This window comes from Providencia alcalifaciens DSM 30120, assembly GCF_000173415.1.
In the GTDB taxonomy this organism is placed as follows: Bacteria; Pseudomonadota; Gammaproteobacteria; order Enterobacterales; family Enterobacteriaceae; genus Providencia; species Providencia alcalifaciens.
This window is the reverse complement of sequence record NZ_ABXW01000051.1, coordinates 1-57,361: the sequence shown is the minus strand read 5'-3', so window position 1 is coordinate 57,361 and position 57,361 is coordinate 1. Positions and strand designations below refer to the sequence as shown.

The window sequence follows — 57,361 nt, the reverse complement described above, 5'->3', positions numbered from 1 at the left end:
GCTCATTTCTCTGACTCATTGAATTTACGGATAAATGAGCCTGCTATATTACTATTTTTGTGTCTGCCAAAACTGATAAAATCAATGGCTTCTACTCCATAAGAAGAACACAATTTACTTCGGAATTTCCTGTCAATTGTTATACCCTACTCGTCAATTTGTTCATTATTAAACCAAATAAAAATTCAATAATTTACTTGGTTAATAAAATCGAACAGTATCAACAATAAAATTGAATGAGTATCTAGCCCCTTCCAAAAGCACACCTTTAATGTCATTAATTTAAATATATCTTATTGTATTTAATGATATTTTAACATTCATTTGTGTATGTTTAGTTTTTCGCATTTTAATAGAAACTATCGTAGCAATAGCTATTCTCATTCAAAAACCGCACGATTAGCCTATCGATATATCGGAAAAAAAGGAAGAATAGACCATAATTTCATGAGTTATTATTAGTTATTAATGAACAATAGCCTACTAGAGTAGGAGGTAGATATGTCAGAAAGTGTAGTCAATGAAATTGTTAGATGGCTTGAAAGCCAATTACAACGCAATGAAGGCATCAAAATCGATACTATCGCAGATAAAAGTGGGTATTCGAAATGGCATTTGCAGCGCGTCTTTAAAGAGCTTAAAGGATGTACTCTTGGTGAATATGTCCGTAAACGTCGCCTGCTAGAAGCTGCTAAATCATTACGTGAAGGCAACTTACCTATTCTAGACATTGCGCTACAATATGGCTTTAGTTCACAAGCAACATTTACACGCATATTCAAAAAACACTTTGATACTACGCCTGCAAAATTCCGTCAAGTAGGTGAATTACCAGAATGCAAAACCTTTATGACCTGCAATTGTCATCATTAATAGTACATTAGATTTTCGTTACACCCTCAAACACCCATTCCAACGAAATCTATATTTTGAGCCGATACACTAATCGGCTCTTTTTTTATCTCAGTTCGTTAACTAACCAGCCTTCTAAATCAGCAAACTGCTCAATCAATGCTGGCCACCGTGTTTTCATTTGTGCCATTAACTGGTGGATAGTGTCTATCTGATACGTTTGCCCAACAAATTGTTCGCTCAACCATTCTAGCGGCGATGGATCTAAGCTATCCGTAAAAAATTGGCAGCGAGTGATCACCCCTTTTTCGATATCAAAATGAAACTCGATACCTCCCCATGGGAAACGAGTATCCGCCATATGACTAAAAGCTGGCGCTTGCCCAAAGTTCCATTCCCAACTACTTTGCTTTGCAAATGTCTCCGCAAAATTAGGTAAGTCAGGGAGTTTCTCCGGTGAAATATATTCAGCTTCGACGGTTTCACCATAATAACTAAAGAAGCTATTTATGATCCCTTCACACACTTTTTCATGAGAAATATCAGGGACTAATTCATTTAGATTGGCAACACGAGAACGAACTGATGTGATCCCTTTAGCTTGCAGCTTTTTAGGATCTGGATTGAGGTAGTTTGCTAAGCGACTTAAATCTGTATTAATGAGCAAGGTACCGTGGTGAAAACCGCGATCTTTGGTTTCACGGTAAGCTGAACCTGAAATTTTTCGCGGACCATTTTCTGTTTCGAGAACCAAGTCATTACGCCCAGAAATTTCAGCGTGAATCCCCACGTTAGCAAGACCATTCACAATAATTTGGGTTGAGATAGTCTTATCATATTCAGGCTTACCTGCCATAAAGGTAAAGCAGGTATTGCCTAAATCTTGAAATACAGCCCCACCACCACTGCTACGACGTGCTAATCGAACATTATCTTGTTCCATTTTACGCGTGTTGCATTCTTTCCACGGATTTTGAGCGCGTCCGATAACCACAGTATCCGCATTCCGCCAAAGAAACATAACACGCTGATCAGCTGACATTTGACGAAAAATAGTTTCTTCAACCGCTAAGTTAAACCATGGGTCGAAGGATTCTGAGATAAATAAACGTAATGTAGACATTCGGCTACCCTAAAAACAAAACTTGCTCTTAAGATAGCATAATCACTGAAGAATTAATGGGGGATGAAGCGAAATTAGATACGGCGCGCTTGCCAAAACACTTTTCGCCAATAACTATTGTCCATTGATGAGCGCATAACGCCTTTGCTGGTAGAAGCATGGATAAACGTGTTGTCTGTATCATAAATTCCTACATGCAAACCGTTCTCTCCTGACCCTGTTTTGAAAAACACAAGGTCGCCAGGCATTAAATCTGATTTATCAATACGGGTGCCTAAGCGAGTTTGGTCAACCGTCGTGCGCGGAACCTCAATAGCAAAGCGATCACTAAAAGTACGATAGACAAACCCTGAGCAATCAACGCCATTTTGGCTCATTCCGCCATAGTGATACGGTGTGCCATACCATTGACTTAATTGATCTTTAAGTTGAGCGATCGTCATTATAGGGTCTGACAATTGGGTTTTCATTGGCGGTGCTGACGTCCGTTTTACGGATGAAGAGCAGCCAATCAACACGAGGCAACACAGCAATGGTAGGTATTTGAGATTCACTATCATAGCGTACCTTATAGATAACCCATGAATAATCACCTTAAGTGATATCTTTATACGCGAGACTATAATGTACAATGCGTGAAAAATAAACACTTAAGGCTAATTATCTGGAACTATTCCGCTTTTTTAGTTAACTGCTTGGAAGGGCGGCTAATCAGCCATACACCTAATAAGATAAATGCAATTCCTGCTGCTTTTAACCCTGTTGCTGGTTCATTAAACCATGGCAGCACTACCGCCAGTATATAGACAAATACATAGCTTAAACTGATCAGCGGATAGGCTTTATTTAATGCGATATATTTCAACGCAAATAGCCAACACAACATCGATAATGCATAACAAACTAGCCCAACAAAAATAATCCCTAAGCTTACCGCATTAGCCATCAGCCATTCTCGCTGTAGCCAGTGCCACCCTAAGGAAAAAGAAGGGAGTTCGACAACGCCGGCTTTTAAACTCAGTTGAGCGACAGTCACTAATAACGCACTACCAAGCACCCATAAGTAGCCTTTATTCATACGCTTATACTCATTAGTAATATCCCTACCATGATAGAAACAACCCCAAGCCAATGATTCAACCCAGTTTGCTCATGGTAGACAAATTGCCCTATCAGCGTGACTAACACAAAATTAATGCTGAGCATCGGATAAGCAATACTTAATGGCATCGTCTCCAATAACTTAAGCCAAAACAACATGCCCAGACCCAGCATAAAAACAGCCAGCACCAGCCAACGAATGGCGGATGCGGCTTTGTTCTGTTTTTCGCCTTGCCAAGTCACTACCGCTTGCTTTTGGGCAATTTGCCCCACACAAGTCAGAATACTGACAAGGAGTAATAAAAATAATTGCGCTATCATTGTTTATGATAAACCACTATCGCCATGCGAGAATTTTTGATCACTTCATCCGGTTTTGGAATATCTGGCAATCCTTCTTTCTTACCTAGCAAGAATACCACCGTAACCTGCCCTTCTTGACGAGCCTTCGCTAACCATGCGGCAAATTCATCGGGTTTTACTAAGCGATGCGCACTGTCAGGGTATTTCAAACCATAAGTCAATTCGCCACTACTGTTGTAGAGGTAAATGTTCGAATTTTTAGTTTCCCATGCCAAACCGGCTGCCACACCAACATTACTCGCCATCAAATAGCGGCTATCCATCAGAAGGTCATGATTTTGGTGAATAAAATTCTGTGGTAATTTCGAATCAATCGTATTATTAGGTAATGCGCTACCAATGCATAAACTGACAGCTAACGAGCAAGAAGCCGCCCATAACCAATATTTGGCATTCAGCACTGTACAGAGATACCCAATTATTGCCCAAATTGAAAACGCCACAACACCCAGCACCATTTTTGACCATTCATCATGCTCATATAATGGTTTTTTGATTACACTGCTGACGATAATCACCGCGATCACCGCCGCGATTCCAAGCACTATGTTGATAATTCCATTGGCTTTCAATGCCTTCATCGTGCCATTACGTACACAGTCGACACCATATTTCGCCATTAGCAGTGCCAATGGACCCATAAATGGCAGCATATAGGTTGGTAATTTTCCGCGTGAAATACTAAAGAAAATCACGGGGACCACGAACCAACATAATAAGAAGAACATATCTGGGCTTGATTTTCGCTCTTTCCACCCCTTAACCAAGGCACCAGGCAGTAAACCAGTCCACGGAATTGCACCTAGTAAAATGATAGGAATATAGTACCAAAATGGCTCAAGGTGTTGGGCATCATCAGCCGTGAAGCGTTTAATATGCTCAATCCAGAAGAAGTAATTCCAGTAGTCTGGTTCTTGTTTAGCGATGGCTAAAGCCCACGGCAAACTGATGATCACTGCAGTGATAATCGCCAGAGGACCATATTTCAGCATTTCAAGAAAACGTTTTTGATACAACGTAATAGGGAGCATCACGATAACGGGAATGGCTAAGGCTAAGAAGCCTTTGGTCATGAATGCCATTCCACAGGCTAAACCGAGTGCACTCCATGCCGCAAGTTTGGTTTTTACCTCTCGGGCTTTCATCGCCCATAAGCAGCAAAACATGCTAGCAGTAATCCATAAAGACAACATGGGATCGAGGACGCTGTAGGTTCCCACGGCAAATACGAGGAACATCGAGATATAAATGAAGCTTGCCACATAAGCCACATGACTATTACGCCACATCATTTTTGCCATGCGATACACAAGCAACGTACTCAATAAAATACAGAAAACTGAACCAAAGCGAACGGCAAAGTTAGTATCACCAAAAATCATTTGGCTAATATTGTTGATCCAATACCCTGCCACTGGTTTTTCAAAATAGCGAATGTCCAGCATATACGGCACGATCCAGTCACCGCGTTGCAACATTTCGCGACTGATTTCTGCGTAACGAGTCTCATCCGGCTGCCAAAGTAAACGGCTGTTCAACGGCAACAAATAGGTCAAGACAAAAAAAAGAGCCAGCAGAGAGGCTCCTACTTTGCTCGCTCGGTTATTCAACATGGGTATTTTATTCCTCTTCTTGGCAGCCCAGCCAACCTTCTCGTCCCGGGAATGGGGCGCGAACCACTCTTCCTTTTGGAAGCATATTGATGTCTTCAGGCAACAATTCACTTAATGTACAGAATTGGATTTCTTCTTGCTTAATTCGTTCCAATAATTGTGAAAATTGTTGTGACTTTGACATTCCTTCAACTTCCGTATGGATAGTGTAAACCGGAATACCTTGGTCATCTTTTATTGCTTGAAGAATAAAATCATTAAATTCTTCATCAGTGACTACCGTGCCGACGACTTCATCGTAGGTTGGTAATGTCACCGGAATTTGAACCGTACCCAAAGAACCATCACGCAAGATAGGTCTAAATGGGAATTTTCCACGACAGTCGCTGTTGTAGTCAAAATTAAACCCTTGTTTAACTTCGAGTACACGCTCGTCACCACGCCACCCTGCTACCGCTGAACAAGTGACTCGTTGACCTGTTGCGTTGTGCAGTGCGTCGACACCCAATTTCACTTGTTCAGTGAGTTGAGCCTCGCTCCATTTAGCCACCTTAGCTTGCCACCCTTGATGATCCCACGCATGTAAGCCGACTTCATGCCCAGCGTCCAAGGTTTGTTTCATCAAATAGCCTAGATCTTTGGCGATTTTTTTACCTGGCCACGCAGTACCCGCCAGTAAAATATCTAAACCATACAAAGATGCCGCATTCGACCGTAGCATTTTCCACAGAAATTTAGGACGCAAAAGGCGCCATAAATGGCGCCCCATATTATCGGGTCCTACACTGAAGAAAAAGCTGGCCTGAATATCATGCTCTTTGAGCACTTTAAGTAATTGAGGAACCCCTTTCAATGTACCTTGATAGGTGTCCACATCGATTCTCAAGCCAACTTTTTTCATTATTTTTTGCTTTCCAGCTCTTCTACAGCACCCTGTAAGAAGAAGTCTAATGTTTCTTCAATGGTATCTTTCATATCGATAGTCGGAACCCAGTCAAGTAAACGACGTGCGTTTTCAACACTTGGTTTACGATGCTCGACGTCTTGGTAACCTTGACCATAGTAGCTAGCACTTTCGATTTCACGGAAGCCAGCAAATGGAGGAAACTTGCTACGAGCTGGATGTTTTTCGAAGCTTTCTAACAGCATTTCCGCTAACTGACGAATACTTGCTTCGTTAGTTGGGTTACCGATGTTGATGATTTGACCATCACATTTGCCGTCTTTGTTTTCAATGATGCGGAACAGTGCTTCAATACCATCTTTGATATCTGTAAAGCAGCGTTTTTGTGCACCACCGTCAACTAACTTGATTGGTGAACCTTCAACTAAGTTCAGGATCAACTGAGTAATCGCGCGTGAGCTACCAATACGTGCAGAGTTTAGGCTGTCTAAACGTGGACCCATCCAGTTAAATGGACGGAATAAGGTGAATTTCAGACCTTCTTTCGCACCGTATGCCCAGATCACTCGGTCAAGTAACTGTTTAGATACAGAGTAAATCCAACGTTGTTTGTTGATTGGACCGACGATCAGACGAGATTCGTCTTCATCAAACTCTTTATCATCACACATACCATAAACTTCAGAAGTGGATGGGAAGATGATGCGTTTGTTGTATTTCACGCAGTAACGAACAACTTTCAGGTTTTCTTCGAAGTCTAATTCGAATACACGCAGTGGGTTACGGGTATATTCGATTGGCGTCGCGATAGCAACCAGTGGCAGAATAACGTCACATTTTTTGATGTGGTACTCAATCCACTCAGTGTGGATGCTCACGTCACCTTCAATGAAGTGGAAACGTGGGTTACCAATGAAACGTTCAATCGCAGATGAGCCAATATCCATACCATAGATATCGTAGTTGTCATCTTGTAACAGACGCTCAGTTAAGTGGTTACCGATAAAGCCGTTCACACCTAAGATCAGAACACGTTTACGACGCTTAACTTGCGCAGTTGGTTTAGCACCAACGCGAACGTCAGTTACGATGCCCATTTCGTTAGCCAGGCGGTTGCCTTGCATGTACAGACCAGTTTCGCTTTGACCGCTAACGATTTCCAGTGCGCCTTGACCACATGCGATACGCAGTGGGTCGCTAGACAATACAGTACCTGCTGCTTTACCTTGGTTATCGTCTAATACACGCGCACGCCATATAATCATTTTGCGCGCACCTAAATAGGTGAATGCGCCTGGGTATGGTTCTGTTACTGCACGAATCAAGCAGTTAATTTCTTTCGCGCTACGGTTCCAGTCGATTTGACCATCATCCGCACTACGGCGACCAAAGTAGCTCGCTTGGCTTTCATCTTGTGCCGTTGTTTTGTAGCTGCCTGCTTCGATTAATGGCAGGGTTTTATCCAACAGAACTTCCGCAGCTTCACGGACTTTAGCGTGTAAAGTCAGTGCAGTATCGGTATCGGTGATAGCCACTTTCTCTTGAGCCACGATATCGCCAGCATCAGCTTTAGCAACCATCTTGTGCAACGTTACGCCTGTTTCGCTTTCGCCGTTTAACAGCGCCCAGTTGATTGGTGCACGACCACGGTATTTTGGCAGTAAAGAACCATGTAAGTTGAACGCGCCTTTCGGTGCTAATGCTAATAGTTCTTCGCTTAACATATCGCGATAGTAGAAAGAGAAAATCACATCAGGTTTCATCTCACGAATACGTTCAATCCACAGTGGGTGGTTAACGTTTTCTGGAGCGAAAACAGGAAGTTCCATATCTGCACTGACACGAGCTACAGAAGAGTAAAAGTGGTTTTCATTTGGATCATCAGTGTGAGTAAATACTGCCTGAATATCAAAACCCGCTTTCTCAAGCGCTTTTATCCCTACACAGCCAATATCATGATAGGCAAAAACAATAGCTTTCATTAGTTTTCTTCCTGATTTTTGTCGGATTTAAGGTCTGCTCCGACGACTTTTTGAATAAAATAACGAGGTCTCGCGCGTACATCATTATAGATCCTACCGATGTATTCGCCCAATAATCCCATAGCAACAAACTGCGCGCCGATAAACATAAAGAGTATCGCAAACAGTGTAAATACGCCGTCTGCAGCCCAGCTCGCGCCGAACAGTAGACGTAAAACAATTAACAGCACTGCCAGTACAAAACCACCCGCAGCGATAATGCTACCAACAACACTTAACAAACGCAGAGGTGCAGTGGTTAAGCACGTTAATAAGTCATACATTAAATTAATCAGCTTCATAAAGCTGTATTTTGAATCACCAAACTCACGCTCAGCATGCGCTACATCAATTTCAATGGTTCTACGTGCAAAAGTATTCGCTAAAATAGGAATAAATGTACTGCGTTCATGACATTGGAGCATGGCTTCAATAATATGTCGACGATAAGCACGCAACATACAACCATAGTCACCCATTGAACGACCTGTTGCTTTGGTGATCATCGCATTGATCATTTTTGATGCAGTTTTACGGAACCAAGAGTCTTGACGATTCGCACGACGAGTGCCAACAACATCATAGCCTTGAGACGCGGTTTGCACTAAACGCGGGATTTCTTCCGGTGGGTTCTGTAAGTCGGCATCAAGAGTGATGACTAAGTCACCATCAGCTTGATTGAAACCCGCCATAATAGCAGAGTGTTGACCATAGTTACGGTTCAAAATGATCGCAATCACATGATTATCTGGATTTTCTGCGGCTTCCACCAGCATTTTTGCTGAACGATCGCTACTTCCATCATCAACCAAAATCAGTTCATAAGACTGAGTGAGTTGTTTACAGGATTTAATCGTACGTTCTAACAATTGAGGCAAACTTTGCTCTTCGTTATAAACAGGGATTACGACTGAGACTTTTTTAATCTCATCAAATTCATCAGCTAATGACACTATTTTGACTCCAAAAGGACTGTATTAATCGCACTCACTACCCGTTCAACATCGGCGTCAGTCATGTCTGGGAATAAAGGCAACGAGCAAAGTGTTGCGCTATTCCATGTTGATTCTGGTAATGACAGCTCTGGGTATTTTTCGCGGTAATATTTTTGTGTATGAGCTGCACGGAAATGTAAACCCGTACCAATATTATGCTCTTTTAACTTCTCCATAAATGTATCGCGGTCAATACCACAAACAGATTTATCAACACGCACCATAAATAAGTGGTTTGCATGCAAATGAGGGTATTCTGGCACAGATAACATCTGTAATGGAGAGTCTTTTAGTAATTCACGGTAACGAGCCGTTAATTCGGCTCGACGTTGATTTAAATACTCAACACGAGACAATTGTACGACAGCAATGGCAGCATGAATATCGGATAAGTTATACTTGAAGCCGGGCTCAACCACTTCCGCTTGCGGTTTTCGACCTTGCATCTGACGATCAAATGCATCCACACCTAAGCCGTGGAATTTCAATGCACGAACGCGCTGAGCAAGTGCATCATCATCTGTGGCGACTAAGCCACCTTCCGCACATGTCACGTTTTTAATCGCGTGGAATGAAAAAATGGCAGTCCCCTTTTCACCAATCCACTCATTCTTATAACGTGTTCCAACCGCATGAGCTGCATCTTCAATGAGGAAAACGCCCGCTTGTTGAGCAATAGCACGCAGTGCATCTAAATCGCAAGGTGCTCCCGCATAGTGCACAGGGATAATTGCCTTCGTTTTACTTGTTAAGGCTTTTTCTACTGCTTCTGGCTTAATCATTAAGGTATCACGATCAACATCAATCATGACAGGCGTTGCACCCAGCAACTCGATCATATTGATAGTGGAAACCCACGTTTGTGATGGCGTAATAACCTCATCGCCTGGACCTATGCCCAATGCCATTAAAACAACATGCATGCCAGCTGTCGCCGATGCAAGTGCAATTGCATGCTTGCAACCATAGCGCTTACAGAAATCTTCTTCTAATTGATGATTCTGTGGACCCGTGGTAATCCAGCCTGAACGCAGAACGTTTTCTACTGCCTTAACCTCTTCATCCCCGATTGCTGGTTTTGAAAACGGAAGGAAATTGCTCATATTGTTTGTAGCCTAATTTCATTATGAATAGGATATTCTAGTTAAATTTACTTTAACCGAACCTCAACACCAGTCATCATTACTGCAATAAATTGCCGTGATACGGGCAATAAGAACACGATTAGCTAATTAGTATGATTAATAATTTGCCATACTTTCTCTGATGAGCTTTGGCTGAGTTTTATATCAGCCATAAATACTTCTGACAAATGACTTTCTGTCATTACATCGTCAGGCTCACCTGCATAGATAATTGCACCTTTCTTAATCATCCAAATTCGACTTGCATTTTTATATGAATGACTAAGATTATGTCCACTCATTATAACTGTTCCTGCGCAATGACAAAAACATTTCACCCATTTATCTAGCATTCCTTGCTGAATAATATCTAAATTGTTTATTGGTTCATCAAATAAGATTATTTTTCCGCTCAAACAATCCTGATCCCAAACCTGCAAAAATACAGCAACAATCCGAATTCGCTGCCATTCTCCACCAGATAATTGATTAATTGGCTTAGACAATAATGACGTAAGTTGGAAATCAGAACATATTTCACTAAAAATAACCGGTGGAATTAATTTCTGTCCAATAAACAAGGTTAAGTATTGAAATACTTTTAGGCTTGGTAAAGTGCTTGCTTGCTGTGTTAAATAAGCTCGATACGTTGAAAGCGCTTGAACAGTATAATTTTCTAAATTCAGGTTATTGAGAAGAATCGTTCCTGTATAGGTGATGCAACCACTCAGAGCGGCTAACAATGTGCTTTTTCCTGCACCATTCGCACCTAAGAGGTGTATTTGCTCGCCAGCAGAAACACATTGGCTAATCCCAGATAACCGATGTTCCACCTTTAAATTTTGAGTTTCAATCACCCATGTTTTATTCATATCATTGCCGCCAAGCGTGATTTTTGACTAATAAATAGATAAAAACCGGTGCACCTAAAGTTGCCGTAATCACCCCTATCGGAATTTCCGCATTGTCTATCAATAACCGAGACAACAAATCTGCAATTAATAAACATAGCGCACCAGAAACTGCACAAGCAGGTAATAAAAAGCGGTTATCCGTTATACCGCTTAGCCTTAATATATGCGGGATAACCAACCCAATAAAACTAATGGCACCCGCCACTGCGACACTAAGCCCAATTAGTATTCCGGTAATGATAATTAATATTAACCGCCATCGATGAGTAGAAACACCCAATTGGTAAGATTGAATATCACCCAGTAATAAATAATTTAAAATTTTACCCTGTCGCATTGCCCAAAATAAGAAAGGAAGACAAGCAATAATTAACCCTATTTGACGCCAATCCACGCCGCTAAAGCTTCCCATCATCCAATACAACAATTGGCGTAAATCTAAATTGCTGCTCATATAAACCATCCACGTCATACAGGCACCACTGATCACACCAAGAGCAACACCAACCAATAGTAGGCTAGCGTTATTGATATTTTTACGGCGAGCAAAATACAAAAGAATACCAGTAAGAATCAATGCACCCGCTATTGCACTGAAGCTCAGAACCCAATAATTAACCACCCCTGATGAAATCAAGACGGTAAAAACCACAGCGACGCCAGCGCCATTACTGACCCCGAGTAAGCCCGGCTCTGCAAGAGGATTTTCGAATAACGCCTGCATGATCGCACCAGTAACCGCTAATGCAGCACCAATAATCACCACAGCAAACAATCTCGGCAATCTAATTTGCCCGACAAACATGCGTCCAGCCTCACTACTCCACTGGCTTGGTAGTAGCCACACTTCTCCTGCACACAACGAAACGAAAGCCACAAAAAATAAGCAATAGACCCAATAAACTTATCAGCCGGAAATCGTGTCGGCGCTGTTGGCAATACAATGTGTTAAGTTGCTGGTTCATTGAAATTTTTCTGAATTTTAATTGATGGGGAGAATTATAGCTTTTTATGCAAGCAAAGCGATAACAACAAACCTATGATTCAGCTCACTTCAGCCATAATCATTGAAAGGAAACTATATGATAACTAATAATATAGAACCACGTCGACACCTTGGTCTGGCATCTTTGGATCTGCAGCCAGCTCAGTCCATAAAGTCAGTATACAATTCGGAGAATAAAGGTTTTTTAGCTGCCATAAAAAAAGCCGTAAATAGCTGCAAAAGTTTCTTTGGTTTAACCGCTAATCATAAATATACTCCGATAATAGAGATGGATCATTCCGCTAAAAATGTTAGCTTGAAACCTTTAGAAGATAAGCAACCTGCTGCAAAATACTTAAATGCAGAACAACTTGAGTCAATGGGACAACGTGTTGATCTACAACATCGTGCTAAGACCATTGAAAAACAAAACACACAAGCTATCAATGAATATGTTGGTATGTCTTATCAAGAAAAATTGGAGTATCAACAACTAAATGAAATTGGTACAGCGATTTTATCTCACCTTGATTACCCAAAAGAAGTTGGGGTATTTCGTACCGGAGGGACAGATTCTCAAGCCCGGTTAATCCTAGAGCATTTAAATAAAGGTCTTCCCCTTAACCATAAATTTATTACTGAGAACAACGTTACAATTAGAGATTTAACCACAGCCTATAAAAAACTCACCTCAAGTTTATTACCGCAAACGAGCAGCGAAACACTAGCGTTATCTACACGTTTCACAAACTTTGCAGACTCGCAAAAAAACAAATTAGAAGTAGAAGGATCCCTTAAAACTGCCCCACAGCTAGATAGTAAAACCAATGCTATTTTACGTAATGCAGATCAACGTATTGCGAATACACTGCCTCAGTTAAAACAACAGCCACTTTCATTACAAATTGCTATCCCATTATTTACTGAAATTGCGAAAAACTCTGATAGTAATCAGATGACGGCTGGAAAATTAGCGATTTCTTTTGCTCCGAGTTTAGATAGAACTAATTTCTCTAACATCAAAGTGACTAATGCAAAAGAGATGAAAGCGCTGACACAGCCCCCAATAGATTACGTTACCGCACTCATTGAACGTGAATTGAACAGACATTGATAATTATATTACTCTTCTAAAAACAAAAGACCGCCTAGGCGGTCTTTTTTATTACTCTGCTATTCAGAGAATAGGATTACTCTTTTGGGGTTGCTCTTTCCACACGGCTTTTTAATTTTTGGCCAGGGCGGAAGGTGACAACACGGCGAGCAGTAATTGGAATATCTTCCCCAGTTTTAGGGTTACGACCGGGACGTTGATTTTTATCACGTAAATCAAAGTTACCGAATCCAGATAATTTAACTTGCTCACCATTTTCTAAGGAAAGGCGAACCTCTTCAAAGAAAGTTTCAACAAGGTCTTTCGCATCACGTTTGCTAACACCTAGCTTTTCAAACAAATTTTCTGACATTTCAGCTTTAGTAAGCGCCATAAGTTTAGTCCCTCAAGGAGGCTTGGAATCGCTGTTTTAACGCAGCAACACACAGATCAACGGTCGCGGTAATCTCTTCTTCTTCCATGGTACGCTGGGTATCTTGGAAGACGAGACTGATAGCGAGGCTCTTATAACCTTCTGCTATCCCCTCACCACAATACACATCAAATAAGTTTATGCCAACTATATGATTTATGCCAACTTTTTTACATTCTGCTAAAACTTCGGCAGCTGCTACATTTTCTGGCACAACCACAGCAATGTCACGACGGTTCGACGGATAACGCGAAATCGCTTTCGCTTCTGGAATAACACGCTGTGCGATTGCATCAGTACGAACTTCAAACACGACTGTTCTACCATTTAAATCGAGTTTACGTTCTAACTCTGGGTGAACAACACCAATAAAACCAATATGTTCATTTTCCAGATAAATCCCAGCACTTTGCCCAGGATGTAATGCTGGATGAGCTTCAGATTTAAATGTAATTTGATTTAGTTTTCCAGTCAATTCAAAAACAGCTTCAAGATCACCTTTTAAATCAAAGAAGTCAACAACTTGTTTATCTAATGACCAATGTTCATCAAATTTATTGCCCGTGATCACACCTGCCAGCATGTTTTCCTGACGGATCCCATATTCTGCTTGATTATCAGGTGTAAAGCGCAGACCAGTCTCAAATAAACGAATTCTATTTTGTTGACGATTTTGATTATAGACCACCGTTCCTAATAAACCAGTCAACAACGACAAACGCATAGCAGACATGTCGGCTGAAATTGGATTTGGCAGGCTCAGCACCTCTTCTTGAGGGTGTAACAAGCTTTGAACTTTAGGATCAACAAAGCTATACGTAATCGCTTCTTGATAACCACGGTCAACCAGCATCGCTTTAATGCGTTTCAGCGGTAAATCCGCTTCTTTATGATCCGTCATGATCAAATCAGCACGCAAAGGAACGTCAGGAATATTGTTATACCCATATACGCGAGCGACTTCTTCCACTAAATCTTCTTCGATTTGCATATCGAAGCGCCAGCTTGGAGCAACAACATCCCAACAATCGGCGGAAACTTGCACTTGGCAACCTAAACGCTTCAAAATATCAGTGACGATATCATCCGCAATCACGTGACCAATTAAACGATCTAATTTTTTACGAGTCAGTTTAATATTTGCCGCTTTTGGTAAATGTGCTTCACTAGAAACATCAATGATTTCACCAACTTCACCGCCACAAATTTCCACGATCAACGCAGTTGCGCGCTCCATTGCTTTAAATTGCAGCTGTGAGTCAACACCGCGTTCAAAACGATGGGATGCATCGGTGTGCAAACCATAATTACGTGCACGACCGGTAATCGCCAGTGGTTCGAAGAATGCGCACTCTAATAAAATATTTTTAGTTTCGGCGTTAACACCAGAATGCTCACCACCAAAGATACCCGCGATGCCCAGAGCTTGAGACTCATCGGCAATCACCAGAGTATCCGATTTCAAAGTAGCTTCAGTTCCATCTAGCAGAACCAGCTTCTCTTCATCTTTTGCCATACGGACAATGATAGAACCGTTTAAACGGTCTAAGTCGTAAGCATGTTGTGGTTGACCTAATTCCAGCAGAACATAGTTTGTAATATCCACAACTGCATCAATAGAACGAACACCGCCACGACGTAACTTTTCTTTCATCCACATTGGTGTCGGCGCGCTAACATCGATATTCTTGATAACACGACCTAAGAAACGTGGGCATGCCGCAGGTGCTTCAACACGGATAGGGAAAGTCTCTTTAATGGTGCTAGCAACCGAAGTGATCGCAGGTTCAACTAAATCTAATTTGTTGATCACGGCAACATCACGTGCCACACCTAAAATACTTAAACAGTCAGCACGGTTTGGAGTAATACTGATTTCAATTGCATGATCATCTAATTTTAGATACTCACGAATATCAGTACCAATAGCAGCATCTTGTGGCAATTCAATAATACCGCTGTGATCATCAGAAATACCCAGCTCAGAATAAGAGCACAGCATTCCTTCAGATGGCTCGCCACGTAATTTGGCTGCTTTAATTTTGAAATCGCCTGGCAATACCGCACCGACCGTTGCAACAGCAACACGTAAGCCTTGACGGCAATTTGGTGCACCACAAACGATATCTAATAAACGATCGCCACCTACGTTGACTTTGGTGACACGAAGTTTGTCGGCATTAGGATGCTGTCCGCATTCAACAACTTCCCCGACAACTACACCGTGAAATTGCCCTGCGACAGTTTCAACACCATCAACTTCCAGACCAGCCATCGTGATTTGGTCTGATAATTCTTCACTACTTACCGCCGGGTTCACCCATTCGCGTAACCATAGTTCACTGAATTTCATGAGATAGACCCGCCTTATTTAAACTGTTTGAGGAAACGAAGATCGTTTTCGAAAAATGCACGAAGGTCAGAAACGCCATAACGCAACATGGTTAAACGCTCCATTCCCATACCAAATGCAAATCCGGAGTAGACTTCAGGGTCAATACCAACATTGCGTAATACATTTGGATGCACCATACCGCAACCTAATACTTCCAACCATTTACCATTTTTACCCATCACGTCAACTTCAGCTGAAGGCTCTGTAAATGGGAAATAAGATGGACGGAAACGCACTTGAACCTCTTCTTCAAAGAAGTTGTTCAGGAAGTCATGAAGTGTGCCTTTTAAATTGGTAAAGCTAATGTCTTTATCAACAATCAGACCTTCAGTTTGATGGAACATTGGGGTATGAGTCTGGTCGTAGTCATTACGATAAACACGACCAGGTGCAATAATACGGATTGGTGGTTGCTGACCATTCATGGTACGAATTTGCACGCCTGACGTTTGAGTACGTAATAGACGTTTTGCATCAAACCAAAAAGTATCGTGGTCTGCACGCGCAGGGTGATGAGCAGGAATGTTTAGTGCATCAAAGTTATGATAGTCATCTTCGATTTCGGGTCCGGTCTCAACAGAGAAACCTAACTCACCAAAAAACTCTTCAATTCGCTGAATGGTACGAGTTACTGGGTGTAACCCGCCATTTTCCATACGGCGCCCTGGTAATGAAACGTCAATTTTTTCTGATGACAAGCGTGCATTCAGAATATCCGCTTGCATTGCATCTTTACGGGCGTTCAGTGCATCTTGAACTTGGACCTTAGCTTCATTAATCACAGCCCCTGCTGCTGGGCGTTCGTCCGCAGGCAGATCACGCAACGTTTTCATCTGGAGTGTGAAGTGGCCGCTTTTGCCTAAAAATTCAACACGCACTGACTCTAACGTCGCAACATCTTGTGCCTGTTCAATGGCTGCTTTTGCCTGTGCAACCAATTCAGCGAGATGTGGCATTGTTTCCCCTTTATGACCACTCGGTCTTTTGCTAGTTATTCACTAAATTTCACAAATCATATTTAATGAGATATGAATACTTGACTGATTTTACTGTATTTTCTGTTAAACCAAAAACAAAAAAGCCTCCTGACGGAGGCTTTAGCGTAACTTTTCGTTTCTATTCTACTCGCTATACGCAAAAGCCCCCGAGATTCAGGTGCTAAAGTAAAAAAAGAAACGAAAAATAACGTTGTTCATTAAAAGAGTCTCAATAAAAACAGGCTTAAAGTATTAACACAAGCTAATTTTTAATACAAACAATATAAATGAAAAGAGGAAGTTTCCTTCCTCTTTTCAAGCAAACATTAAGCTAAAGCGCCTTTTGCTTTTTCAACTAAAGCAGTGAATGCTGCTTTATCGAAAACTGCGATGTCTGCTAAGATCTTACGGTCGATTTCAATTGAAGCTTTTTTCAAGCCATTGATGAAACGGCTGTAAGACAGACCGTTCTGACGAGCCGCAGCGTTAATACGCGCGATCCACAGTTGACGGAACTGACGTTTACGTTGACGGCGGTCACGGTAAGCGTATTGACCAGCTTTGATTACCGCTTGAAATGCTACGCGGTAAACACGAGAACGTGCACCATAGTAACCTTTCGCCTGCTTCATGATTTTTTTGTGACGTGCACGGGCGATTACACCACGTTTTGCGCGAGCCATAGCTATCTCCTATCGTCTTTATTCTTAATTAACTAAAATGTTTACTTATGCGTAAGGCAGGCAAGCAACTACCAGACCCAGATCGCCCTTAGATACCATACCTTTCGGACGTAAATGGCGTTTACGCTTAGTAGACTTTTTAGTCAGAATGTGACGAAGGTTTGCATGCTTGCGCTTAAAGCCACCGCCTGCAGTTTTTTTAAAGCGCTTTGCTGCGCCACGTACAGTTTTAATCTTTGGCATTTCTGTTATTTCCAACTTCGCATTGTGATTAACTACGAATTAATTAGGCGAATAATATTCACATTACTGTAAGATTATTACTTGATGGCCTAATTATTTCTTCTTCGGTGCCAGCACCATAATCATCTGACGTCCTTCAATTTTTGAAGGGAATGACTCCACTGACGCCAGCTCTTCCAAATCAGACTTAATGCGGTTAAGCACTTCCATACCGATTTGTTGGTGAGCCATTTCACGACCACGAAAACGTAGCGTTACTTTAGCCTTGTCACCATCTTCTAGAAAGCGTATCAGGTTGCGTAGTTTGACCTGATAATCACCTTCATCTGTACCAGGGCGGAATTTAATTTCCTTCACCTGAACAACTTTTTGTTTCTTTTTCTGTTCTTTTTGAGATTTGCTCTTCTCATAAAGGAATTTGCCGTAATCCATGATACGACAAACTGGCGGTTCAGCATTTGGGCTAATTTCAACGAGGTCAACGCCCGCTTCTTCAGCTTTTTCAAGCGCTTCACGTGCGCTCATAATGCCTAACTGTTCGCCGTCTAAACCGGTTAAACGGACTTCAGGAACACGGATTTCATCATTAATACGATTTGGTCGTGTTGATGGGATTCTTTTTCCGCCTTTAATACTTCATTCCTCCAACTGGATAAAGAGATTTGCTACATTCTCTAAAGCAAGCGTTCCGGTAATGTTTTCAAGAACTTTTCACCAAAACGCGATATTCTTTTTGGGCTTTAACTCGAACAATGCGAGATTTTACAAAGCGATTCGACCGCGGATTTTACTGCTTATTGTGAGATTACTCAAGCAGATATTGAAATTTTTCGCTGTAAGTCATGTTAATGAGAGGATAGCTTCATAAAAAAACGCGAGTGAGAGGCTATCCCCCACTCGCGTTCTTACATGACAACTTATTTATTTTTCTTCGGTGACATGACCATAATCATTTGTCGACCTTCAATACGTGAAGGGAATGATTCAACAATAGCCAGTTCTTCCAAATCAGCTTTAATGCGGTTAAGCATTTCCATACCGATTTGCTGGTGTGCCATTTCACGACCACGAAAACGTAGTGTGATTTTCGCTTTATCACCATCTTCTAAGAAACGAATGAGGCTACGCAATTTAACTTGGTAGTCTCCTTCATCAGTTCCCGGACGGAATTTAATTTCCTTCACTTGAACGACTTTTTGTTTCTTTTTCTGCTCTTTTTGAGACTTGCTCTTCTCATAAAGATACTTGCCGTAATCCATGATACGACAAACTGGTGGCTCTGCATTTGGGCTGATTTCAACTAAATCAACACCAGCTTCTTCCGCTTTAGCGAGTGCGTCACGCACACTCATCACACCGAGTTGTTCACCGTCAATGCCAGTAACACGGATTTCAGTTGCACGGATCTCGTCGTTAATACGATTCGGACGTGCTGTTGGGAGTTTTTTTCCGCCTTTAATACCTTATTCCTCCATCTGATTGAGCTGACGACTGCGAATTTCTTCCAGTAGTTTAGTCGTGAATTCGTTAACATCAAGGCTGCCTAAATCTTTACCACGACGGGTACGAACAGACACTTTACCTGATTCAACTTCTTTCTCACCACAAACCAACATGTAAGGAACACGACGCAGGGTGTGTTCGCGGATCTTAAAGCCGATTTTCTCGTTGCGTAAGTCCGCTTTCGCACGAATGCCAACACTTTGCAGTTTGCTTACTAATTCTTGAACATAGTCTGCTTGACTATCTGTAATGTTCATCACCACAACTTGTTGTGGCGCTAACCATGTTGGGAAAAAGCCCGCATATTCTTCTGTTAAAATACCGATGAAGCGCTCTAATGAACCTAGAACGGCACGGTGGATCATAACAGGCGTAATGCGTTCATTATTTTCGCCTACATATGAAGCATTTAGACGACCTGGTAAGAAGAAGTCTAATTGTACGGTACCGCATTGCCATGCACGGTCAAGACAGTCATACAGTGTAAATTCGATTTTTGGACCATAGAATGCGCCTTCGCCTGGTTGGTATTCGAATTCAATACCTTTAGACTTCAGAGCATTCGCTAAATCCGCTTCTGCTGTATCCCACATATCGTCAGTACCGATACGTTTTTCAGGACGAGTAGACAGTTTTACAACGATCTTTTCAAAACCGAAAGTGCTGTAAACGTCATAAATCATTTCGATACAGCTTGTCACTTCACCCAGAATTTGATCTTCGGTACAGAAAATATGCGCATCATCTTGAGTAAAGCCACGTACACGCATTAAACCATGCAGCGCACCAGATGGTTCATTACGATGGCAACTACCAAACTCTGCCATACGCAGTGGTAAATCACGGTAAGATTTTAACCCTTGGTTAAAGATCTGTACGTGACCTGGGCAGTTCATTGGTTTTACACAATATTCACGGTTTTCAGATGACGTTGTGAACATCGCATCTTTGTAGTTTTCCCAGTGACCTGTTCTTTCCCACAGTACGCGGTCCATCATGAATGGGCCTTTAACTTCTTGGTAGTTATAGGATTTTAGTTTGGTACGTACAAAAGTTTCCAGCTCACGGAAAATTGTCCAACCATCATTGTGCCAGAACGCCATACCCGGCGCTTCTTCCTGCATATGATATAAATCTAATTGCTTACCAATTTTACGGTGGTCACGTTTTGCCGCTTCTTCTAAGCGCAGCAGATAAGCAGCTAACTGCTTTTTGTCTGCCCATGCCGTGCCGTAAATACGTTGCAGCATTTTATTGTCGCTGTTTCCACGCCAGTATGCCCCTGCAACTTTTTGTAATTTAAAGTGATGGCAGAAACGCATATTAGGTACGTGCGGACCACGACACATATCAATGTATTCTTGGTGGTGATATAAGCCTGGGCGGTCATCTTGGCTAATGTTTTGATCCAAGATTTCAACTTTATAATCTTCGCCACGGCTTACAAATGTTTCACGAGCTTCGGCCCAAGAAACACGTTTTTTAACCACATCATAATCTGTTTTGGCAAGCTCAAGCATACGCTTTTCTAGCTTGTCCAAATCTTCCTGGGTCAGCGTATAGTCAAGGTCAATATCATAATAGAAACCGTTGTCGATAACTGGACCGATTGCCATTTTGGTATTTGGCCACAATTGTTTAATTGCATGACCTAATAAGTGAGCACAAGAGTGACGAATGATCTCTAGACCTTCATCATCTTTACTCGTGATAATTGACAAGTTCGCATCGTGCTCGATCAGTTCACAAGCATCCACCAGCTCACCATTAACACGACCAGCAATACACGCTTTTGCAAGACCTGCACCGATATCGCGAGCCACATCCATGACAGAAACGGCATGGTCGAATTGACGCTGACTTCCATCAGGAAGAGTAATAACAGGCATTAAAAAATCCTTATCAGCAGTGGTGACCCACACGAAAGATCACTTGCTTGATTATTCCAAAGTTTATAAATCAATACGTTACTTACGATTTCTCACTTCACTATGCGAGATAGGCACACCGTTATGTACACATCATATAAGCCATTATGGATATAATTGATGACACAATTATGCACATCGCTAGCAACTCAACTCGTAATCATAACACAGACATATTTTATGGCGATAGCCAGTTGTTGATTATTATATCACTAAAATCACTGCGAATTTGGGTGACCAAACATCACATGATGAAGCGTTCGATAATGCACGGTTTAAGCGTGTTGAGAACAGAAATACGTGAATAAGCTCGATGAAATCGACGCAGTTGAACAACGGCGCATAATGTGGGTCGCAAATTTCAATATTCGGTAGAAAGACAACAAAAAGGCTATCCGTTCATCAAGAGCGATAGCCTTAAACAAATGAAGGATTACCAACAACCGCGGTGATTACCACGTCCCCCCCACCCTCCATTACGGTAAGGTCGGTTGTATTGTTTGTCTTCTTCATTTCTGATTTTTAGTGATAGGTCATCAAGTTCTTTTACCAGTGCTTTCACTTTGGCATCATCATCACTAGCACCAGCATCATACAGTTTGTTCAATTCAACACGCTTATCATCAAAATCCTTCACTAGCTTAGTAAGCTCGTTATTCTGACGATAATTATTCTGGCTGTAATTATTTTGATATCGATGATCATAATTTCCATTGCAGTAAGGGCATGCTGCTGCAGATGCGGAATACAATAATATCGAAGAGACAATAGCGCCTAATAACACTTTTTTATTCACGGCAATAACCTCACAAGTTTATGGGTTATACCAGTTTATATACACCGTGGAATAAACGCCTTGAAATATGTCAAAATAATCAACTAAAGTTAAATATCATGAACCAGATCACTAAAAAAACCAAAATCAAAAGGTAAAAATACTTATAAATAATTAAATTTCAATATATTACACCAAAGAACTATCACAACCAGCGACGAGTTTGCTGAGCATAAGACTGCCACTCATCTTTAAAGTGAGCCGACAAAAATTTCTCTTCTTCTGGAATGGTGTACAAATCCGTTATTAGCCAAAAGACCAAACCTGAAACCAAAAAATAAGGTGAATGTGAAAATAACGCCAAGCTTAAGCTCATTGAAGTAAAAGCAAGGTATAGCGGATTACGTGACAATCGATAAGGACCGCGAGTAATTAATGAAGAAGCTGGCGCCAGCGGATTAGGCGATGTTTTTTGCTGAAGAAAATAATATAAACTCGCGCCAATCCACCCGAAAGCCTCGAGAGCAACCAGAATACCAATAATTCCCATCCATCCAGAAAAGCTCCAATAAAAGCCTTCTTTGAGGTGTAGATAATAAGCAGCAAATCCGTTCAGTACTAACCAGTTAACAAATGGGAGTTTAAAAATGCGCATCACATATCCTAGATTGATATTCATATAACAAGCATATCATGGATAAAATGCTAAAAATTAGCGGTAACTATCAATAATGTTGTTCGGGTAAATACCTGCTCTTTTATGAACGGTACCCTAAAGAGAATACACTTTTTAATCCTTCAAGATTGGCATATTCTTGTTGGCATACTGAATTGCGCACATCACTAGGTAAATTATTTAATCTAGCTTGAATATTTGCAATTTGATCTTCTAATCCGTTCATTCCTTTCACTTCAACAACATCTGCATTTGCTTGCAAATAGTCTGCAAAACTCCTTAAATTATTTTCTAAACTTTCGCATGCATTATTAGCCAATCCGTTTTGAACCATAAAAGCGCTAACAGAGTCAGGTAATAATTGAGAAATCGATGGGAAAATAGATTGTTTCCATGTTTGAGGAAACAGAATCAATACTGCAGCAATAGCCAAAACAAGCAGCATCGATGAAGTGACTAATGGTGATAGTAACCGTCTCATTGGCTATCCTAATATTCTATTTAACATGAAAATTAGAATACACAATAAACCGTAAAGCAGTTTTTAAAATAAAAAAGAGTTTGTAAAGAATATTCCAATTATATTTCCAATAAATAGGATTATCATCTAACAATAATCTTTTAACGAATTTACATAACCTGTCAGTAAAACACATTGTACTGTATATACTCGATAACAAATGAACATAAACCCCCTCTAGCAAAATGCCCTTGACCTTTTTATCTCACATAAAAAGGTTTTTTTTTGCCCAAAATATTGAATATTTTTAATCCAGTCACGTAATCCTTTGTTATTCATTAACTAATTATACTTATTCACATCTGAATAGGGATGTTATCCACAGTTAATGTGAACAACTTTATTGTCCTCTGAGTAAAAACATTACGTGATCCCACGTAAATAACGCTTTAGCCTTAAATTTTTAAATGAATATTCTTTAGACCTCACAAATTTGTAACAATCTTTGTTATAGTCCCAAGGAAGCAATTCTAGATTAATTGGAGGGCAGTTTTCGACATGCAAGATATTTTACAACTGTTTCAAGCTGTTGGTCTTGGGTTAGTGTTACTCCTTCCACTGGCTAACCCGCTGACTGCCATTGCTGTCATGCTAAGTATTTCATCCAATATGACCAAAGAGCAGCGAGATCATCAGTCACGACTTGCTGCAATCTATGTTTTTATTATCATGCTCGTCGCTTTTTATGCTGGTCAATTAGTCATGAATACCTTTGGAATTTCAATTCCAGGGTTACGTATTGCTGGAGGGTTGATCGTTGTCTTTATTGGTTTTGGAATGTTGTTTCCCAACTCAGAAAATAGTGAAGATACCAACAATACCCCTGCTGATGATTTAAGTGTTCCCAAAAAACGTCAAGGTAATCAAAATATTGCCTTCGTTCCTCTGGCAATGCCAAGCACCGCAGGACCCGGTACTATCGCCATTATTATTAGCTCAACCGCATCTTTGCAAGGAGATATTGGCTTTGCACCTTGGGTGATCATCGTTGCCCCGATTATTGTCTTTCTTATTACCAGTATGATTGTTTGGATTGGACTACGTGGTGCAACGTCAATTATGAAATGGCTAGGAAATAGCGGAATTGATGCGATAGGACGTGTAATGGGCTTTCTATTAATTTGTATGGGAGTGCAATTTGTTATCAACGGTATCGTTGAAATCATCGCGCAGCTCCCACACTTATTGGCTGAATATCAGTAATTCACCGCTAATGCGTTATACGCATTTTTGACTTTCCACAAATAACGTGGCGCTTGTGGTGCGGGGTGTTTAGATTGAACATGCTGATAAAATTCTTCTGGGGATAAGTTATTGATCATTGCAATCGCTTTTGACTTATCATTATCAAATGTTCGTAATAATGCCCCTGCGCCATTGACGTAAGCCACAACGGTTGCATAGTACATCGTTTGAGGATGGCTAATGCCCGCCAAGTGCTGCTCTTTGAGGATACGAATATAAGCGGTGCCAATATCAATATTTTTACGCGGATCTTTTAAATCGCTAGAACTTGGTTCGCCCGCTCGCCCCTGAAAACGGTATGCATCGCGTCCTGCCGTAGATGCTTTAATTTGCATCAAACCAATCGCATTCGATTTGCTCACGACTTCTGGTCGGAAGTTAGATTCTACTTCAATAATCGCTCTGATCAGCGTTTCATCCACACTATAACGACTAGCAGATTCACGAATAAATTCATCATAAGGCGTTCGCGGATAGCTAGTATTGGCTGCCGTATTTGGCATTTGATTACGATTATCTAGCATTCTTGTTCTGTTCGCGGTTTTATTGGGATCACTTGAACAACCTGCCAATAGCAAAAGGACAAGCGCACTGCCGACCATTTTTTTCACTGTTGTATCCTCTGCAAATTAAAACACCAAAAGAATAGCTAATCTTTAGAAAAATAATACATTTTTTACTTAACTTTTACTTCTGGACGTGTTTTAGTCATGTTAAATAATGATGTGAATTATCAACTCATAAACAACATAAATATCACTTTTGACTTTTACGGGCATTTTTTATAATTGATATTGATAATCATTATCAATTGAGATATAAATATTATTCGCTAGAAAGACCATACACATTATAGCGTTAATACCCTTAATGTGAAAATGAAGGCTTATTCGAATCCCGTAATGCACTGAGTTAATTAAACAGGTGCTTTGTGAAAACATTTAGCCAATTAGTACAAGTGACCCAACGTTAGGACTTATTTATGAAAACATTTTTATTCCGATTATCTACGCCTTTGCGGACAGCACTCATCGCGCTTGCGGCTATTCTATTTGTCAGCCAACCCGCTTTAGCCAAGAAGTTTAAAGTGGTCACAACCTTTACTATTATACAAGACATTGCTCAAAATGTAGCCGGTGATGCCGCAATTGTCGAATCCATTACTAAACCTGGTGCAGAAATTCACGGTTACCAGCCGACGCCTAAAGATATTATGAAAGCCTATGATGCCGATCTTATCTTATGGAATGGAATGAATTTGGAAGTTTGGTTCCAACGTTTTTTTGAAAATCTTAAAGATGTCCCTGCGGTTGTGGTCACTGAAGGTATTGAACCAATGCCAATTCGTGAAGGGGAATATAAAGATAACCCAAACCCTCACGCATGGATGTCCCCTGCAAACGCACAGATTTATATCGAAAACATTCGTAAAGCATTCGTGAAATACGATCCCGCAAACGCAGAAACCTACAATGCGAATGCCAAAAAATATTCTCAAGAAATTGCAGCACTTGATGCACCACTACGTGAACGTTTAAACCGTATTCCTGAAGATAAACGTTGGTTAGTCACGAGTGAAGGCGCATTTAGCTACCTAACCAAAGACTATGGTTTCAAAGAAGTCTACTTGTGGCCAATTAATGCTGAAGAGCAAGGGTCACCAATGCAAGTTAAAAAAGTCATTGATACTGTTCGTGAACACAATATTCCAGTTGTTTTCAGTGAAAGTACCATTTCAGATAAACCGGCTCTGCAAGTCAGTAAAGAAACAGGTGCAAAATACGGTGGCGTACTCTACGTTGACTCCCTGTCAACCGCCGAAGGTCCTGTACCAACTTACATTGACCTGTTGAACACGACCGTTGATACCATTGCAAAAGGATTTTCACAGTAAATGAGCCATACAAATCAGTTCGAGCATCCAACGCTAGTTGTTGATGATGCAACAGTTACCTATAACAACGGTCATACTGCAATTTATGATGCTAGTTTTAATATTCATGGTGGTTCCATTTGCGCACTTGTTGGCGTGAATGGGAGTGGTAAGTCCACCCTGTTCAAAACCATTATGGGGTTAGTCACCCCATCTTCGGGTAGTGTGACCCTGAATAATCAACCCATTAAAGCGGCATTAAAAGAAAATATCATTGCTTACGTCCCCCAAACCGAAGAAGTCGACTGGAATTTCCCTGTCCTCGTGTCTGATGTCGTGATGATGGGGCGATATGGCAAGATGGGGTTCTTTAGAATCCCTAAAAAGGAAGATAAAGATGCCGTTAAAATGGCATTAGAGCGCGTAGATCTAGCAGGTTTAGAAAATCGCCAAATTGGTGAGCTCTCTGGCGGGCAAAAAAAACGCGTATTTTTAGCCCGTGCGCTTGCCCAGCAAGGTAAAGTGTTATTACTCGATGAACCATTTACTGGTGTCGATGTAAAAACAGAAAACGCTATTATCGATTTGCTGCGTAGTCTGCGTGATGAAGGGCATTTAATTTTAGTTTCTACCCATAACTTGGGAAGCGTGCCTGAATTTTGTGACCATGTGATCTTAATTAACCGTACCGTGCTTGCCAGTGGTCCCACAGAAACGACCTTTACTCAACGCAATTTACAGCAAGCGTTTGGTGGTGTGCTGCGACACATTAACTTATCCGGTCAAGAGCTTCACGATGATGATGACCCTCGCTCTGTCACTGTTATTACGGATGACGAGCGCGCAGCTGTCTTCTATGGTCACGATCATGATGCACCGGTTAGAAAAAATCAGCCTAAGGAATCCGAATGATCGCGTTGTTACTGCAACCATTTGAGTACAACTTTATGGTTAAGGCAATTTGGGTCAGTGCCATCGTTGGTGCGGTGTGCGCTTTCTTATCGGCTTATTTGATGCTCAAAGGTTGGTCATTGATGGGAGATGCCCTCTCCCATTCCGTCGTACCCGGTGTAGCTGGCGCTTATGCACTAGGATTACCTTATGCCGCTGGCGCCTTTTTTACAGGGATCCTCGCGGCACTTGCGATGACGTTTGTTAAGCATCTCACTCGATTACGGGAAGATGCCGTTATTGGGTTTATATTTTCCACGTTCTTTGCCGCAGGGTTATTAATCGTTTCCTTGAATCCAACATCGGTCAATGTGCAAAGTATTATCTTCGGTAATATTTTGGGTATTGCGGACGCCGACGTGCTTCAAGTCGAAATCATCATCGCAATTTCATTTGTTGTTCTGATGTGTCTATGGAAAGATTTACTCGCAGTATTCTTTGATGAAAGCCATGCTCGTTCTATTGGTTTAAACCCACTACGCTTAAAAATTATTTTCTTCACCTTATTAAGTGCATGTACTGTTGCTGCTCTGCAAACGGTGGGGGCGATTCTCGTTATCGCGATGGTAGTCACTCCAGGTGCTACGGCTTATTTGCTCACAGACAAGTTTAAAACTTTGCTGATTATCTCAGTCTCTATTGGTACTGCAACAAGTGCGATTGGCGCTTACCTCAGCTACTTTTTAAACGGTGCAACAGGTGGGCTGATTGTGACATTCCAGACCGTCATTTTCCTACTGGCATTCTTCTTTGCACCCAAACATGGACTGATCGCCTCTCGCCGTAAAGCGCGTATCGAAGTGGCGGGCCTGCATCAAAGCAAACAACAAGGAGCCACCCATGAATGATTTTATGGACTTACTCATGGCGCCTTTCGCATTTCCATTTATGCAAAAAGCCTTAATCACCGCGATTGTTACGGGTACTGTCTGCGCTATTTTATCCTGTTTTTTAGTGCTAAAAGGCTGGTCATTAATGGGTGACGCCATTTCCCATGCCGTGTTGCCTGGCATTATTATCGCGTCATTAATCGGTATCCCTCTGGCTATTGGGGCTTTTGTCTCTGGGTTATTCTGTGCTATCGCAACGGGTTACTTAAAAGAAAATAGCCGAATAAAAGAAGACACCGTCATGGGTATTGTTTTCTCTGGTATGTTTGCCATCGGCTTAGTAATGTTCGCAAAAATCGATACGGAGCAGCATCTCACACACATTTTATTCGGGGATATTTTAGGGATCACCGATGATGAGTTTAAGCAAATTTTGCTGTTTGCTGGGATAACCATTGCCATTATCTTACTCAAACGTAAAGACTTTATGCTTTACTGCTTCGACCCAAATCAAGCGCGAGTCATTGGGCTTCCTGTCAAATGGCTGCATTATGGCTTGCTCTCATTACTCGCCTTAACCATCGTGGCATCATTACAAGCTGTCGGGATCATTCTGGTGATTGCCATGCTGATTTCACCGGGAATTATCGCCTTTGTTCTATGTCGAAGTTTTGGTTGGATGTTAGTGATAGCGATTATCGCCTCCGTCACATCCAGTGTGCTGGGCACCATTGTCAGTTTTCATATCAATGCGACGACAGGTCCGACTATCGTGGTGATCCAAGCCGGTTATTTTGTTATCGCCTTAATCTACAGCAAGCTCGTCCTAGCCCGTCGAAAATCACGTATCACTCGCCAAGATTTGCATACGGCATAACCACAAAAAGCTGAATCGGGGTCTCACCTATTCAGCTTTTTACTCTACCTTATAGATTCCATATCAAAGAAACAGCCCTGTACACTCTCCTTCCCCGTAAGAATAGGCACTCATCCAATTTTTGATAAAAATCAGCCACAACCATTTTCTTGATATGGCGTAATTTTTAAACAATGATCACTGTTAATTCCTAAATTGTCGCTATAGTATGGTATGAGTGAAGACCAAATCACAGTGAGGTGGATCATGTGGCAAGCGATGAATCGTTTATTAATTGAACACTTTGGTGAAGCAGAGCTGCACAATAAAGTGATTCTTTCTGGTGGAGATATTCATAACACCTTAAGAATCGATTATGGTGAGCATACTGTGTTCGTGAAACAAAATCGCCGTGAGTTTCTCCCCCTCTTTAAACAAGAGGCAGAACAACTCGAAATGCTAGCGAAAAGCCAGACTGTGACCGTGCCGAAAGTCTACGGTTTAGGCAGTAATAAGCATAATAGCTTTCTTCTCCTCGAATATTTCCCATTAAAACATTTTGATAACACCAATGCGTGGCATTTTGGACAACAATTGGCTCGACTGCATCAATGGGAAGAGCAACCAAGTTATGGTTTTGATTTTGATACTATGCTCAGTACGACTGTTCAGCCAAATGGATGGGAAAAGCGTTGGAATGCATTCTTTGCAGAAAAACGTATTGGTCTTCAATTACAAATAGCGTCCGAAAAAGGCATGGTTTTTGGTGATATTCAAAAACTGGTTGATATTGTTAAACACCGTTTGTCCGGGCATCAGCCTCAACCTTCTTTATTACACGGTGATTTGTGGCCAGCAAACTGTGCCATCACCAACCAAATAGATGGCGTACTTTACGACCCCGCATGTTATTGGGGTGATCGGGAATGCGATATCGCCATGTTGCCATTGTATAAAGAAATTCCGATTCAAATTATTGATGGCTACCAAAGCGTTTGGCCGCTACCCGCAAGTTTCTTAGATAGGCAACCAATCTATCAACTCTATTTCTTACTCAATCAAGCCAATATGTTTGGCAATGAGCAAAGCTATCTGCATGCCCGCAATATTATTGATAATTTACTCGCAGATGAATAATCTAAACTCAGTGATGCGCTGCACGGGAATAAACCTGACGCAGCGCAGGATTATGATGGGAGAATTACCAATTCAGGAGCTTTAATGCAAAATAGATTGCAATCCCTAAGACTATCGGCCAGAAATACATCAAAAAGAACTGTTTAAAAATAGTGTGTCGGGGAATGGTCACTTTAGATTCTAACTCTTCTTTTGTGACCTCACTGCCTTTAGCATTCTCTAGAATAACATGATCTTCAATGCTTTCACGAATAAACTTAATTTGACGATACATGCGTAAGCCTGATGCGCTTAGCGCTAATCCCACAAAGATAAAAATAAAAATAACAAAAAATCCGATACAGCTACCAGAAAAACCTTGGCTTACTTCAGGAACTGGCGAATTATTCCAAAATACATTTAAAAATGGTGTGCTTTGTCGAGCCATTTCTGCCATCAATTTAACAAAATCATTAGCAACCGCATTGATCCCTTCACCTTGAATTCCTTTCAGAGCAGCGAGTTTAATTAATGATGCTAACGTAGAAATTAATGCTACAAAAAATACGACCCAGCCCAAAATACGTTTGCCAATCGCAAGAGAATTTGCCTTATGGTAATTCATTACAACTATTCCTCAGAGTTTTTTTCTACGCTAATCATAGCCGATAATATTTGCTGGCTCCAAATTTCTATAAAAAAATGATAGTTAAAAATTGAGTTTCGGATTATTCAAAAATTTAATTGCATTCATATCACCCGTTAAATTCAAATTTTCAATAAAATCATGTGATAGCATATATATCTCTATAACCGAAAGTCATGGCTTGTTAGAATAGTTTTAGACACAAAATTGACTGTGATTAAAATGCAGCGACAGCCCCCATACCCTATTTTCAAATGGGTATCTAAATGAATGGAGTTTGCTATGTATCATAAATTACCTATCCAATCTGTTATCTTTGATATGGATGGTTTGCTGATTGACTCGGAACCTTTCTGGGAACAGGGAGAAGATGAAGTATTTGCAGAGTTAGGGGTTGATTTATCCATCAAGCACACGCTTCCAGATACCCTCGGTTTGCGTATCGACCACGTTGTTGAACTTTGGTATAACGCATCCCCTTGGCAAGGCTGCAGTTTAGAAGAGGCAAAACAGCGTATTATTGACCGAGTCATTGGCTTAGTCGAAGAGAAACGCCCATTGTTGCCCGGTGTCCAACATGCATTAGAGTTATGCCGTTCAATGGATTTAAAAATTGCGTTAGCATCAGCATCTCCGGATTATATGTTGGAGAAGGTACTGAATTTATTTGATATTCGCCATTATTTTTCTGCGGTTGTTTCCGCAGCAAAATTGCCTTTAAGCAAACCTCATCCTGAAGTTTATTTAAAAGCCGCAGCAGAATTATCGACAAAGCCTATTCACTGCGTTTCATTGGAAGACTCTTTTAATGGCATGATTGCAGCAAAAGCCGCAAGAATGCGCTCTATCGTGGTTCCTGATAACAAGCACTTCAATGACCCACGCTGGGGTTTGGCGGATGTCAAACTCGCTTCATTAAATGATTTACGTCCAGAAAATTTACGTTAATCTTAAATAAATTAGTGATGATTTCTTTCCCCTACATTATTTGCGTAGGGGAAATTTTGAAAAGTATAAAAATCTACGGTTATTAGCTAATAAATAAGAGTTTTTTTAACTCTCACCCTCTACCAAATTCCGCTCAAACCCATTATACTGCCCGCCTACTGTATAGATAAACAGATGGTATTTTATCCACCATGACTGCTGAAGGGCACCTGCTTTTTTCTGTCGCCTCACTCATAATGGCTCATAAACTGCAAATTACGCCAGAGTTCGCTCAGGGTGATTGGTTGCATATGGTGCCAGGCGTTTTGCTGGGTGCTTTATTGCCGGATATCGACCATCCATCATCCATTCTTGGGCGACTTTTTCGTATTATTTCGCTTCCCATATCCAAGCTCTGCGGTCATCGAGGCTTTACGCATAGCCTTATTGCATGGCTAATTTTGCTGATTTCCAGCTATCAATGGTTACCCCATTATTGGGATTTACCCCCTGACCTTATCCAAGCGTTTTTACTTGGTTATATGAGCCATTTAATTGCCGATATGCTGACGCCATCCGGTGTCCCATTTTTATGGCCATTACCATTACGTTTCTGTTTTCCCGTTCTACGCGGTAAATCTAGTAAACGCGGAGAACGCTTTATTGCCGTGCTTTTGACCGTCTGTGCGGTGCTTATACCCGCAGGGCATCCAGCTGACTGGTTCCAGCAAATAGAAAGCGCACTAAATTATTTTAATAATCAGATAAATATACACTTACCGACAAAAACATCACTTTTGTAATATACTGTAAGTATAAATCAACCTAAATTATAACTTTTGATTATAAGTAATGACTAACTTCAACTGATATCATATAACCAGTTGTTAGAAGAAACGAAATCCTTATACCTATTAAGGATTAACAACAAGAATCATTATGTAAAATAATTACAATTTGGAGTGCGGAATGAATATTCCCCTGATTATCAATGTGCTCGTTTTCGTAGCACTTTTAATACTGTTAGCAAAACTCGGATCGAATGGTTGGAGCCTATCCAAAAAAGTCTTACTGGGTCTGGTATTCGGTGTTGCTTATGGTGTGGGACTGCACCTGGTGTATGGTTCTGGTCACCAAACGATAAAAGACTCCATTCTTTGGTTTAATATCGTTGGTAATGGTTATGTTCAACTATTACAAATGGTGATTATGCCTCTGGTATTTGCCTCAATTCTGAGTGCAGTAGCTAGACTCCACAAGGCATCTTCTTTAGGGAAAATCAGCTTTTTAACCATTGGCACACTGCTGTTCACAACCGCTATCGCTGCTCTAATCGGTATCTTGATTGCTAACTTGTTCGGCTTAACTGCTGAAGGGCTGGTCCAAGGTCAATCTGAAACTGCACGTTTAGCTGCCATTGAAACAAATTACATTGGTAAAGTATCGGATTTAACCGTTCCGCAATTGATCCTGTCCTTTATCCCGAAAAACCCGTTTGCTGATTTAACAGGTGCAAGCCCAACATCTATTATTAGTGTGGTTATTTTTGCTGCATTCTTAGGAGTAGCGGCACTGCAACTGTTCAAAGATGATAAAGAACGTGGTGAAAAAGCATTAGCGGCTATCGATGTGATGCAGGCTTGGGCAATGAAATTAGTCCGCTTAGTCATGCGCTTAACGCCTTATGGTGTGATGGCACTGATGATCAAAGTGGTCGCAAGCTCGAATTTAGCTGACATCATTAATTTAGGTACCTTTGTGGTCGCATCATACGTGGCATTAGCCATTATGTTTGTGATTCACGGTGTCTTAATTGCGACAACCGGTTTAAATCCGATTAAATTCTTTAAGAAAGCAGGCCCTGTACTGACATTCGCCTTTACTAGCCGTTCGAGTGCTGCAAGTATTCCACTGAATATTGAAACGCAAACTCGCCGGTTTGGTGTACCAGAATCGATCGCCAGCTTCTCTGCGTCTTTCGGTGCAACTATCGGTCAAAACGGTTGTGCAGGTATCTACCCTGCCATGTTAGCGGTTATGGTGGCACCAACAATGGGTATCAATCCATTTGACCCACTGTGGATCGCGACTTTAGTCGGTATTGTGACTATCAGCTCTGCGGGTGTCGCAGGTGTGGGTGGTGGTGCAACGTTTGCTGCACTGATTGTACTGCCAGCGATGGGATTACCTGTTACTTTAGTCGCGTTATTGATTTCAGTTGAGCCATTAATTGATATGGGTCGTACGGCACTGAACGTGAGTGGTTCAATGACTGCAGGTACCGTGACTAGCCAATTAATGGGCGAAACAGACAAATCCATTTTTAACCAAGAAGATGACGGTGATTTGAAACACGTTTAATCGTCCTTATCACCGAATACTCCCTGAAACCTGCCCGTTAAACGGCAGGTTTTTTTATAGTTATAACTCACTGAAATTTTTACTTTATTTTGACCTGATTGCAAATATTGGGCTTTTACTCTAAAAAATATTGCCAATACGTAGAGCTGCGTAACATAATAGCGGCTGAGCAACATTTTCTTAGGCTTCCTGCCTGTGTTGCGTCTCCCGTTTCCTACGGGAACTATCAACTTCATTGTTAGATTTTTTATATGACCAATATTATTCATATACTAAAAACTGATCCTTCAGATAACCCTTGTGTCAACTGTGGTGCTTGTTGCGCCTACTTTCGTGTCTCATTTTATTGGGCTGAAGCGGAAGCTGGCGGGGGCTCTGTACCTAAGCATTTGACAGAGCAAATCACCCCGTTTATGAGCTGCATGCAAGGCACAAACCAAAAACCAAATACCCGTTGTACGGCACTAACGGGTAACGTAGGTGAATGTGTGTCATGTTCCATCTATGAGCAGCGTCCGACTCCATGCCGAGAGTTCGAACAATCATGGCATAACGGCATACATAATGAGGCCTGCGATCGTGCTCGTGCAGCCTATGGTTTACCCCCTCTTGAGCCTCAGCAACCACAAATTGCGTGCTAACCCCGTCAATGACCCAGAGATGTTCTGGGTTATCTTTATTCTTCTTTCGCTGTCATTCTTTTCATAAAATAACGGCATTATTTTCCATAAAATGTGTAAAGAAAGGATAAAACATGCAGGAAATATGGAGCTTTAGTCAAAGCAGGTAAAAGCCATTGCGAGCGAAACCTAATTGATGAATTATCCTCTCATCACGTAATGAGGAGATAGAAATGAACAAATTAAACCAAGGTTTACTCGCTGCTATTTTAATGTCTGCTGGCTTTGCCGCTGCTGCAGCCAATGTTGATATGAATAAATCACCACGCCATCACGGTGGTAATCACCATAATATGGTGTATAGCGTGACAGAGCAAACCACTAAACCAAACGAAACCCTCAAAAAACTGGCGAACGATACACCTAAAATTGAAGATGGCAAACGTTACATGGTGAAGATGTCTGTCGTGGAAGTGCCAGAGTTCAAGCCTGCACAGCCGATGCCGATGCCGATGCCGATGCCAGTACCGGCTACAGCACCCGCAGCAAAGTGACAAATGAATTACCCTAAACCATAGGCTGTGCCTGTTACACTGATAATGCCAATCATTTGGCATTGTTATTTAAAAATCAGTATCTTACTTGCACACAATAACGTTTAGGTATATCCCTAATTTTGCCCCTAATGCCATAGGGGCTTTTTTTTGCTTAAAATAACCAACGCAATGCTGCCGTCATCAATGCTGCCGATAACACAATCACAATAAATGGCTTACGATACCAAGTGAGTATTCCTGCAACGACCACACCAATAATTTTAGGAAAATCAGATAGTTCATCACCTGAAAAAACCGTTGCTGTCATCGCTACAGAAAATAAAATGACAATAGCTGCCGCCGAAAAGAGTGCTTTATTTTGCTCAGTGAGATTCACTCGACCTTTTAGCAAAGCTCCAGATGCACGCATCAAATACGTGCCAATTGCTAAAATAAGGATCCCACTCATCATCAACCATGAATGTTCCATCATCATTATTTCCTTATATAGATAACTAAACTCAACAGTGCGAGTAATACAGGAATACCCGCGGGTAACACTGGTGTTGTTACCATAGCGATAACCGCGCCGATTATGGCGGCTAATCTCAGGCGTTTATCTTTTAGCGCCGGCAAACTGAGCGCCAAAATAATGGCAGGAAACATTGCATCCATCCCAAGGGCATGAGTATCTTGGATAAAGCTCCCCAGGATTTCACCTATAATTACTCCGACAGGCCAGCAAATCAAAATACCTAACCCACATAGCCAGAATGCAGCTGTTTTCTCTTGCTGACTTTCTTGCGCCAAACCAAATACCACACTTTCATCATTCATAATGTGGTACCCCAGCAACGCTTTCGGTCCTTTTCCTGCTAGCTCACTCACAGCAAAACTAAATGGAATATGACGAGAATTGACCAATAAGCCCGCTAAAGCAGCGGATATCGGACTTCCCCCAGAAAAAACAACACCAATAAATAAAAACTCAGACGCGCCCGCTAAAACCAAAATAGACAATACCAGCGGAACCCACCAATCAAAGCCTTGTGAGTGAGCTAAAGCGCCATAAGATATCCCCACAATTAGGTCCGCAATACACACCAGTGCAATGTTTTTCACTGTGCTATTATGGAGAATAGAAAACTGAAATGTAGATTTCTGCATAGAACGACCGTTCGATATAAAAAACATTCGTTCATTATGTCGTTACATTAGGCTAAGTGCAATTAAAATAGGATGTTTACGTTGACCTTATTCACGCCCCCAATCGAATTAATTTCAAAATCCTTGGCTTGTGAAAGGCAAAAAAGTGGGATGTCTCTCTCCGAGCTTGCCCGTAAAGCGGGGATAGCTAAGTCCACATTATCCCAACTTGAAGCGGGCAGTGGTAATCCCAGTATTGAGACGTTATGGGCACTGTGTGTCGCCTTGGATATACCATTTTCGCGTTTAATTGAGGAAAAGCGTGCAGCGGTAACCGTGATCCGCCACGGTGAAGGCACACCAGTTAGTGCAGAACATGCAAACTATTTGGCATACCTACTCTCCTCTGCTCCAGCCAATTCCCAGCGAGATATTTATACGGTTGTCGCTCAGCCCGGCCGAGATCGTATTTCATCACCCCATATGCAGGGGGTCACTGAACACATTATTTTAATGTCAGGACGAGCCTTAGTCGGTCCTCTCGAGAATCCCGTAGAACTCAATGTCGGTGATTACATTCATTATCGTGGTGACGAGCCACATATCATGCGTGCACTTGAGCCAAACACCATGGCCGTCATGGTGATTGATAAACAGAATTGATTAACGAACGCTATGCTTAGGAGAATTTACCGTGGATTATTATCAAGATATAGCCAATAAAGTGGCATTACTGCTAGATGAAAACATCGTTCATAACATGAATGAAATGCTGATGCAGCTTTCTCATGATGAGCAGCTCACCCAAGAACAACGCTTTGAGTTACAACAACGTCTCAGAGAAGCTATTTTTGTTCATCATAATTCGTAATCAACATCATAATTCTGCATTTTGTATCAAAGCCGAAAGATCCTAGTTTATTGAGTAAAAAAGAAAACCCGAACGATATTGCTTACCGTTCGGGTTATATTCAATATATCAACACTAGACTCAAACAATCCCAGCCTTAGAATTTATCTTGCTGTAAATAAGACCATGCATACTGCGCATAAAGTTCCGCACCGGATGCCATGACGTCTTCATCGATGTTAAAACAACCGTGGTGATGTGCCCATTGAGTATCTTTTTCTGGGTTACCCGAACCTAATAGAGCGAAACATCCCGGGATATTTTCCATATAAAAGCTAAAATCCTCGCCACCTGGCGTCGGCTTTTCCGCCATTAAAGCCTGTTCACCGAATGCTTCCGCTATCACCGATTGCGCCAATAATGCACTACGCTCCTCATTAATAACAGGCAGTGTTCCGTAGATATAATCCACTTCTGCCGTTGCGCCATACATTGCTGCAGTATGATCAGCATAACGGCGAATCGCAGCTTCAATGCGATTACGTGTTTCAATATCAAAACAACGTACCGTACCATCGAGCACCGCATTTTCGGCAATAACATTGAACCGTGTCCCAACATCCATTTTACCGATAGTCACCACCGCAGAATCTAAGGATGATGTTTCACGAGAAACGATAGCTTGCAAATTCATGACAAATGATGAGGCAACAATCGCGGCATCAACGGTAGCCTCAGGCATTGAACCATGCCCCCCGCGCCCTTTAAATTTCACGACCAATAAATCCGCAGAAGCAAAAGTGCCTCCCACATTACATGACACTTTTCCGGATGGTGTCGTTGACCAAATATGCATGCCGAACACGTTATCGACATTATCCACCGCCCCTTGTTTCACCATCGCTTTAGCGCCTTGCGCTATCTCCTCAGCAGGTTGAAAAATGAGGCGGATATTTCCTTTTAATTCATCACGAATTTCATACAATGCTTTAGCGGCGGTCAACAACATCGCCGTATGTGCGTCATGCCCGCAAGCATGCATTTTCCCTTCGTTTGTCGATTTATACTCAAGAGCCTTATTCAACTCTTGCACAGGTAAGGCATCAATATCTGCACGTAAAGCGACTGTTTTTCCAGGCTTGCCGCCCTTAATGTCTGCAATAATCCCTGTCGGTTCAGTCAGCCGATATTCGATGCCTATTTTCCCTAGCTCTTCAGCAATTCGTTTTGTCGTTCTCACTTCCTCGAATGGCAATTCTGGATGAGCGTGAAGATCTCGTCGAAAAGCTATCATCCCTTCAGTGTGCTTTTTAATGGAAGCTGTAATGTTATTATTGACCATTTTCTGTCCTTATTTATTTTTTAACGCCTTATTATTATGCGTTTTTATATTCAATTATTACGCCGCGACAGGCACGATATAAGCTACCATGATGCCCGCTAATACCACAGATACCATGGTGACAGAGATAAATCCGCCAACTAGCATCGGTCCTAACATGTGACTGGTTAAAATCTGACGCTCTTTTTCATCTTTGGTCAGCGCATTTATCGCTTCATTGGTAATGATATAATCTGCTGGGAATCCATATAGCGCAGTCAATGAAACCGCAAATGCCATCTCTTTTGATACCCCTAAAATTTTCCCTACAATCCACGATGCGATGAACATGCCCACTACAGCGGCAACAATCAACACCACCATTGGATAGACTAATCTCAGCAACATATCAGGCGTCGCGTGATTTAACGTATCAAAGATGAACAGCATCAATGCCATGATAGCGAAACCAAAACCGTTCGCTTTCTGTAACGGTTGCCTCTCCAAAAAGCCCATCGAAGACGCGATGACACCAAATAATAAGCACAGAACAAATGGGCTGATACTGACATAAGGCGCAGCAACCGTAGAAGCCAAATACGCTAAATAGCCCACTACCACTAATCGTAAAAATTGAAAATAGCTGGTGTTATAGTGACTTGGAATACGTTTAAACAATCGAGGCATTGCACTTTCTGACGCTAATGTTTTTACTTCAACATCATCCGCGCCATCAACGGCCAAAGACTCTTTCCATGCGCCACGGCGGTATTGCTCAAGCACTCGGCGCCCTTCACGTTTCAGCATAATTGCCGTTAATGGGTATCCCGCAAAGCCTTGCATCACATAAATTAAGATGGCAAATACAGATAAATCCACCAGTCCTGCTTCTGCCGCCCCTTTTGACATGATCAACGAAGAAACGATACCGCCCACTAATGGTGGAATTGCCACTAACACGGTATTTAAATCAAATAAAGCGAGACCTACGCCATAAATAAAAACGATAATTCCCAAAATACCAGATAACGAAATTAAGATAGTTTTCCATTGATGCAAAAGTTCTTTCAATGACAGCAATGTGCCCATGTTCGTAATTAACAAATACATCAACATGACAGCAACCACTTTAGGGATCCCTGCAATGCTAACAATATCTTTTGGGAAGAACGTCCAATAACCTAAAAGAAATAATACTGCGCACACAAATACCGATGGGATCCAAGCTTTTGTTCGTACCGCAATGGCATCTCCGATGTACAGTATCCCAACAATTAATAATAGAGCTAACATTTGTGACATGACTTTTCCCCGTATTTATTATTTTTATTTATTTCCGTTGTAGTTTTTTATAATTAAAATTTGGCTTTAATTAAACTTTGACATTCAAATGGCGAGTAAATTAAAACCAAACGATATATATCCATCCAACCCATTACAATTAAACAACAAATTCATCATATCACTGAAAAAATGGATGTATAGATTAAGTTACAGTGTAAGGATGGAAATACACTAATAGGGTATTACGAGTGACATAGTCATATATAAGGTTGGATAATTGAAAAACAGAAACATCACTTTGCGATAATCTGAGTTTTTGATGGGATATTTTAAAAAAGTTACTTTTATTAATAATTCATTCTTTTTCGTGACAAGGGAAATGCCAAATTTATATTCTGTTGCCCAGTAATATATTTTTATTCATTCACTATTTATTTGTCAGATTTTCATGATAAAAGCAAATTGTTAGCCATGTTGGCAATATATTCTGCTTTATTTCACCCTTCCTCATTTTTTCTGAAAATAAAGATAAAAATAGCCTATTCGCATCCACAAATAGGCTATTAATTGAACACATCCAATGAATGAGAAATAAATCACTGCACCGATGTAGATTATCCTTGAGAAAGCATGTTATGACACAGCATACCCAATAAAGTGAAGAGCAACGCGCCGAGAACATGTATTGCAATGGTACTAAATGCGACCACCAGCTTCCCTTCTTGTAGCATCACCAATACTTCCAACGAAAACGTTGAAAAGGTAGTAAATGCCCCACAAAAACCCGTCACAATAAATAATTTGTATGCAGGATTAATATTCGCACTCGCAAAGTAAGAGACAGCAAAACCAATAATAAAGCCGCCCACTAAATTGACGAATACCGTACCAAAGGGGATATGAGGATGTAAATTATTGAGCTTCAAGCCGATTAGCCATCTTAACCAGCCACCTAACACTGAGCCCAAAGCAATAGAAATAAGAGATGCGTACATTGCTACTTTCCTTACAAGTCATATGGGAATAAATGCAAGGAAAAGCTCCCGCAGACATTTATGCCCTACATTCGGGCACATAATCCTACGTGCCCATCCAAATGAATAGGTTTACGTAGGCATCATCAGTCCACAAAAGGACGGTTAAACTAGGAGGAATGCCATCTCCTAACAAGACGTTACTGAAAATAATAAGGCAACTATTTTAGCCATGCAAATCTAATTTACCCAATCTGTTCCACATAACGCGGTGTCTATTTAGCCTAAATTGGCGCATAATATCCATAATCTCGATAATAGAATTAGATGGATTAGGTCATACATGGAAACAAAACACACCTTACTACAGCTCAAAAATATCGGTTTTCAGGTTGGTCAGAAGATAATTTTGGATAATGTGCAGATTGACCTATACCCTGGCGAATTTAAATTGATCACGGGTCCCTCAGGTTGTGGGAAAAGTACATTACTAAAAATTATCTCTTCTTTACTTCCTCCTAGCTGTGGAGAGATCCTCTTTGCTGGGCAAAACATCAATACTATTTTGCCAGAAAAGTATCGCCAGCAAGTCTCCTATTGTACTCAGACACCCGCGTTATTTGGGAATACCGTCTATGACAATTTATTTTTTCCATATCAAATTCGTAACCAGTCATTTGATAAAAAAAGATTTTAGATGATTTAAGCTATTTTTCACTGCCAGACTCAATCCTAGAAAAAGGAATTAACGAACTTTCTGGTGGAGAAAAACAGCGAGTTTCGCTGATCCGCAATTTGCAATTTCTACCGCAAATCTTACTTCTGGATGAAATTACCAGTGCTTTAGATGAACAAAATAAAATCAAAGTCAATGAGCTAATTCATCAATTAGCGGTCAAGAATAATATTGCCATACTTTGGGTCACTCATGACCAAGATGAAATCGCCCATGCTGACGATATTATTACTCTTCCCGTACATCATAGCGAAAAATAGGAATTAACCGTGCATCAACCTACTATTTCTAATGAGTCGCTCGCTTTCTCTATCATGTTAGTCTTAGTGGCAATTTTTATTAGCCACAAAGAAAAGCTTTCTCTCGAAAAAGATATTATTTGGAGTACTTTCCGAGCTATTGTTCAGCTTTTAATTGCCGGATATATCCTCACATATATATTCCATATTGATCATAAAGCACTCACTGTTTTATTAGTGTTATTTATCTGCTTTAACGCTGCATGGAATGCAAAGAAACGCAGCAAATACCTCGACAAATTATTTATCACCGCATTAATTGCCATTACCTCAGGCACATTTTTAACCTTGTTGGTATTGATTATTACTGAAGCTATCGCCTTCACTCCAATGCAAGTGATCCCAATTACTGGCATGATTGCAGGAAACGCCATGATAGCCGTTGGTCTTTGCTTCAATAACTTGGGACAACGATTTAACAGTCAACAGCAACAAATTCAAGAAATGCTGAGCCTCGGAGCAACGCCGAAAATTGCTTCAGCATCCATTATTCGTGAAAGTATTCGAGCATCATTAATCCCTACTGTGGATTCAGCCAAAACGGTTGGGATTGTTAGTCTACCAGGTATGATGTCAGGGCTAATTTTTGCAGGGGTTGACCCTTTGCAGGCAGTTAAATACCAAATTATGGTAACCTTCATGCTATTAGCGACAGCCAGTCTTTCTACCATTCTTGCTGGCTATTTAACCTATGTGAAGTTTTATAATCAACGCCATCAGCTGCGATTAGATACCTTGAATAAAAACACTCAATAATATCTTCGTCAGGCTTAATATCCACTTTAAGCCTGACTTTATTTTATGCTATTTTTCCTACCGTGATTGGCATCACTTCGATCAGTTTAGGCTGACTTTCCCCTGATTCTATCAATTGGAAAACGTGCGCTAACATGGCAGGAACATCCTGTTTAACCATATCAATATCATGACCTAGCAGTGCAACAAATGGATCCCAGTCAAAACATCCCATTAGCGGTTGATGCTTCTCCGTATAACCCTCTTGTATTAACCATCTCATCACACCTTCTAATGAAATGGTTGAGTTAACGAATAATCCGCACAGTGCTATTTTTTTAGTGTTATCAATAGATTGTTTATGTGAGAAATACGCAGACAACGCTCGCTCCGCTTTTTCAGGCGCATAACCACACGTCAAAATATGGTGGGAAGGTACATCAATATTTAATGCGTTATGAGCATCAATAAATCCTCGAATTCGTTCGAGAGTATTATGTTCATCTTCTCGCCCTCCCACAAAGACTAACGACTCCGATGAGGCTACTTTTTGCTGCCTTTTTCGTAAGATATTGAGCGTCAGTTGCTTTGCACCATGATAGTTATCTGAAATAACCGAAGGTGCCAGTGTACCGGGTAAGTCTAAATTTAATGTCGGAACGCCGGATGCATGACAAATTTGCGTAATTTTATCGGGATCTGTAGCCCCTGTAGAGATTAACCAATCCACTTGATAAGACAACATGGCCTTCGCGGCTTCCAACTCTAACTGGGGGTCCCTTCGTGTACACGTAATAATAGGAAACAAACCCCGCTCACGCGCCATTTCTTCAAAATGTTCCACAATCGAACCAAAATAACGGTTATCGTATTTGGGCACCAACATCCCAATAATTTTCGATTTATTACTACGTAATAAACTCGCTTGTTTATTAACTGAATAATTTTGTTCTTCTGCTAAGCGTATAATTTTTTCAGCCAATTTCGCGCTAATACGTCTTTTTTGCCAATTTCCATTCAATACTGCGCTAACGGCACTGGCTGAAACCCCTGCCAACTCTGCAAGGTCATAGATCGTCGTTTTCTTATTTTGTCTGATCTTGCTCACAAATTCATGCCTCCATTTTTTCCTAGCTTGACACCAAAGCGTAAAAGTCGCAATACTGCTCTATCGATTGAGCTTACATCGAAATTAACCTAGAATCGAGTTGATATGGCGTTTTGCCTGCATTCTCACTCAATGAATACACACCGCCAAATTCCCTCGTAACTGACTAAAATTAAATAATTTCTAATATTCAACCTACATCTCTATTGATTAACTAACTTATCCGGAGTGAACATCATGGCTATCTCATTAGAAAACAAAGTTGCCGCAATTACAGGTGCGGCTTCTGGTATTGGACTTGAGTGCGCACGTACCCTACTTAAAGCTGGCGCAAAAGTCGTTTTAATTGACCGAGCAGAAGAACGATTAAATCAGTTAGTTGCTGAATTAGGTGACAGTGCAATCCCGCTAGTCGTTGATTTAATGAAACCTGAACAAGTAGATGGCATGTTAGATGCTATTTTAGCAAAAGCGGGTCGCTTAGATATTTTCCATGCAAACGCAGGGGCTTATATTGGCGGTCCTGTTGCTGAAGGGGATCCTGATGTTTGGGATAAAGTGTTAAACCTCAATATCAATGCTGCATTTCGTAGTGTTCGCGCTGTTCTGCCTCACTTTATTGAACAAAAATCAGGGGACGTCCTGTTTACTAGCTCAATCGCAGGTATGGTACCCGTTATCTGGGAGCCGATTTACACGGCCTCTAAATTTGCAGTTCAAGCCTTTGTTCATTCGACTCGCCGCCAAGTTTCTCAATATGGTGTTCGTGTGGGTGCCGTATTACCGGGTCCAGTCGTGACGGCGTTACTCGATGATTGGCCAAAAGAAAAAATGGAAGAAGCATTAGCCAATGGTAGCTTAATGCAACCGATTGAAGTCGCTGAAGCCGTTTTATTCATGTTAACTCGCCCAAAAAATGTCACCATCCGTGATCTGGTCATTCTTCCTAACAGCGTTGACCTCTAATTTTACCGATAACAACACACATTGTGGGAGGACACATGAACAGCCCTACGCAAAACAAAAATGACGACGTCGTCATTGGGATTGATGTCGGTACAGGGAGTGCGCGAGCAGGTATTTTTGATATGTGCGGTAACATGCTCGCTTCCGCTAAACACGATATTACCCTCTACCGTGATAGCGCTAACTTTGCGGAACAATCCAGCAACGAAATTTGGATGGCGGTTTGCTATTGTGTGAAACAAGCTATGGCGGAAGCCAAAATGGATGCGAGACGGGTCGCAGGAATTGGATTTGATGCGACCTGTTCTCTGGTTGTTTTAGATAAAAACCAGCAACCTATTTCAGTCAGCCCAAGTGAAGATCCGGAGCGCAATATTATTGTTTGGATGGATCACCGAGCGACCGAGCAAGCCGAGCGCATCAATAGTTTACAGCATCCTGTCTTAAACTATGTCGGTGGTAAGATTTCGCCAGAAATGGAAACTCCAAAAATTCTTTGGCTGAAAGAAAATCGCCCCCAAACTTATGATGACGCGTGGCAATTTTTTGATTTGGCAGATTTCCTTACCTGGAAATCAACTGGTTCTTTAGCGCGTTCCACGTGTACGGTGACGTGTAAATGGACCTATCTTGCCCATGAACAGCGCTGGGATGCTGACTATTTCCGCCAAATTGGTCTCACTGAACTCGCTGATGAAAATTTTGCTCGGATCGGTCAGGATATTGTTGAACCAGGTACACCAAATGGTCATGGTTTAACCGCGCAAGCCGCTGAAGAAATGGGATTATTAATCGGAACCCCCGTTGCCGCAGGAATGATTGATGCTCATGCAGGTGGCATTGGCACCGTCGGAGTAAATGGTGATGCCACCGCTAATATGGCCTATGTTTTCGGTACATCCTCATGCACGATGACGACAACGCAAGAGCCGGTTTTTATTCCTGGCGTTTGGGGTCCATATTATTCCGCAATGGTACCAGGTATGTGGCTCAATGAAGGTGGACAAAGTGCTGCTGGTGCCGCCATTGACCAACTTCTCTCACTACACCCAATGGCAGCGCAAGCCAAAGCAATCGCTAAAGAGCAAGGTAAGCCATTACCAGTAATGCTAGCGGATAAGGTGTTAGAGAAGTCCAACAGCCCATCTCAAGCCGTTGAATTAGCAGAAGGTATTCATATTGTTCCTGAATTTTTAGGCAATCGAGCCCCCTTTGCAGACCCACATGCAAAAGCAATCATTGCGGGTTTAACGATGGATAATAGTTTTGATAATTTACTCGCCTTCTATACCGCAGGTGTCTGCAGTATTGGCTATGGCTTGCGACAGATTATTGAAGCTCAAGCCCAGTCAGGCGCAAAAATCCAAAATATCGCAATTAGTGGCGGTGCGGGTCAACATCCATTAATCCGTCAGCTACTTGCCGATGCCTGTGGAGTTCCCGTGATTTCTACACAAGCGAGTGAACCTGTATTATTAGGCTCTGCTATTCTAGGCGCTGTTGCTGGAGGCGTTTGTGAGAATGTTGCACAAGCCATGGCTCAATTCGCTAATATTGACCTAACCTATCAAGCAAATAAACAATTTAAATTACATCATGAAACCCGTTTTGCTTCTTTTAAACATTTACAACAATGTGCTAGAGAGCTAAAAGGTTAATATAATAATTTTTATACACAAAAAAGGGATAAATTAATTTATCCCTTTTTATTAACTATTCCTTACTTTTTATTTCTCATTTAAATTTAGATATTAATTTAAAAATAAAAACACCCATCATTAATATTAAATAAAATTTAAAATAAATTAAAAATCAATTTAATATTCAATCCGTTTTCTCGTCTAGGTCAGTGGAATACACCTAAAATACGCATTTATTAAGCATAACGCAAAGCAGAGAACAACTTCTCCAAATAAATCATATCATTAAATATGCACCCAATATTCTTAAACACGATTGAAATCCATTAGTATTTGCAGGGATTAAATTATGATTTTCAAGCTTCAATATTCTTCCTTGGAAATAAATAGCTAACATAATGATATAATAAGAAATACTTTTTTAGGTTTAATTTAAAAACCAAAAACTAAAATTATCCGACTAATTTTGATAAAAGATTTATGGTAACTTGTGTACTATTCGAAAAAACAAAAATAGGACCCATCATGACAAATACACAACTACTATTACTCGCAACCAACAACGTCAAAAACAATACTGAACTTAGCCATTCTCAAGCGTCCTATGTTTATCAATATTATTATGCGAATGTTGCCAACAAATTCCTATCAGTTAAAGATTTCATGAAGGAATTCATAAAATTAACTAAGCCGGCTCTGGAGAGTGAACAGGATCTTCAAATACTGAGTTTACGTATTTACTCAGAAATTGAGAACTATTTAGGGGCGGCACAAACTCGTTTTATTCAACGTCAAAAATTATTGCAAAAGTAAGCGATAAAGCACAAAACAGACCTCCCATCGAGGTCTGTTCATCATCAAATTAACTTATTGTTCTTGCAATTCAAGTTCTGCAATAACTGGCAGATGGTCACTGACTTTCGACCACTGAAAATCCTTGCTATCTGTCGGTATCGTCATGTTTTTGACATCCCATACTTGCCCTTTATAAGTAAAAATGTGGTCAATATCAATGGCAGGGTTAACCGCTGGCCATGTTCGATAATTTACCCCTTTTTTCTCAACGGGATTCCAAAAATAGCTAATTTCTTCAATCGGTTGTTCTTTCGCCGTTGAGTTAAAATCGCCAGCAAGGATTTTAATAGAGGCGGCGATATTATCAAAACCCGTCTCTGTATCACCAATGGTCGCATCTAAAATATGGCGAACTTGTCCAATACGAATGGTTGGATCTTTTTGCCAATCTAAGTGTGTTCCCATGATAATAATGGGTGAATCAAAACCAGGCTTAGTAATTTGTGATAATAACACGACACGCTGTTCTGCTCCCCCAGAGGGTAAATTCACGACTTGGGATTTTTCAATTTTATATTTTGATAAAATACCTACCCCATATTCACCACCATCAAAATCGAGCGCCTTACCAAACGCAAAATCCATCTTGTTAGCTTTGGCTATTTCCTCGAGTTGATTCACTTTTTTACTACGAGCAGTTTTATTATCAATTTCAGTTAATACAATTACATCCGCATCAATCTTAGCAATTGCTTTGCTGAGTTCATCTAAATTAGCCACATCCGCTGCCAGCTCATTCTTACCGATATTGTAGGTAGCAACTTTAATTGATGGTTTATTAGCGGTATAGACCTTATTAGGCGTTCCCCCATTTTGCACCATTAATACTTCAGAGCCCGTTGTTGCAGCAGTAGCACCACAGGAAACTAAAATTGCGGCAGAAATTAATGTTTTTATTGGTTTCATCGTTTATTTATCCCCAGTAAAATGGCTACATTCAAGCTAAATAGATACCTATCTCTGCACAAAATCCGAGCATTCAAGATAGATACTTCTAAAAAGTAACACAGAAGAATAAATAAACCGTGACCTCTACAGCACTCTTATTTCGAGATTAAAAATAACTTTTAGCCTTTATGTAATTTTGTGACCCAAACCACACTGCCATACAACAAATAGATTATTTTCTAGCCACTTTGTCTTGCTTCAAATTTATACGGAAAAATAATCTCATCTTGCTCATTAATAAAATTCTCTTCCGCCTCACTTAGCCATTTTAATAATTTCTTTGCCGTTTCCCGCGCCATTTTACTGTAATCAATACGTACAGAAGTCAATGATGGATGAATATGATCACAATTCTCAGACCCTTCGACACAGGCGATTGCCAACATTTTAGGCACTTTGATTAATCGTCTTTGGCATTCAAACATCACCCCCAGCGCTATCATTTCATGGCTACAGATCACCGCTTCTAATTCAGGCTGGCGAGTTAACATTTCACTAATCGCTTGTCGCCCAAAATCCATTGTGGCGATATAAGGAGTGGTAATACTCTGTTCAGCACTTAAATTATGCTTTAACAACGTATTATTCCAGCCACTCAGTTGCTGGCTCTGCATTTTGCTATCCATTTGCGCACCAATATACCCAATACGTTGGTGACCTTTTTGTAGCAAGTAGTGAGTGAGAAAACTGACTGCTTCCCCCAAGTTATTTTTTATATTTAATGAAAAACGATGGGAAGAGTCCCCTGTCACACTAATAACAGGGATAGGTAAATTATTTAGCGTATTTAGTGCACTCTCAGAATTCACCACACCAAAAATGACGAATGCCGCAGGGCTACTTTGTAATAACGTGAGTAAGACTTCAGACTCTTTTTTATGTTGATAATCATGGCTACCAATCACCACTTGGTAGTTATTTTTATTCAAGACTTCTTGTAATGCTTGCAGAAAAACTGAGCTCGCATTATCCCTCAATGAAGGGATTAATACCGCAATAGTGCGACTTTGACCTGATGCCAAAATACCTGCGGCAGAGTTAGGGATATAACCCAGCTCTTCAACCGCTTCATTGATCTTTTCCCTTAGTTTATCCGAGACTAATTCCGGTGTACGTAAGGCTCGTGATACCGTCATTGAGCCGACGCCCGCATATTTAGCAACGTCTTGTAGGGTGACTCTTCCTGTATTCTTTCTTTTTCGGGTTTTCTGCATGAAATTCTTTTGATTCATCTAAACTGATTATTCAACGGCGATAACTTACCACAGGTCTGATTTGTTAATTAACAGACAAATGCACTAAAAATGATTTTATTAGGGATATTTAGCCAAAATGATAGCGCTATCACGAAAATGAACAATTCAACTAGATAGCGCTACCATAGATCACTACTATTCACTCAATTACTACAATATCTAACAATAATTCTTTTTTACCAGGAGCCAAACCAATGCTAACCACATTATTAACCCCAAATGTGATTCAGGTGGTTGAGAGCGCCAATGACTGGCGTGATGCGATAAAAATTGCCTGTAATCCGTTAATTAATAATAAGTTCATCGAACCTCGTTATATTGATGCCATCATTCAATCCCATGAAAAAATCGGTCCTTACTATGTATTGGGTCCGGGTATCGCAATGCCACATGCGCGTCCTGAAGATGGAGTAAATCAATTATCCCTTGGACTAACTGTCATCAAGCAAGGGGTTGAATTTGGCTCTGAAGGTAACGATCCAATTAAGTTATTGATTGTTCTTGCGGCAACCGATAGCAATAGCCATATTGGTGCTATCGCAAAACTCGCCGAACTTTTTGATAACCAAGAAGATATTGATAGCATCATGCAATCAGAAAACGTAGATGACATTCTTAACATCATCGCTAAATATGAATAATTGAGTCATAGGTAAATATTATGAAAATCACTGTTGTTTGTGGAAATGGTTTAGGTACAAGTCTGATGATGGAAATGAGCATCAAGACAATTTTAAAAGACCTGCAAGTTGCGGCTGATGTTGACCATGTTGATTTAGGCTCAGCAAAAGGTACCGTGAGTGATATTTTTGTCGGCACTACAGATATTGCAGAACAATTAGTTGCTCAGCAAGTTGGCGGCGAAATCGTTGCTCTGGAAAACATGATTGATAAAGTTGCGATGAAAGAACGTCTGAGCGTAGCTTTACAGAAACTCGGCGCGATGTAACCGGAGGCTTCATGGAATTCTTTCGTTTTCTGATGCAAGATGTGCTTTCAGAACCCGCCGTACTGGTTGGTCTGATTGCCTTAATTGGCTTAATTGCTCAAAAAAAACCTGTCACAGAATGCATTAAAGGCACCATCAAAACCATCATGGGTTTTGTGATTTTAGGTGCAGGTGCGGGTCTGGTTGTCAGTTCTTTAGGTGATTTCTCCGCTATTTTCCAACACGCATTTGGTATTAACGGTGTTGTACCAAACAACGAAGCTATCGTCTCTATTGCACAGAAAAGCTTCGGTCGTGAAATGGCAATGATTATGTTCTTTGCGATGTTAATCAATATCTTGATTGCTCGCCTGACCCCATGGAAATTTATATTTCTAACCGGTCACCATACTTTATTCATGTCTATGATGATTGCGGTAATCTTAGCTACCGCAGGTATGGAAGGAACGATGCTCGTTGCAGTCGGCTCACTGATTGTTGGTTTCTGTATGGTATTCTTCCCTGCCATTGCACATCCATATATGAAGAAAGTGACTGGCTCCGATGATGTTGCAATCGGTCACTTCTCCACAATTTCTTATGTATTAGCTGGCTTTATTGGTAGCAAATTTGGTAATAAAGAACATTCAACTGAAGACATGAATGTGCCAAAAAGCTTACTGTTTCTGCGTGATACCCCCGTTGCAATTTCATTCACGATGTTCATTATCTTTATCATTACTTGTTTATTTGCAGGCAGTGATTTTGTTCGTGAAGTCAGCGGCGGTAAAAACTGGTTCATGTTCTCGTTGATGCAATCCATCACTTTCGCCGCAGGTGTTTATATCATCCTGCAAGGTGTACGTATGGTTATCGCGGAAATTGTTCCTGCATTTAAAGGAATTTCTGACAAACTGGTGCCAAATGCCAAACCAGCATTAGACTGTCCGGTTGTCTTCCCTTATGCACCAAATGCGGTATTAGTTGGCTTTTTAAGTAGCTTTGCGGCAGGTGTGTTAGGTATGTTTGTTCTGTATGCACTAAACATGACCGTGATTATTCCTGGCGTTGTTCCTCACTTCTTTGTAGGTGCAGCTGCGGGGGTATTTGGTAATGCGACAGGTGGACGTCGTGGTGCAATCCTCGGTGCCTTTGCTCAAGGTCTACTGATTACATTCTTACCTGTATTCTTACTGCCAGTCCTTGGTGATATCGGGATTGCCAATACCACCTTTAGTGATGCTGACTTCGGCGCTATCGGAATTCTATTAGGTATTATCGTTCGATAATTCATTCACCCTCTGGGTACCTACTCAGAGGGTTTTTTCTATTTATACGACTTCAGTAATACGGACATTCCAATGGAGCTTAATTTACTTTCCCAGCCAAGCACCATCCTTAAATAAGAAATCTTGCAATAAAACTAAATCATCCGGTGTTACGTGGATCACCCCTTCTCCTGGAATATCAATTTCAGCAATCATAAATAATGCCAGTGTCGTCAATGATGGCAAAATCACAATTAACCAATTTTTTCCTTTTGTTCCACGAATATTGTAGCCAATCAAAATATTCGAACAGACCGCAAAAAAGATTAATAAAAACCATGCCGCATTCGGGATTTGGTGCCGCCAACTCGCCATCGTTTTTTGCTGTGACACATACAGATCACCAAAAGCAGATAAAATAGATGAAACCACTGGGTTCGGCGAGGCTTGGGCTTGTTTAACGCCAATTTCCCAAAGTTGCCCTTGTTTTGTTAATGAAGCCATCCTCCATTGATTATTTTCATCGCTTACCCCTGACTTAAAAAACTCGATGCGCGCTTCAAGATATTGTTGAATAAGTAATGATGCCTCCACTCGTTCATCACCGCTGAGTAATTGTGCGCGTTGATATGCATTACCAATCGCTATAGCTTCATTTTCTTCTGTTTGTTGGCGATTATTATAGCCATTGATTGAAATGGAGAGTACGAATCCAATTAATAATCCCAGCAATGATAGAATCGCTCCCAAAATAATCTTAGCTTCATCATCAGCCAGTTCCTCATGGGCACTGCGACGTTTAAAAATATACTTCCCAATATAAGCGGAAATAATTAATAAAATAAACGTAACGATAAATAAAAGAATGGAATCAATGGGGGAGTCATTAATTAACTCAGAGAGGTTAAACATACATAGCACCAGAAAAATTTATTTTCCGATATATAGCACAATCAAATGAGCAATATCCATGAAAATTACCTTTTAACTGGGATTTTTAGTAATAAGCTTCAGACTGCATATCAAATAACGACAACCCAAGATGAAATGGTATCAATAAATGAATAACCGTAGAATTTAACTAGCTAATTTAACTTAATAAAGAGAGTCGCCATATTCATGTTTAACTCGATATGGCGATGTGCTGTATTAACGCTCTTCTTCACGTAAAGTGAGAACTTCATAACCCGCTTTAGTGACTAGAATGGTATGCTCCGATTGAGCAGATAGCTTTTTATCTCGAGTCACCACGGTCCAACCATCTTTTTTGGTTTTGATTTTCATGCCACCTTGGTTAATCATTGGCTCAATCGTGAATGTCATACCTTCCTTCAGAACAACACCTCTGCCACGAGTCCCATAGTGCAATACTTGTGGATCTTCATGCATTTTACAACCAATGCCATGCCCACAATATTCACGAACAACACTATAACCATTTGATTCAGCATGGTGCTGAATTGCAGAGCCAATATCACCCAATGTCGCTCCGGGCTTCACTTGCTTAATGCCTTCCCACATTGCATTATAGGTATCTTTCACTAATTTACGGGCAAGTGGAGAAGCCTCCGGCATCACATACATTTTGCTTGAGTCCGCAATAAACCCATTTTTCTCTAACGTAATATCCACGTTAATAATGTCTTTAGGTTTTAATATTTCATCTACTTTTGGCACACCATGGCAAACTACTTCATTAATTGATGTGTTTAAAACATATTGATAACCATATTGCCCTTTACTGGCTGGGCGTGCTTGGAGTTCATTCACAATATAGCTTTCAACTTTATCGTTAATTTCCATCGTCGAAATACCAGGAACAATAAACGCATCCAACATTTTAAAAACGCTGGCGAGTAACCGCCCTGACTCTCGCATTAACGCTATTTCTTCAACATTTTTAATCGTGATATTATCCATTAAAATTTCCTTATACTGCTGTTCTTGCATTTAGCATGTCGATAAATAACATGCTAAAAATCTCACTTAACATAAATTGATTATGTCCATAATTTGCTATGATCATAACGTATCAACTCATCCCATTAAAGCGACTCCATGGAGAAAGGCACAAATCAGCATAAAACACAATTTACTTACCTTCGGGGATTATCTTAGTTACAGTCTAAATAATTGCTGCTAGATTACTTATAAAGATACGGCATTATTATTAGGTTATTGATATTAATTTGAGAGAGCGAATGAAAAAATACTTACTCGGCATTAGTCTCGGTGCAAATATTATTTTGCTTGTTGCCTTAGTGACGGTTACCTTTATGCTATTTAATTTAAAAGCCAAAGTTGATACTGCCATTCAGCAAGTCAAGGACGGGGAATATATTGAATTAGCCAAAGAAAATATGTTACCTGATTCTTTAAAAAATCTTTCCCAAATTGATGTCACAGAGAAACCTTGTGATTATTTTTATCAAAACGTGGATGTATTTATCGAGTATTTAAAAGATAATCCGGACATTGCAGGTGCAGATATTTATGCCAATCAAATCACAGCATTGAAACGTAAGATTGAAAAAGCCCCCTCCGTCTTTCAAGATAAAGCGTGCGAGAAAGGTATTTCAGGTCTTAATTTTATGATTGAAACTATCTCGCCAAGTGAATAATCCTATAAGCCACTCTCGACCAAATAATCAGAGAGTGGCATACGGCTGATTATCTCAATGACATTTCGATAATGTCAGTTTGGTCAAGCCACTCATAATTTCCCATAATAGGGCGACTATCTAACCAACGAGATAGCATATCCAGCATCAACATCACACTGACTTGTTGTTTCTCTAATTCTGAATGATGGTGAGGCAAATATTTCACGCGCTGCGCATAGCTCCCCGTTGGCGTTGATAACGCTAATGACAAATCGCCATTATGGTATTCACCAATAACTAAACCGATTTCACTGTCGCTCTGTGTTGTATTATTTTTTGCAGTTTGGATTAAATTAGCTAAATTCAGATCACCCTCTACAGGCATGGCGATATTGCCGTCCATAATCGGTGCTCCAGCTGCATTCAATGTCCAGTAAAGCAGTCCTGCACTAAACTGCTCGTGAGTGACGACCGATAAGTGTTTCTGTTTCAGTTTTTTCCCCACAACAGCCCCAAGTCCCTCCGTACCTTCAAAGACTTTATTATCGCCGACGCCGGCTTTAATCACTTGCCAGACTTTTTCCATTTCATCACGTTGACTGGCTGGACCTGTCAATTTCAGCTCAATGATTGGCATTGATGAACGATATCCGAGTACACACTCTTTCGGTAATTTTAGTGCATCAAATTGCCTTGCAAGGCTACTTTCACTGCGACCAAAGCAGGTTAATCGTAGACAGAGCGGTGACTCCGGCAATATGAATTTTTGACGTAATCGCGGAATAATTTGCTCGTTGACCATCACTTTAAACTCGGAAGGAACACCCGGTGTGAAAAATAACCAGCAATCATTCAGATACAGTGAAAAGCCACAGGCAGTGCCGACTGGATTATCAATAAGTTCCGCATTTGCAGGCAACATTGCTTGCTTACGGTTAGTTACCGGCATTTCGCGACCTCGAGCGGTAAAATAGCGCTCCATTTCAGCAATCCATTCTGGGTGCTCTATCAATGAAACACCCGCTGCTTTTGCTGCAGCTAGGGCGCTAAGATCATCACTGGTCGGCCCTAAGCCACCGTTCACAATAATCACATCCGCATGCAGACTGCGTTCAAGAAATGTTGTCACCAAGCTATCAAGGGAATCACCGACGGTAGTGCGACTATGGAGCGGTATACCTTGCTGAAAAAAACAATCTGCTAGCCAAGCTGCATTAGTATCAATAATTTGTCCATGCAGAACTTCATCGCCGGTACTTAACATCTCTACAATCAACATCCCAGAAACTCCCTTTTTAAGACTTTCTATAAAAAGCCAATTTGAACATTATGATCCTAGATAACAAAAAATAAAACCCCGAGCACCGGTTTACCAGTGCTCGGGGTTTTCAGGCAAATAGATAATTATCTATTAAACTAATTCTTTCACTTCAAAATTAGCTTCGCCGCTTAAATCTGCTTCGTAATCAACGCCATCTAAGCCAAAGCCGAACAAGCGTAAGAATTCCGCTTTATAGCCTTGATAGTCCGTTAATTCATTGATGTTGTTATCGTTCAGCTGCTTCCAAATTTGACGACACGTTTCTTGCACGTCATCACGCAGTTCCCAGTCATCTAAACGCAGACGGTTTTTCTCGTCGGTATCCGGCGCTTCGCCACTAAATAATTTAGTTGCAAACAGACGCTGAATTTGCTCGATACACCCTTCGTGAATACCCTTCTCTTTCATGATTTTGAACACAATAGAGATATACAACGGCATCACTGGAATTGCAGAGGATGCTTGGGTGACCACTGATTTAAGGACTGCAACGTGTGCTGAGCCGCCTTTCTGTGCCATTTTTTCGTTGATAGCATGAGCTGCACGATCTAAGTCTTCTTTTGCTTTACCTAAAGTACCGTGCCAGTAAATCGGCCACGTTAAATCAGTACCAATATAGGAGTAAGCAACAGATTGTGCATTATCAGCCAGAACACCCGCATCCGCTAACGCGTTCATCCACAATTCCCAATCTTGTCCACCCATGACTTTCACGGTGTCTTCGATTTCTTGCTCATTGGCAGGCTCAACAACTGCTTCGATCAGCACGTCTTTGTTGGTATCCAGCGCAACAGATTTGTACGGTTCGCCAATTGGTTTTAATGCTGAACGGACAATTTCTCCGGTTTCAGGCATTTTACGCACTGGAGAAGCCAGTGAATAAACCACTAAATCCACTTGACCTAAGTCTTGTTTAATCAAGTCGATAACGGTTTGACGGCATTCATTAGAGAATGCATCACCGTTGATGCTTTTTGCATACAGACCCGCTTCCTTTGCTGCTTTGTCAAAACCAGCAGCATTGTACCAACCTGCGGAACCTGTTTTGCTCTCACTGCCCGGCTTTTCAAAAAATACGCCGATGGTCGCTGCACCGCTGCCAAAAGCCGCATTGATGCGTGAAGCAAGACCGTAACCAGTGGATGCACCAATTACCAGAACCTTTTTCGGTCCATTTTTCAGTTCACCACGAGATTTCACATAGGCAATTTGCTCACGAACATGGGCTTCGCAGCCTGCTGGATGAGCTGTAGTGCAGATAAAACCACGAATTTTAGGTTTGATAATCATAGTAATTTTTCTTGGTAGCTAACAATCGAACACTAATATACCTGATATTCATCTTATACTTAAGATGTATAGGCAAGAAACATAGTGAACAGACCAGTTTATTTAGGATCTTGGTTCTTTTCCTGCTGTTCTACTTGAGAAAAAGCGAGTATTTTCAACCAATCTGCAAGTAATGGCGTGGTTTTTACCGCATCGAGCATCGCACGTTCATGTTTTGTTAAGCGAACAACCACAATTTCAGTTTTCATATTCGACATCACCCTCTCCTTTTTCAAAACGCTGATATTGGCACAGTTCAAGGTGGGATAGGTCTGACTTACTTATTTTTACTTAGTCTTTCGGTAAATTGAGAAAAATGGGTGAAAAATGACAAAAATCTTATTGAGATATATACCATTGAAAATATGGAATTATTTTATCTTCAGATACAAAAAAGCCACCTATAAGGTGGCTTTTTGTTTTTCTAACTTGCCGATTATTATCGGCTAATTTTTATATGGTGCCCAGGGCGGGACTTGAACCCGCACAGCCTAAAGGCCGAGGGATTTTAAATCCCTTGTGTCTACCGATTTCACCACCTGGGCTAAATTTTTAGTACTGCGTTACTGCTGCCTAATCAGAAAGACTCGCTAACTGACCAGTTTAAAACTT

Annotated in this window: 60 protein-coding genes, 1 tRNA gene, 2 pseudogenes, 1 riboswitch and 1 other annotated feature; of the genes and pseudogenes, 24 read left to right on the top strand and 39 right to left on the bottom strand. The window is 40.9% G+C overall.

Going from position 1 to position 57,361, the window contains the following annotated elements:
• Positions 1-501 precede the first annotated feature (501 nt).
• Complete coding sequence (locus PROVALCAL_RS11670) at positions 502-873, top strand: helix-turn-helix domain-containing protein (protein WP_006659467.1); 372 nt, start codon at positions 502-504, stop codon at positions 871-873.
• A gap of 85 nt (positions 874-958) precedes the next feature.
• Here PROVALCAL_RS11670 and lplA read toward each other — a convergent pair whose 3' ends face one another.
• The 11 genes and pseudogenes from lplA to btuC form a co-directional block, all read right to left on the bottom strand.
• Positions 959-1,975: a lipoate--protein ligase gene (lplA, locus tag PROVALCAL_RS11665; protein ID WP_006659466.1), complete on the bottom strand. Its 1,017-nt coding sequence runs from the start codon at positions 1,973-1,975 to the stop codon at positions 959-961.
• Positions 1,976-2,049: 74 nt separating this feature from the next.
• A complete protein-coding gene (locus tag PROVALCAL_RS11660; protein ID WP_036950443.1) occupies positions 2,050-2,535 on the bottom strand; it encodes a C40 family peptidase in 486 nt (161 codons plus the stop codon).
• A 110-nt stretch (positions 2,536-2,645) separates the two neighbouring features.
• On the bottom strand, positions 2,646-3,053 hold the full coding sequence (gene arnF, locus PROVALCAL_RS11655; protein WP_006659464.1) for a 4-amino-4-deoxy-L-arabinose-phosphoundecaprenol flippase subunit ArnF: 408 nt from the start codon (positions 3,051-3,053) through the stop codon (positions 2,646-2,648).
• Positions 3,050-3,397 (bottom strand): 4-amino-4-deoxy-L-arabinose-phosphoundecaprenol flippase subunit ArnE, encoded by a 348-nt coding sequence (gene arnE, locus PROVALCAL_RS11650; RefSeq protein WP_006659463.1) that lies wholly within the window; start codon positions 3,395-3,397, stop codon positions 3,050-3,052. Before arnE ends, arnF begins: the two co-directional genes overlap by 4 nt.
• A complete protein-coding gene (arnT, locus tag PROVALCAL_RS11645; protein ID WP_006659462.1) occupies positions 3,394-5,052 on the bottom strand; it encodes a lipid IV(A) 4-amino-4-deoxy-L-arabinosyltransferase in 1,659 nt (552 codons plus the stop codon). Before arnT ends, arnE begins: the two co-directional genes overlap by 4 nt.
• A 7-nt stretch (positions 5,053-5,059) precedes the next feature.
• The gene (arnD, locus tag PROVALCAL_RS11640; protein WP_006659461.1) at positions 5,060-5,953 is read right to left on the bottom strand and encodes a 4-deoxy-4-formamido-L-arabinose-phosphoundecaprenol deformylase; all 894 of its coding nucleotides are present in this window, start codon (positions 5,951-5,953) and stop codon (positions 5,060-5,062) included.
• Entirely contained in the window at positions 5,953-7,938 is a 1,986-nt protein-coding gene (gene arnA, locus PROVALCAL_RS11635) for a bifunctional UDP-4-amino-4-deoxy-L-arabinose formyltransferase/UDP-glucuronic acid oxidase ArnA (protein WP_006659460.1), read from the bottom strand. Before arnA ends, arnD begins: the two co-directional genes overlap by 1 nt.
• Positions 7,938-8,930 carry an undecaprenyl-phosphate 4-deoxy-4-formamido-L-arabinose transferase gene (arnC, locus tag PROVALCAL_RS11630; RefSeq protein ID WP_006659459.1) on the bottom strand — a complete coding sequence of 331 codons (993 nt, stop codon included), beginning with the start codon at positions 8,928-8,930 and terminating at the stop codon, positions 7,938-7,940. Before arnC ends, arnA begins: the two co-directional genes overlap by 1 nt.
• The gene (gene arnB, locus PROVALCAL_RS11625) at positions 8,930-10,075 is read right to left on the bottom strand and encodes a UDP-4-amino-4-deoxy-L-arabinose aminotransferase (RefSeq protein WP_006659458.1); all 1,146 of its coding nucleotides are present in this window, start codon (positions 10,073-10,075) and stop codon (positions 8,930-8,932) included. The genes arnC and arnB overlap by 1 nt, the downstream gene beginning before the upstream one ends.
• A 125-nt stretch (positions 10,076-10,200) precedes the next feature.
• Positions 10,201-10,968 (bottom strand): vitamin B12 ABC transporter ATP-binding protein BtuD, encoded by a 768-nt coding sequence (locus PROVALCAL_RS11620; protein WP_006659457.1) that lies wholly within the window; start codon positions 10,966-10,968, stop codon positions 10,201-10,203.
• A gap of 1 nt (position 10,969) precedes the next feature.
• Positions 10,970-11,975 (bottom strand): annotated as a pseudogene (gene btuC / locus PROVALCAL_RS11615) (vitamin B12 ABC transporter permease BtuC).
• Positions 11,976-12,092: 117 nt separating this feature from the next.
• Between btuC and PROVALCAL_RS11610 the strand changes: the two are divergent.
• Complete coding sequence (locus tag PROVALCAL_RS11610) at positions 12,093-13,109, top strand: RhoGAP domain-containing protein (protein ID WP_006659455.1); 1,017 nt, start codon at positions 12,093-12,095, stop codon at positions 13,107-13,109.
• A 76-nt stretch (positions 13,110-13,185) separates the two neighbouring features.
• Here PROVALCAL_RS11610 and ihfA read toward each other — a convergent pair whose 3' ends face one another.
• The 12 genes from ihfA to PROVALCAL_RS11555 form a co-directional block, all read right to left on the bottom strand.
• The gene (ihfA, locus tag PROVALCAL_RS11605; RefSeq protein ID WP_006659454.1) at positions 13,186-13,482 is read right to left on the bottom strand and encodes an integration host factor subunit alpha; all 297 of its coding nucleotides are present in this window, start codon (positions 13,480-13,482) and stop codon (positions 13,186-13,188) included.
• Positions 13,483-13,486: 4 nt separating this feature from the next.
• Positions 13,487-15,874, bottom strand: a complete 2,388-nt coding sequence (gene pheT / locus PROVALCAL_RS11600) for a phenylalanine--tRNA ligase subunit beta (RefSeq protein ID WP_006659453.1) — start codon at positions 15,872-15,874, stop codon at positions 13,487-13,489.
• 14 nt (positions 15,875-15,888) lie between these two features.
• The gene (gene pheS / locus PROVALCAL_RS11595; protein WP_006659452.1) at positions 15,889-16,872 is read right to left on the bottom strand and encodes a phenylalanine--tRNA ligase subunit alpha; all 984 of its coding nucleotides are present in this window, start codon (positions 16,870-16,872) and stop codon (positions 15,889-15,891) included.
• A gap of 115 nt (positions 16,873-16,987) precedes the next feature.
• Positions 16,988-17,118: a sequence feature (Phe leader region), on the bottom strand.
• Positions 17,068-17,112 carry a pheST operon leader peptide PheM gene (gene pheM, locus PROVALCAL_RS19645; RefSeq protein WP_126437459.1) on the bottom strand — a complete coding sequence of 15 codons (45 nt, stop codon included), beginning with the start codon at positions 17,110-17,112 and terminating at the stop codon, positions 17,068-17,070. Its footprint overlaps the feature before it by 45 nt.
• A gap of 101 nt (positions 17,119-17,219) precedes the next feature.
• Complete coding sequence (gene rplT, locus PROVALCAL_RS11590) at positions 17,220-17,576, bottom strand: 50S ribosomal protein L20 (protein ID WP_006659451.1); 357 nt, start codon at positions 17,574-17,576, stop codon at positions 17,220-17,222.
• Between the two features lie 45 nt (positions 17,577-17,621).
• Positions 17,622-17,819 (bottom strand): 50S ribosomal protein L35, encoded by a 198-nt coding sequence (gene rpmI, locus PROVALCAL_RS11585; RefSeq protein WP_004263702.1) that lies wholly within the window; start codon positions 17,817-17,819, stop codon positions 17,622-17,624.
• Positions 17,820-17,912: 93 nt separating this feature from the next.
• Entirely contained in the window at positions 17,913-18,452 is a 540-nt protein-coding gene (infC, locus tag PROVALCAL_RS11580; protein ID WP_071524939.1) for a translation initiation factor IF-3, read from the bottom strand.
• Positions 18,453-18,736: 284 nt separating this feature from the next.
• Positions 18,737-19,279: a translation initiation factor IF-3 gene (gene infC, locus PROVALCAL_RS11575; RefSeq protein ID WP_071586594.1), complete on the bottom strand. Its 543-nt coding sequence runs from the start codon at positions 19,277-19,279 to the stop codon at positions 18,737-18,739.
• 3 nt (positions 19,280-19,282) lie between these two features.
• Positions 19,283-21,211 carry a threonine--tRNA ligase gene (thrS, locus tag PROVALCAL_RS11570; RefSeq protein WP_006661972.1) on the bottom strand — a complete coding sequence of 643 codons (1,929 nt, stop codon included), beginning with the start codon at positions 21,209-21,211 and terminating at the stop codon, positions 19,283-19,285.
• A 472-nt stretch (positions 21,212-21,683) separates the two neighbouring features.
• Entirely contained in the window at positions 21,684-22,046 is a 363-nt protein-coding gene (locus tag PROVALCAL_RS11565) for a hypothetical protein (RefSeq protein WP_006659447.1), read from the bottom strand.
• 184 nt (positions 22,047-22,230) lie between these two features.
• Positions 22,231-22,680: a methyltransferase family protein gene (locus PROVALCAL_RS11560; protein ID WP_006661973.1), complete on the bottom strand. Its 450-nt coding sequence runs from the start codon at positions 22,678-22,680 to the stop codon at positions 22,231-22,233.
• A gap of 103 nt (positions 22,681-22,783) precedes the next feature.
• Complete coding sequence (locus PROVALCAL_RS11555; protein WP_036960669.1) at positions 22,784-23,182, bottom strand: hypothetical protein; 399 nt, start codon at positions 23,180-23,182, stop codon at positions 22,784-22,786.
• A gap of 537 nt (positions 23,183-23,719) precedes the next feature.
• Between PROVALCAL_RS11555 and PROVALCAL_RS11550 the strand changes: the two genes are divergently transcribed.
• Positions 23,720-24,424, top strand: coding sequence for a MarC family NAAT transporter (locus PROVALCAL_RS11550; protein ID WP_006659444.1), 705 nt, complete (start codon positions 23,720-23,722; stop codon positions 24,422-24,424).
• On the opposite strand, the gene PROVALCAL_RS11545 is transcribed toward PROVALCAL_RS11550, so the two are convergent.
• Complete coding sequence (locus PROVALCAL_RS11545; RefSeq protein ID WP_006661976.1) at positions 24,418-25,077, bottom strand: transglycosylase SLT domain-containing protein; 660 nt, start codon at positions 25,075-25,077, stop codon at positions 24,418-24,420. The genes PROVALCAL_RS11550 and PROVALCAL_RS11545 overlap by 7 nt on opposite strands.
• A 371-nt stretch (positions 25,078-25,448) precedes the next feature.
• Here PROVALCAL_RS11545 and PROVALCAL_RS11540 point away from each other — a divergent pair, with 371 nt between their 5' ends.
• From PROVALCAL_RS11540 to PROVALCAL_RS11520, 5 genes are all read left to right on the top strand, one after another.
• A complete protein-coding gene (locus tag PROVALCAL_RS11540) occupies positions 25,449-26,360 on the top strand; it encodes a metal ABC transporter substrate-binding protein (protein ID WP_006659442.1) in 912 nt (303 codons plus the stop codon).
• Positions 26,361-27,251, top strand: a complete 891-nt coding sequence (locus PROVALCAL_RS11535; RefSeq protein ID WP_006659441.1) for a manganese/iron ABC transporter ATP-binding protein — start codon at positions 26,361-26,363, stop codon at positions 27,249-27,251.
• Positions 27,248-28,138, top strand: coding sequence for a metal ABC transporter permease (locus PROVALCAL_RS11530; RefSeq protein ID WP_006659440.1), 891 nt, complete (start codon positions 27,248-27,250; stop codon positions 28,136-28,138). Before PROVALCAL_RS11535 ends, PROVALCAL_RS11530 begins: the two co-directional genes overlap by 4 nt.
• Positions 28,131-28,997, top strand: coding sequence for a metal ABC transporter permease (locus PROVALCAL_RS11525; RefSeq protein WP_006659439.1), 867 nt, complete (start codon positions 28,131-28,133; stop codon positions 28,995-28,997). The genes PROVALCAL_RS11530 and PROVALCAL_RS11525 overlap by 8 nt, the downstream gene beginning before the upstream one ends.
• 246 nt (positions 28,998-29,243) lie before the next feature.
• Positions 29,244-30,113: a fructosamine kinase family protein gene (locus PROVALCAL_RS11520; RefSeq protein WP_006661979.1), complete on the top strand. Its 870-nt coding sequence runs from the start codon at positions 29,244-29,246 to the stop codon at positions 30,111-30,113.
• A 64-nt stretch (positions 30,114-30,177) separates the two neighbouring features.
• Here PROVALCAL_RS11520 and PROVALCAL_RS11515 read toward each other — a convergent pair whose 3' ends face one another.
• Positions 30,178-30,717, bottom strand: a complete 540-nt coding sequence (locus PROVALCAL_RS11515; RefSeq protein ID WP_006659437.1) for a YniB family protein — start codon at positions 30,715-30,717, stop codon at positions 30,178-30,180.
• A 303-nt stretch (positions 30,718-31,020) separates the two neighbouring features.
• On the opposite strand from PROVALCAL_RS11515, the gene hxpB reads away from it, so the two are divergent.
• The 5 genes from hxpB (at position 31,021) to PROVALCAL_RS11485 (ending at position 35,200) form a co-directional block, all read left to right on the top strand.
• The gene (gene hxpB, locus PROVALCAL_RS11510; protein WP_006661981.1) at positions 31,021-31,686 is read left to right on the top strand and encodes a hexitol phosphatase HxpB; all 666 of its coding nucleotides are present in this window, start codon (positions 31,021-31,023) and stop codon (positions 31,684-31,686) included.
• A 191-nt stretch (positions 31,687-31,877) separates the two neighbouring features.
• A complete protein-coding gene (locus PROVALCAL_RS11505; protein WP_006659435.1) occupies positions 31,878-32,468 on the top strand; it encodes a metal-dependent hydrolase in 591 nt (196 codons plus the stop codon).
• Positions 32,469-32,634: 166 nt separating this feature from the next.
• Positions 32,635-34,026: an L-cystine transporter gene (locus PROVALCAL_RS11500; protein WP_006659434.1), complete on the top strand. Its 1,392-nt coding sequence runs from the start codon at positions 32,635-32,637 to the stop codon at positions 34,024-34,026.
• A 251-nt stretch (positions 34,027-34,277) separates the two neighbouring features.
• Positions 34,278-34,667 (top strand): YkgJ family cysteine cluster protein, encoded by a 390-nt coding sequence (locus tag PROVALCAL_RS11490; RefSeq protein ID WP_006659433.1) that lies wholly within the window; start codon positions 34,278-34,280, stop codon positions 34,665-34,667.
• Between the two features lie 212 nt (positions 34,668-34,879).
• Positions 34,880-35,200, top strand: coding sequence for a hypothetical protein (locus tag PROVALCAL_RS11485; protein ID WP_006659431.1), 321 nt, complete (start codon positions 34,880-34,882; stop codon positions 35,198-35,200).
• Positions 35,201-35,354: 154 nt separating this feature from the next.
• Here PROVALCAL_RS11485 and PROVALCAL_RS11480 read toward each other — a convergent pair whose 3' ends face one another.
• Positions 35,355-35,678: an AzlD domain-containing protein gene (locus PROVALCAL_RS11480; protein ID WP_006659430.1), complete on the bottom strand. Its 324-nt coding sequence runs from the start codon at positions 35,676-35,678 to the stop codon at positions 35,355-35,357.
• Complete coding sequence (locus PROVALCAL_RS11475) at positions 35,678-36,349, bottom strand: AzlC family ABC transporter permease (protein WP_006659429.1); 672 nt, start codon at positions 36,347-36,349, stop codon at positions 35,678-35,680. The genes PROVALCAL_RS11480 and PROVALCAL_RS11475 overlap by 1 nt, the downstream gene beginning before the upstream one ends.
• A 72-nt stretch (positions 36,350-36,421) precedes the next feature.
• Between PROVALCAL_RS11475 and PROVALCAL_RS11470 the strand changes: the two genes are divergently transcribed.
• Together PROVALCAL_RS11470 and PROVALCAL_RS19490 are read left to right on the top strand one after the other, a co-directional pair.
• Positions 36,422-36,991 (top strand): helix-turn-helix domain-containing protein, encoded by a 570-nt coding sequence (locus PROVALCAL_RS11470; protein ID WP_006659428.1) that lies wholly within the window; start codon positions 36,422-36,424, stop codon positions 36,989-36,991.
• Between the two features lie 31 nt (positions 36,992-37,022).
• Entirely contained in the window at positions 37,023-37,199 is a 177-nt protein-coding gene (locus tag PROVALCAL_RS19490; RefSeq protein WP_006659427.1) for a DUF2526 family protein, read from the top strand.
• A gap of 136 nt (positions 37,200-37,335) precedes the next feature.
• On the opposite strand, the gene PROVALCAL_RS11465 is transcribed toward PROVALCAL_RS19490, so the two are convergent.
• The 3 genes from PROVALCAL_RS11465 to crcB all read right to left on the bottom strand — a co-directional run bounded on the left by PROVALCAL_RS11465 (position 37,336) and on the right by crcB (position 40,778).
• Entirely contained in the window at positions 37,336-38,520 is a 1,185-nt protein-coding gene (locus PROVALCAL_RS11465) for a M20 family metallopeptidase (protein ID WP_006659426.1), read from the bottom strand.
• 57 nt (positions 38,521-38,577) lie between these two features.
• Entirely contained in the window at positions 38,578-39,801 is a 1,224-nt protein-coding gene (locus PROVALCAL_RS11460) for a hypothetical protein (RefSeq protein ID WP_006659425.1), read from the bottom strand.
• A 596-nt stretch (positions 39,802-40,397) separates the two neighbouring features.
• Positions 40,398-40,778, bottom strand: coding sequence for a fluoride efflux transporter CrcB (gene crcB / locus PROVALCAL_RS11455; protein WP_006659423.1), 381 nt, complete (start codon positions 40,776-40,778; stop codon positions 40,398-40,400).
• Between the two features lie 109 nt (positions 40,779-40,887).
• Positions 40,888-40,956, bottom strand: a riboswitch (Fluoride riboswitch).
• Positions 40,957-41,100: 144 nt separating this feature from the next.
• Here crcB and fetA point away from each other — a divergent pair.
• Positions 41,101-41,753: pseudogene (gene fetA / locus PROVALCAL_RS11450) on the top strand (iron efflux ABC transporter ATP-binding subunit FetA).
• 9 nt (positions 41,754-41,762) lie between these two features.
• Positions 41,763-42,548 carry an iron efflux ABC transporter permease subunit FetB gene (gene fetB, locus PROVALCAL_RS11445; protein WP_039861912.1) on the top strand — a complete coding sequence of 262 codons (786 nt, stop codon included), beginning with the start codon at positions 41,763-41,765 and terminating at the stop codon, positions 42,546-42,548.
• A gap of 43 nt (positions 42,549-42,591) precedes the next feature.
• Here the strand turns inward: fetB and PROVALCAL_RS11440 are convergent, their stop codons facing one another.
• Positions 42,592-43,635 (bottom strand): LacI family DNA-binding transcriptional regulator, encoded by a 1,044-nt coding sequence (locus tag PROVALCAL_RS11440; protein ID WP_006659419.1) that lies wholly within the window; start codon positions 43,633-43,635, stop codon positions 42,592-42,594.
• Between the two features lie 237 nt (positions 43,636-43,872).
• On the opposite strand from PROVALCAL_RS11440, the gene PROVALCAL_RS11435 reads away from it, so the two are divergent.
• From PROVALCAL_RS11435 to PROVALCAL_RS11425, 3 genes are all read left to right on the top strand, one after another.
• On the top strand, positions 43,873-44,601 hold the full coding sequence (locus PROVALCAL_RS11435) for an SDR family oxidoreductase (RefSeq protein ID WP_006659418.1): 729 nt from the start codon (positions 43,873-43,875) through the stop codon (positions 44,599-44,601).
• 35 nt (positions 44,602-44,636) lie between these two features.
• Positions 44,637-46,259 carry an FGGY-family carbohydrate kinase gene (locus tag PROVALCAL_RS11430; protein ID WP_006659417.1) on the top strand — a complete coding sequence of 541 codons (1,623 nt, stop codon included), beginning with the start codon at positions 44,637-44,639 and terminating at the stop codon, positions 46,257-46,259.
• A gap of 507 nt (positions 46,260-46,766) precedes the next feature.
• Entirely contained in the window at positions 46,767-47,054 is a 288-nt protein-coding gene (locus PROVALCAL_RS11425) for a hypothetical protein (protein ID WP_006661994.1), read from the top strand.
• A 54-nt stretch (positions 47,055-47,108) separates the two neighbouring features.
• Here PROVALCAL_RS11425 and PROVALCAL_RS11420 read toward each other — a convergent pair whose 3' ends face one another.
• Both PROVALCAL_RS11420 and PROVALCAL_RS11415 read right to left on the bottom strand, forming a co-directional pair.
• Positions 47,109-48,002, bottom strand: a complete 894-nt coding sequence (locus PROVALCAL_RS11420; RefSeq protein WP_006659415.1) for an endonuclease/exonuclease/phosphatase family protein — start codon at positions 48,000-48,002, stop codon at positions 47,109-47,111.
• Positions 48,003-48,223: 221 nt separating this feature from the next.
• Complete coding sequence (locus PROVALCAL_RS11415; RefSeq protein WP_006661996.1) at positions 48,224-49,258, bottom strand: LacI family DNA-binding transcriptional regulator; 1,035 nt, start codon at positions 49,256-49,258, stop codon at positions 48,224-48,226.
• A 236-nt stretch (positions 49,259-49,494) separates the two neighbouring features.
• Here PROVALCAL_RS11415 and PROVALCAL_RS11410 point away from each other — a divergent pair, with 236 nt between their 5' ends.
• From PROVALCAL_RS11410 to PROVALCAL_RS11400, 3 genes are read left to right on the top strand one after another with little or no spacing between them, the layout of a single operon-like run.
• Positions 49,495-49,941, top strand: a complete 447-nt coding sequence (locus PROVALCAL_RS11410; RefSeq protein WP_006659413.1) for a PTS sugar transporter subunit IIA — start codon at positions 49,495-49,497, stop codon at positions 49,939-49,941.
• Positions 49,942-49,961: 20 nt separating this feature from the next.
• On the top strand, positions 49,962-50,249 hold the full coding sequence (locus tag PROVALCAL_RS11405; protein ID WP_006659412.1) for a PTS sugar transporter subunit IIB: 288 nt from the start codon (positions 49,962-49,964) through the stop codon (positions 50,247-50,249).
• Between the two features lie 11 nt (positions 50,250-50,260).
• Positions 50,261-51,517, top strand: a complete 1,257-nt coding sequence (locus tag PROVALCAL_RS11400; RefSeq protein ID WP_006659411.1) for a PTS ascorbate transporter subunit IIC — start codon at positions 50,261-50,263, stop codon at positions 51,515-51,517.
• Between the two features lie 84 nt (positions 51,518-51,601).
• Here the strand turns inward: PROVALCAL_RS11400 and PROVALCAL_RS11395 are convergent, their stop codons facing one another.
• Complete coding sequence (locus PROVALCAL_RS11395) at positions 51,602-52,408, bottom strand: bestrophin-like domain (protein ID WP_006659410.1); 807 nt, start codon at positions 52,406-52,408, stop codon at positions 51,602-51,604.
• A 237-nt stretch (positions 52,409-52,645) separates the two neighbouring features.
• On the bottom strand, positions 52,646-53,416 hold the full coding sequence (gene map, locus PROVALCAL_RS11390; protein ID WP_039861908.1) for a type I methionyl aminopeptidase: 771 nt from the start codon (positions 53,414-53,416) through the stop codon (positions 52,646-52,648).
• Between the two features lie 281 nt (positions 53,417-53,697).
• Between map and PROVALCAL_RS11385 the strand changes: the two genes are divergently transcribed.
• A complete protein-coding gene (locus PROVALCAL_RS11385) occupies positions 53,698-54,117 on the top strand; it encodes a hypothetical protein (RefSeq protein ID WP_006659408.1) in 420 nt (139 codons plus the stop codon).
• A gap of 49 nt (positions 54,118-54,166) precedes the next feature.
• Here PROVALCAL_RS11385 and PROVALCAL_RS11380 read toward each other — a convergent pair whose 3' ends face one another.
• From PROVALCAL_RS11380 to PROVALCAL_RS11365, 4 genes are all read right to left on the bottom strand, one after another.
• Complete coding sequence (locus tag PROVALCAL_RS11380) at positions 54,167-55,378, bottom strand: nicotinamide mononucleotide deamidase-related protein YfaY (protein WP_006659407.1); 1,212 nt, start codon at positions 55,376-55,378, stop codon at positions 54,167-54,169.
• 132 nt (positions 55,379-55,510) lie between these two features.
• Positions 55,511-56,710, bottom strand: a complete 1,200-nt coding sequence (fabV, locus tag PROVALCAL_RS11375) for an enoyl-ACP reductase FabV (RefSeq protein ID WP_006659406.1) — start codon at positions 56,708-56,710, stop codon at positions 55,511-55,513.
• A gap of 98 nt (positions 56,711-56,808) precedes the next feature.
• Entirely contained in the window at positions 56,809-56,967 is a 159-nt protein-coding gene (locus PROVALCAL_RS11370; RefSeq protein ID WP_039861905.1) for a hypothetical protein, read from the bottom strand.
• Between the two features lie 240 nt (positions 56,968-57,207).
• A tRNA-Leu gene (locus tag PROVALCAL_RS11365) sits at positions 57,208-57,294 on the bottom strand.
• Positions 57,295-57,361 lie beyond the last annotated feature (67 nt).

Excerpts from the sequence above, each read along its gene's own strand:
- PROVALCAL_RS11460 (WP_006659425.1), bottom strand. The coding sequence starts at position 39,801 with ATGTCACAAATGTTAGCTCTATTATTAATTGTTGGGATACTGTACATC.
- PROVALCAL_RS11425 (WP_006661994.1), top strand. The coding sequence starts at position 46,767 with ATGACAAATACACAACTACTATTACTCGCAACCAACAACGTCAAAAAC.
- PROVALCAL_RS11550 (WP_006659444.1), top strand. The coding sequence starts at position 23,720 with ATGCAAGATATTTTACAACTGTTTCAAGCTGTTGGTCTTGGGTTAGTG.
- rplT (WP_006659451.1), bottom strand. The coding sequence starts at position 17,576 with ATGGCTCGCGCAAAACGTGGTGTAATCGCCCGTGCACGTCACAAAAAA.
- PROVALCAL_RS11555 (WP_036960669.1), bottom strand. The coding sequence starts at position 23,182 with ATGAGACGGTTACTATCACCATTAGTCACTTCATCGATGCTGCTTGTT.
- PROVALCAL_RS11505 (WP_006659435.1), top strand. The coding sequence starts at position 31,878 with ATGACTGCTGAAGGGCACCTGCTTTTTTCTGTCGCCTCACTCATAATG.
- PROVALCAL_RS11560 (WP_006661973.1), bottom strand. The coding sequence starts at position 22,680 with ATGCGCATTTTTAAACTCCCATTTGTTAACTGGTTAGTACTGAACGGA.
- PROVALCAL_RS11415 (WP_006661996.1), bottom strand. The coding sequence starts at position 49,258 with ATGCAGAAAACCCGAAAAAGAAAGAATACAGGAAGAGTCACCCTACAA.
- arnE (WP_006659463.1), bottom strand. The coding sequence starts at position 3,397 with ATGATAGCGCAATTATTTTTATTACTCCTTGTCAGTATTCTGACTTGT.
- rpmI (WP_004263702.1), bottom strand. The coding sequence starts at position 17,819 with ATGCCAAAGATTAAAACTGTACGTGGCGCAGCAAAGCGCTTTAAAAAA.
- PROVALCAL_RS11480 (WP_006659430.1), bottom strand. The coding sequence starts at position 35,678 with ATGATGATGGAACATTCATGGTTGATGATGAGTGGGATCCTTATTTTA.
- PROVALCAL_RS11490 (WP_006659433.1), top strand. The coding sequence starts at position 34,278 with ATGACCAATATTATTCATATACTAAAAACTGATCCTTCAGATAACCCT.
- PROVALCAL_RS11535 (WP_006659441.1), top strand. The coding sequence starts at position 26,361 with ATGAGCCATACAAATCAGTTCGAGCATCCAACGCTAGTTGTTGATGAT.
- arnB (WP_006659458.1), bottom strand. The coding sequence starts at position 10,075 with ATGAGCAATTTCCTTCCGTTTTCAAAACCAGCAATCGGGGATGAAGAG.
- arnA (WP_006659460.1), bottom strand. The coding sequence starts at position 7,938 with ATGAAAGCTATTGTTTTTGCCTATCATGATATTGGCTGTGTAGGGATA.
- PROVALCAL_RS11470 (WP_006659428.1), top strand. The coding sequence starts at position 36,422 with ATGTTTACGTTGACCTTATTCACGCCCCCAATCGAATTAATTTCAAAA.
- pheS (WP_006659452.1), bottom strand. The coding sequence starts at position 16,872 with ATGCCACATCTCGCTGAATTGGTTGCACAGGCAAAAGCAGCCATTGAA.
- PROVALCAL_RS11410 (WP_006659413.1), top strand. The coding sequence starts at position 49,495 with ATGCTAACCACATTATTAACCCCAAATGTGATTCAGGTGGTTGAGAGC.
- PROVALCAL_RS11400 (WP_006659411.1), top strand. The coding sequence starts at position 50,261 with ATGGAATTCTTTCGTTTTCTGATGCAAGATGTGCTTTCAGAACCCGCC.
- fabV (WP_006659406.1), bottom strand. The coding sequence starts at position 56,710 with ATGATTATCAAACCTAAAATTCGTGGTTTTATCTGCACTACAGCTCAT.
- ihfA (WP_006659454.1), bottom strand. The coding sequence starts at position 13,482 with ATGGCGCTTACTAAAGCTGAAATGTCAGAAAATTTGTTTGAAAAGCTA.
- PROVALCAL_RS11370 (WP_039861905.1), bottom strand. The coding sequence starts at position 56,967 with ATGTCGAATATGAAAACTGAAATTGTGGTTGTTCGCTTAACAAAACAT.
- map (WP_039861908.1), bottom strand. The coding sequence starts at position 53,416 with ATGGATAATATCACGATTAAAAATGTTGAAGAAATAGCGTTAATGCGA.
- PROVALCAL_RS11620 (WP_006659457.1), bottom strand. The coding sequence starts at position 10,968 with ATGAATAAAACATGGGTGATTGAAACTCAAAATTTAAAGGTGGAACAT.
- crcB (WP_006659423.1), bottom strand. The coding sequence starts at position 40,778 with ATGTACGCATCTCTTATTTCTATTGCTTTGGGCTCAGTGTTAGGTGGC.
- arnF (WP_006659464.1), bottom strand. The coding sequence starts at position 3,053 with ATGAATAAAGGCTACTTATGGGTGCTTGGTAGTGCGTTATTAGTGACT.
- pheT (WP_006659453.1), bottom strand. The coding sequence starts at position 15,874 with ATGAAATTCAGTGAACTATGGTTACGCGAATGGGTGAACCCGGCGGTA.
- hxpB (WP_006661981.1), top strand. The coding sequence starts at position 31,021 with ATGTATCATAAATTACCTATCCAATCTGTTATCTTTGATATGGATGGT.
- PROVALCAL_RS11430 (WP_006659417.1), top strand. The coding sequence starts at position 44,637 with ATGAACAGCCCTACGCAAAACAAAAATGACGACGTCGTCATTGGGATT.
- PROVALCAL_RS11395 (WP_006659410.1), bottom strand. The coding sequence starts at position 52,408 with ATGTTTAACCTCTCTGAGTTAATTAATGACTCCCCCATTGATTCCATT.
- arnT (WP_006659462.1), bottom strand. The coding sequence starts at position 5,052 with ATGTTGAATAACCGAGCGAGCAAAGTAGGAGCCTCTCTGCTGGCTCTT.
- PROVALCAL_RS11405 (WP_006659412.1), top strand. The coding sequence starts at position 49,962 with ATGAAAATCACTGTTGTTTGTGGAAATGGTTTAGGTACAAGTCTGATG.
- PROVALCAL_RS11465 (WP_006659426.1), bottom strand. The coding sequence starts at position 38,520 with ATGGTCAATAATAACATTACAGCTTCCATTAAAAAGCACACTGAAGGG.
- PROVALCAL_RS11485 (WP_006659431.1), top strand. The coding sequence starts at position 34,880 with ATGAACAAATTAAACCAAGGTTTACTCGCTGCTATTTTAATGTCTGCT.
- lplA (WP_006659466.1), bottom strand. The coding sequence starts at position 1,975 with ATGTCTACATTACGTTTATTTATCTCAGAATCCTTCGACCCATGGTTT.
- PROVALCAL_RS11385 (WP_006659408.1), top strand. The coding sequence starts at position 53,698 with ATGAAAAAATACTTACTCGGCATTAGTCTCGGTGCAAATATTATTTTG.
- PROVALCAL_RS11525 (WP_006659439.1), top strand. The coding sequence starts at position 28,131 with ATGAATGATTTTATGGACTTACTCATGGCGCCTTTCGCATTTCCATTT.
- PROVALCAL_RS11530 (WP_006659440.1), top strand. The coding sequence starts at position 27,248 with ATGATCGCGTTGTTACTGCAACCATTTGAGTACAACTTTATGGTTAAG.
- PROVALCAL_RS11540 (WP_006659442.1), top strand. The coding sequence starts at position 25,449 with ATGAAAACATTTTTATTCCGATTATCTACGCCTTTGCGGACAGCACTC.
- PROVALCAL_RS11660 (WP_036950443.1), bottom strand. The coding sequence starts at position 2,535 with ATGATAGTGAATCTCAAATACCTACCATTGCTGTGTTGCCTCGTGTTG.
- arnD (WP_006659461.1), bottom strand. The coding sequence starts at position 5,953 with ATGAAAAAAGTTGGCTTGAGAATCGATGTGGACACCTATCAAGGTACA.
- PROVALCAL_RS11380 (WP_006659407.1), bottom strand. The coding sequence starts at position 55,378 with ATGTTGATTGTAGAGATGTTAAGTACCGGCGATGAAGTTCTGCATGGA.
- PROVALCAL_RS11515 (WP_006659437.1), bottom strand. The coding sequence starts at position 30,717 with ATGAATTACCATAAGGCAAATTCTCTTGCGATTGGCAAACGTATTTTG.
- PROVALCAL_RS11420 (WP_006659415.1), bottom strand. The coding sequence starts at position 48,002 with ATGAAACCAATAAAAACATTAATTTCTGCCGCAATTTTAGTTTCCTGT.
- PROVALCAL_RS11475 (WP_006659429.1), bottom strand. The coding sequence starts at position 36,349 with ATGCAGAAATCTACATTTCAGTTTTCTATTCTCCATAATAGCACAGTG.
- PROVALCAL_RS11500 (WP_006659434.1), top strand. The coding sequence starts at position 32,635 with ATGAATATTCCCCTGATTATCAATGTGCTCGTTTTCGTAGCACTTTTA.
- PROVALCAL_RS11670 (WP_006659467.1), top strand. The coding sequence starts at position 502 with ATGTCAGAAAGTGTAGTCAATGAAATTGTTAGATGGCTTGAAAGCCAA.
- PROVALCAL_RS11520 (WP_006661979.1), top strand. The coding sequence starts at position 29,244 with ATGTGGCAAGCGATGAATCGTTTATTAATTGAACACTTTGGTGAAGCA.
- PROVALCAL_RS11610 (WP_006659455.1), top strand. The coding sequence starts at position 12,093 with ATGATAACTAATAATATAGAACCACGTCGACACCTTGGTCTGGCATCT.
- PROVALCAL_RS11435 (WP_006659418.1), top strand. The coding sequence starts at position 43,873 with ATGGCTATCTCATTAGAAAACAAAGTTGCCGCAATTACAGGTGCGGCT.
- thrS (WP_006661972.1), bottom strand. The coding sequence starts at position 21,211 with ATGCCTGTTATTACTCTTCCTGATGGAAGTCAGCGTCAATTCGACCAT.